Origin of the sequence: Aureimonas jatrophae, assembly GCF_900104035.1 — a bacterium.
Classification (GTDB): Bacteria; Pseudomonadota; Alphaproteobacteria; order Rhizobiales; family Rhizobiaceae; genus Aureimonas; species Aureimonas jatrophae.
Map to the genome: position 1 here is coordinate 454,179 of NZ_FNIT01000001.1, position 54,207 is coordinate 508,385.

General features: G+C 68.9%; 61 protein-coding genes (1 of these 61 cut by a window edge). 32 read left to right on the plus strand and 29 right to left on the minus strand.

Translation table 11 applies throughout. From position 1 onward, the window contains the following. The 11 genes from BLQ76_RS02230 to BLQ76_RS22310 form a co-directional block, all read right to left on the minus strand. Positions 1-581, minus strand: a 581-nt coding sequence (locus BLQ76_RS02230) for a sugar transferase (protein WP_139183921.1), incomplete at its 3' end; no start/stop codon positions are given. A gap of 645 nt (positions 582-1,226) precedes the next feature. Next, positions 1,227-1,556: a hypothetical protein gene (locus BLQ76_RS02235; RefSeq protein WP_090668215.1), complete on the minus strand. Its 330-nt coding sequence runs from the start codon at positions 1,554-1,556 to the stop codon at positions 1,227-1,229. A gap of 9 nt (positions 1,557-1,565) precedes the next feature. Next, a complete protein-coding gene (locus BLQ76_RS02240) occupies positions 1,566-2,087 on the minus strand; it encodes a chemotaxis protein CheD (RefSeq protein WP_090668218.1) in 522 nt (173 codons plus the stop codon). Positions 2,088-2,098: 11 nt separating this feature from the next. Beyond that, positions 2,099-2,491 (minus strand): response regulator, encoded by a 393-nt coding sequence (locus tag BLQ76_RS02245; RefSeq protein WP_062015730.1) that lies wholly within the window; start codon positions 2,489-2,491, stop codon positions 2,099-2,101. Further along, positions 2,482-3,567 (minus strand): protein-glutamate methylesterase/protein-glutamine glutaminase, encoded by a 1,086-nt coding sequence (locus BLQ76_RS02250; RefSeq protein WP_280140043.1) that lies wholly within the window; start codon positions 3,565-3,567, stop codon positions 2,482-2,484. Before BLQ76_RS02250 ends, BLQ76_RS02245 begins: the two co-directional genes overlap by 10 nt. Next, complete coding sequence (locus tag BLQ76_RS02255) at positions 3,564-4,367, minus strand: CheR family methyltransferase (protein ID WP_090669513.1); 804 nt, start codon at positions 4,365-4,367, stop codon at positions 3,564-3,566. Before BLQ76_RS02255 ends, BLQ76_RS02250 begins: the two co-directional genes overlap by 4 nt. Before the next feature lie 59 nt (positions 4,368-4,426). Next, entirely contained in the window at positions 4,427-4,891 is a 465-nt protein-coding gene (locus BLQ76_RS02260; RefSeq protein ID WP_062015772.1) for a chemotaxis protein CheW, read from the minus strand. Between the two features lie 4 nt (positions 4,892-4,895). Continuing rightward, positions 4,896-7,118 carry a chemotaxis protein CheA gene (locus BLQ76_RS02265; RefSeq protein ID WP_090668225.1) on the minus strand — a complete coding sequence of 741 codons (2,223 nt, stop codon included), beginning with the start codon at positions 7,116-7,118 and terminating at the stop codon, positions 4,896-4,898. A gap of 8 nt (positions 7,119-7,126) precedes the next feature. Next, the gene (locus BLQ76_RS02270) at positions 7,127-7,492 is read right to left on the minus strand and encodes a response regulator (protein ID WP_090668229.1); all 366 of its coding nucleotides are present in this window, start codon (positions 7,490-7,492) and stop codon (positions 7,127-7,129) included. Continuing rightward, positions 7,492-7,950, minus strand: a complete 459-nt coding sequence (locus BLQ76_RS02275) for an STAS domain-containing protein (RefSeq protein WP_210184130.1) — start codon at positions 7,948-7,950, stop codon at positions 7,492-7,494. Before BLQ76_RS02275 ends, BLQ76_RS02270 begins: the two co-directional genes overlap by 1 nt. Next, positions 7,950-9,764 (minus strand): methyl-accepting chemotaxis protein, encoded by a 1,815-nt coding sequence (locus BLQ76_RS22310; protein WP_090668232.1) that lies wholly within the window; start codon positions 9,762-9,764, stop codon positions 7,950-7,952. The genes BLQ76_RS02275 and BLQ76_RS22310 overlap by 1 nt, the downstream gene beginning before the upstream one ends. 402 nt (positions 9,765-10,166) lie before the next feature. Between BLQ76_RS22310 and BLQ76_RS02285 the strand changes: the two genes are divergently transcribed. Genes BLQ76_RS02285 through BLQ76_RS02320 form a run of 8 tightly spaced genes read left to right on the plus strand, consistent with a single transcriptional unit; the run spans position 10,167 to position 17,689 of the window. Beyond that, the gene (locus tag BLQ76_RS02285; protein WP_090668235.1) at positions 10,167-10,433 is read left to right on the plus strand and encodes an STAS domain-containing protein; all 267 of its coding nucleotides are present in this window, start codon (positions 10,167-10,169) and stop codon (positions 10,431-10,433) included. Positions 10,434-10,473: 40 nt separating this feature from the next. Next, positions 10,474-10,842 carry a response regulator gene (locus tag BLQ76_RS02290; RefSeq protein WP_062015743.1) on the plus strand — a complete coding sequence of 123 codons (369 nt, stop codon included), beginning with the start codon at positions 10,474-10,476 and terminating at the stop codon, positions 10,840-10,842. A 5-nt stretch (positions 10,843-10,847) separates the two neighbouring features. Further along, positions 10,848-12,845 carry a chemotaxis protein CheA gene (locus BLQ76_RS02295; protein WP_090668238.1) on the plus strand — a complete coding sequence of 666 codons (1,998 nt, stop codon included), beginning with the start codon at positions 10,848-10,850 and terminating at the stop codon, positions 12,843-12,845. 14 nt (positions 12,846-12,859) lie between these two features. Further along, on the plus strand, positions 12,860-13,348 hold the full coding sequence (locus BLQ76_RS02300; RefSeq protein ID WP_090668241.1) for a chemotaxis protein CheW: 489 nt from the start codon (positions 12,860-12,862) through the stop codon (positions 13,346-13,348). Positions 13,349-13,386: 38 nt separating this feature from the next. Beyond that, on the plus strand, positions 13,387-13,905 hold the full coding sequence (locus BLQ76_RS02305) for a chemotaxis protein CheW (RefSeq protein WP_090668244.1): 519 nt from the start codon (positions 13,387-13,389) through the stop codon (positions 13,903-13,905). A gap of 7 nt (positions 13,906-13,912) precedes the next feature. Next, positions 13,913-14,803 carry a CheR family methyltransferase gene (locus BLQ76_RS02310; RefSeq protein WP_139183899.1) on the plus strand — a complete coding sequence of 297 codons (891 nt, stop codon included), beginning with the start codon at positions 13,913-13,915 and terminating at the stop codon, positions 14,801-14,803. Continuing rightward, positions 14,800-15,912: a protein-glutamate methylesterase/protein-glutamine glutaminase gene (locus BLQ76_RS02315; protein ID WP_090668251.1), complete on the plus strand. Its 1,113-nt coding sequence runs from the start codon at positions 14,800-14,802 to the stop codon at positions 15,910-15,912. The genes BLQ76_RS02310 and BLQ76_RS02315 overlap by 4 nt, the downstream gene beginning before the upstream one ends. A 7-nt stretch (positions 15,913-15,919) precedes the next feature. Beyond that, complete coding sequence (locus BLQ76_RS02320) at positions 15,920-17,689, plus strand: coiled-coil domain-containing protein (protein ID WP_090668254.1); 1,770 nt, start codon at positions 15,920-15,922, stop codon at positions 17,687-17,689. A 66-nt stretch (positions 17,690-17,755) separates the two neighbouring features. Here BLQ76_RS02320 and BLQ76_RS02325 read toward each other — a convergent pair whose 3' ends face one another. Next, positions 17,756-18,637, minus strand: coding sequence for a LysR family transcriptional regulator (locus BLQ76_RS02325; RefSeq protein WP_090668257.1), 882 nt, complete (start codon positions 18,635-18,637; stop codon positions 17,756-17,758). 111 nt (positions 18,638-18,748) lie between these two features. Between BLQ76_RS02325 and BLQ76_RS02330 the strand changes: the two genes are divergently transcribed. After that, the gene (locus BLQ76_RS02330) at positions 18,749-20,245 is read left to right on the plus strand and encodes a CoA-acylating methylmalonate-semialdehyde dehydrogenase (RefSeq protein ID WP_090668260.1); all 1,497 of its coding nucleotides are present in this window, start codon (positions 18,749-18,751) and stop codon (positions 20,243-20,245) included. 117 nt (positions 20,246-20,362) lie between these two features. After that, the gene (locus BLQ76_RS02335) at positions 20,363-21,292 is read left to right on the plus strand and encodes an AEC family transporter (protein WP_090668263.1); all 930 of its coding nucleotides are present in this window, start codon (positions 20,363-20,365) and stop codon (positions 21,290-21,292) included. Here BLQ76_RS02335 and BLQ76_RS02340 read toward each other — a convergent pair. From BLQ76_RS02340 to BLQ76_RS02355, 4 genes are all read right to left on the minus strand, one after another. After that, the gene (locus tag BLQ76_RS02340) at positions 21,289-21,936 is read right to left on the minus strand and encodes a nucleoside triphosphate hydrolase (RefSeq protein ID WP_090668266.1); all 648 of its coding nucleotides are present in this window, start codon (positions 21,934-21,936) and stop codon (positions 21,289-21,291) included. The genes BLQ76_RS02335 and BLQ76_RS02340 overlap by 4 nt on opposite strands. A 2-nt stretch (positions 21,937-21,938) precedes the next feature. Further along, the gene (locus tag BLQ76_RS02345; protein ID WP_090668269.1) at positions 21,939-22,364 is read right to left on the minus strand and encodes a GlcG/HbpS family heme-binding protein; all 426 of its coding nucleotides are present in this window, start codon (positions 22,362-22,364) and stop codon (positions 21,939-21,941) included. A gap of 59 nt (positions 22,365-22,423) precedes the next feature. Next, entirely contained in the window at positions 22,424-23,683 is a 1,260-nt protein-coding gene (locus BLQ76_RS02350; RefSeq protein ID WP_090668272.1) for an Hsp70 family protein, read from the minus strand. Positions 23,684-23,852: 169 nt separating this feature from the next. Then, entirely contained in the window at positions 23,853-24,734 is an 882-nt protein-coding gene (locus BLQ76_RS02355) for a hypothetical protein (RefSeq protein WP_139183900.1), read from the minus strand. A gap of 23 nt (positions 24,735-24,757) precedes the next feature. Here BLQ76_RS02355 and BLQ76_RS02360 point away from each other — a divergent pair, with 23 nt between their 5' ends. Both BLQ76_RS02360 and BLQ76_RS21920 read left to right on the plus strand, forming a co-directional pair. Then, the gene (locus BLQ76_RS02360; RefSeq protein ID WP_090668278.1) at positions 24,758-26,029 is read left to right on the plus strand and encodes a porin; all 1,272 of its coding nucleotides are present in this window, start codon (positions 24,758-24,760) and stop codon (positions 26,027-26,029) included. A gap of 375 nt (positions 26,030-26,404) precedes the next feature. Then, on the plus strand, positions 26,405-26,578 hold the full coding sequence (locus BLQ76_RS21920) for a hypothetical protein (RefSeq protein ID WP_170842433.1): 174 nt from the start codon (positions 26,405-26,407) through the stop codon (positions 26,576-26,578). Positions 26,579-27,244: 666 nt separating this feature from the next. Here BLQ76_RS21920 and BLQ76_RS02365 read toward each other — a convergent pair. Continuing rightward, positions 27,245-29,341 (minus strand): lytic transglycosylase domain-containing protein, encoded by a 2,097-nt coding sequence (locus BLQ76_RS02365; protein ID WP_425285134.1) that lies wholly within the window; start codon positions 29,339-29,341, stop codon positions 27,245-27,247. Between the two features lie 493 nt (positions 29,342-29,834). Here BLQ76_RS02365 and dapA point away from each other — a divergent pair, with 493 nt between their 5' ends. The 3 genes from dapA to BLQ76_RS02380 all read left to right on the plus strand — a co-directional run bounded on the left by dapA (position 29,835) and on the right by BLQ76_RS02380 (position 31,930). Next, positions 29,835-30,719: a 4-hydroxy-tetrahydrodipicolinate synthase gene (gene dapA, locus BLQ76_RS02370; protein WP_090668283.1), complete on the plus strand. Its 885-nt coding sequence runs from the start codon at positions 29,835-29,837 to the stop codon at positions 30,717-30,719. An 88-nt stretch (positions 30,720-30,807) separates the two neighbouring features. Beyond that, complete coding sequence (smpB, locus tag BLQ76_RS02375) at positions 30,808-31,287, plus strand: SsrA-binding protein SmpB (protein ID WP_090668285.1); 480 nt, start codon at positions 30,808-30,810, stop codon at positions 31,285-31,287. A 67-nt stretch (positions 31,288-31,354) separates the two neighbouring features. Then, entirely contained in the window at positions 31,355-31,930 is a 576-nt protein-coding gene (locus tag BLQ76_RS02380; protein ID WP_090668288.1) for a peroxiredoxin, read from the plus strand. Positions 31,931-31,934: 4 nt separating this feature from the next. On the opposite strand, the gene BLQ76_RS02385 is transcribed toward BLQ76_RS02380, so the two are convergent. Next, positions 31,935-32,591 carry a uracil-DNA glycosylase gene (locus BLQ76_RS02385; protein WP_170842434.1) on the minus strand — a complete coding sequence of 219 codons (657 nt, stop codon included), beginning with the start codon at positions 32,589-32,591 and terminating at the stop codon, positions 31,935-31,937. Beyond that, on the minus strand, positions 32,588-33,175 hold the full coding sequence (locus tag BLQ76_RS02390) for a LabA-like NYN domain-containing protein (RefSeq protein ID WP_090668291.1): 588 nt from the start codon (positions 33,173-33,175) through the stop codon (positions 32,588-32,590). The genes BLQ76_RS02385 and BLQ76_RS02390 overlap by 4 nt, the downstream gene beginning before the upstream one ends. Positions 33,176-33,340: 165 nt before the next feature. Here BLQ76_RS02390 and rpoZ point away from each other — a divergent pair, with 165 nt between their 5' ends. From rpoZ to recO, 9 genes are all read left to right on the plus strand, one after another. Beyond that, positions 33,341-33,751 (plus strand): DNA-directed RNA polymerase subunit omega, encoded by a 411-nt coding sequence (rpoZ, locus tag BLQ76_RS02395; RefSeq protein ID WP_090668294.1) that lies wholly within the window; start codon positions 33,341-33,343, stop codon positions 33,749-33,751. Between the two features lie 102 nt (positions 33,752-33,853). After that, entirely contained in the window at positions 33,854-36,058 is a 2,205-nt protein-coding gene (locus BLQ76_RS02400; protein WP_090668296.1) for a RelA/SpoT family protein, read from the plus strand. Positions 36,059-36,081: 23 nt separating this feature from the next. Beyond that, entirely contained in the window at positions 36,082-36,660 is a 579-nt protein-coding gene (gene pyrE, locus BLQ76_RS02405; protein ID WP_090668299.1) for an orotate phosphoribosyltransferase, read from the plus strand. A gap of 27 nt (positions 36,661-36,687) precedes the next feature. Next, positions 36,688-37,284 (plus strand): DUF2062 domain-containing protein, encoded by a 597-nt coding sequence (locus tag BLQ76_RS02410; protein WP_090668302.1) that lies wholly within the window; start codon positions 36,688-36,690, stop codon positions 37,282-37,284. Then, entirely contained in the window at positions 37,281-37,688 is a 408-nt protein-coding gene (gene acpS, locus BLQ76_RS02415; protein ID WP_090668305.1) for a holo-ACP synthase, read from the plus strand. Before BLQ76_RS02410 ends, acpS begins: the two co-directional genes overlap by 4 nt. Before the next feature lie 100 nt (positions 37,689-37,788). Continuing rightward, positions 37,789-38,523 carry a signal peptidase I gene (gene lepB / locus BLQ76_RS02420; RefSeq protein WP_090668308.1) on the plus strand — a complete coding sequence of 245 codons (735 nt, stop codon included), beginning with the start codon at positions 37,789-37,791 and terminating at the stop codon, positions 38,521-38,523. Then, positions 38,511-39,221: a ribonuclease III gene (gene rnc, locus BLQ76_RS02425; RefSeq protein WP_090668311.1), complete on the plus strand. Its 711-nt coding sequence runs from the start codon at positions 38,511-38,513 to the stop codon at positions 39,219-39,221. Before lepB ends, rnc begins: the two co-directional genes overlap by 13 nt. Positions 39,222-39,306: 85 nt before the next feature. Then, the gene (era, locus tag BLQ76_RS02430) at positions 39,307-40,248 is read left to right on the plus strand and encodes a GTPase Era (RefSeq protein WP_210285758.1); all 942 of its coding nucleotides are present in this window, start codon (positions 39,307-39,309) and stop codon (positions 40,246-40,248) included. Between the two features lie 146 nt (positions 40,249-40,394). After that, positions 40,395-41,132, plus strand: coding sequence for a DNA repair protein RecO (recO, locus tag BLQ76_RS02435; protein WP_090668314.1), 738 nt, complete (start codon positions 40,395-40,397; stop codon positions 41,130-41,132). Here recO and BLQ76_RS02440 read toward each other — a convergent pair. The 3 genes from BLQ76_RS02440 to ygfZ are packed head-to-tail and all read right to left on the minus strand — an operon-like array spanning position 41,129 to position 43,120. Beyond that, positions 41,129-41,644 (minus strand): tyrosine phosphatase family protein, encoded by a 516-nt coding sequence (locus BLQ76_RS02440; protein ID WP_090668317.1) that lies wholly within the window; start codon positions 41,642-41,644, stop codon positions 41,129-41,131. The two genes, recO and BLQ76_RS02440, sit on opposite strands and share 4 nt — an antisense overlap. Next, positions 41,641-42,270, minus strand: a complete 630-nt coding sequence (locus BLQ76_RS02445) for an HD domain-containing protein (protein WP_090668319.1) — start codon at positions 42,268-42,270, stop codon at positions 41,641-41,643. Before BLQ76_RS02445 ends, BLQ76_RS02440 begins: the two co-directional genes overlap by 4 nt. A gap of 7 nt (positions 42,271-42,277) precedes the next feature. Next, positions 42,278-43,120, minus strand: a complete 843-nt coding sequence (gene ygfZ, locus BLQ76_RS02450) for a CAF17-like 4Fe-4S cluster assembly/insertion protein YgfZ (RefSeq protein ID WP_090668322.1) — start codon at positions 43,118-43,120, stop codon at positions 42,278-42,280. 112 nt (positions 43,121-43,232) lie between these two features. Here ygfZ and BLQ76_RS02455 point away from each other — a divergent pair, with 112 nt between their 5' ends. Beyond that, on the plus strand, positions 43,233-44,549 hold the full coding sequence (locus BLQ76_RS02455; protein ID WP_090668324.1) for a dihydroorotase: 1,317 nt from the start codon (positions 43,233-43,235) through the stop codon (positions 44,547-44,549). 24 nt (positions 44,550-44,573) lie between these two features. Here BLQ76_RS02455 and BLQ76_RS02460 read toward each other — a convergent pair whose 3' ends face one another. From BLQ76_RS02460 to BLQ76_RS02475, 4 genes are all read right to left on the minus strand, one after another. Continuing rightward, entirely contained in the window at positions 44,574-45,365 is a 792-nt protein-coding gene (locus BLQ76_RS02460; protein WP_090668326.1) for a hypothetical protein, read from the minus strand. A 7-nt stretch (positions 45,366-45,372) separates the two neighbouring features. Continuing rightward, positions 45,373-45,633 (minus strand): hypothetical protein, encoded by a 261-nt coding sequence (locus tag BLQ76_RS02465; RefSeq protein WP_090668329.1) that lies wholly within the window; start codon positions 45,631-45,633, stop codon positions 45,373-45,375. A gap of 72 nt (positions 45,634-45,705) precedes the next feature. Further along, a complete protein-coding gene (locus BLQ76_RS02470) occupies positions 45,706-46,149 on the minus strand; it encodes a TIGR02301 family protein (RefSeq protein WP_090668332.1) in 444 nt (147 codons plus the stop codon). A 126-nt stretch (positions 46,150-46,275) separates the two neighbouring features. Then, positions 46,276-46,689 carry an NUDIX domain-containing protein gene (locus BLQ76_RS02475; protein WP_090668334.1) on the minus strand — a complete coding sequence of 138 codons (414 nt, stop codon included), beginning with the start codon at positions 46,687-46,689 and terminating at the stop codon, positions 46,276-46,278. Positions 46,690-46,740: 51 nt separating this feature from the next. Between BLQ76_RS02475 and BLQ76_RS02480 the strand changes: the two genes are divergently transcribed. From BLQ76_RS02480 to BLQ76_RS02490, 3 genes are read left to right on the plus strand one after another with little or no spacing between them, the layout of a single operon-like run. Next, entirely contained in the window at positions 46,741-47,436 is a 696-nt protein-coding gene (locus BLQ76_RS02480; protein WP_090668337.1) for an SOS response-associated peptidase, read from the plus strand. A gap of 12 nt (positions 47,437-47,448) precedes the next feature. Next, on the plus strand, positions 47,449-48,486 hold the full coding sequence (locus BLQ76_RS02485) for a M42 family metallopeptidase (protein ID WP_090668339.1): 1,038 nt from the start codon (positions 47,449-47,451) through the stop codon (positions 48,484-48,486). A gap of 8 nt (positions 48,487-48,494) precedes the next feature. Then, complete coding sequence (locus BLQ76_RS02490) at positions 48,495-49,109, plus strand: LysE/ArgO family amino acid transporter (protein WP_090668342.1); 615 nt, start codon at positions 48,495-48,497, stop codon at positions 49,107-49,109. Positions 49,110-49,112: 3 nt separating this feature from the next. On the opposite strand, the gene BLQ76_RS02495 is transcribed toward BLQ76_RS02490, so the two are convergent. Beyond that, a complete protein-coding gene (locus BLQ76_RS02495; protein ID WP_090668345.1) occupies positions 49,113-49,316 on the minus strand; it encodes a hypothetical protein in 204 nt (67 codons plus the stop codon). Positions 49,317-49,571: 255 nt separating this feature from the next. Between BLQ76_RS02495 and cysS the strand changes: the two genes are divergently transcribed. From cysS to rarD, 4 genes are all read left to right on the plus strand, one after another. Continuing rightward, complete coding sequence (gene cysS / locus BLQ76_RS02500; protein ID WP_090668347.1) at positions 49,572-50,990, plus strand: cysteine--tRNA ligase; 1,419 nt, start codon at positions 49,572-49,574, stop codon at positions 50,988-50,990. After that, positions 50,987-51,967, plus strand: coding sequence for a prolyl aminopeptidase (pip, locus tag BLQ76_RS02505; RefSeq protein WP_210184132.1), 981 nt, complete (start codon positions 50,987-50,989; stop codon positions 51,965-51,967). Before cysS ends, pip begins: the two co-directional genes overlap by 4 nt. Then, entirely contained in the window at positions 51,964-52,443 is a 480-nt protein-coding gene (locus BLQ76_RS02510; RefSeq protein WP_090668350.1) for a GFA family protein, read from the plus strand. The genes pip and BLQ76_RS02510 overlap by 4 nt, the downstream gene beginning before the upstream one ends. Before the next feature lie 83 nt (positions 52,444-52,526). After that, positions 52,527-53,453 (plus strand): EamA family transporter RarD, encoded by a 927-nt coding sequence (rarD, locus tag BLQ76_RS02515; RefSeq protein ID WP_090668353.1) that lies wholly within the window; start codon positions 52,527-52,529, stop codon positions 53,451-53,453. On the opposite strand, the gene BLQ76_RS02520 is transcribed toward rarD, so the two are convergent. Together BLQ76_RS02520 and BLQ76_RS02525 are read right to left on the minus strand one after the other, a co-directional pair. Beyond that, positions 53,450-54,055 (minus strand): LOG family protein, encoded by a 606-nt coding sequence (locus BLQ76_RS02520; RefSeq protein ID WP_090668357.1) that lies wholly within the window; start codon positions 54,053-54,055, stop codon positions 53,450-53,452. The genes rarD and BLQ76_RS02520 overlap by 4 nt on opposite strands. 65 nt (positions 54,056-54,120) lie before the next feature. After that, positions 54,121-54,207: the 3' end of an energy-coupling factor transporter transmembrane component T family protein gene (locus BLQ76_RS02525; protein ID WP_090668360.1), read on the minus strand. 504 nt of this gene lie beyond the right edge of the window; 87 of the gene's 591 nt are visible here — the last part of the coding sequence; the start codon falls outside the window, past its right edge; the stop codon is at positions 54,121-54,123.

Below are 54,207 nucleotides of genomic sequence, written 5' to 3' on the forward strand. Positions count from 1 at the left end.
GTGAGGCCCGGCCGGGCGCGCTTGTAGGTCGAGAAGCGGTGGGCGTAGCGGTGCGCTTCCTCGTCGACGATGGGCCGCGGGCCGACCAGGCTCATCTCGCCGCGCAGGACGTTGAAGAGCTGGGGCAGCTCGTCGAGGCTGGTTTCGCGCAGGAAACGTCCAAGGCGCGTGACGCGCGGGTCGTTGCGCAGCTTGTGGTTGGCCTCCCACTCGGCTCTGGCGGCGGGGTCGCGCTGGAGGAGTTCCTGCAGGAGCTCGGCCGAGTTGGTGGCCATGGAGCGGAACTTGTAGCACAGGAAGTAGCGCCCGCCGAAGCCGATACGCCGGTGGCCGAACAGGACCGGGCCGGGGTCCGAGAGCTTCATGAGCGCCACGATCACCACCAGAAGCGGCGCCAGCGCCAGAAGCGCACCCCCCGCCAGAACGACGTCGAGAACGCGCTTCGATACGCCCCCAACCGGGACGTCGTCGCGCGGCGCGATGTTCGCGGACTCGGTGGCGTGATCCAAGGCGGGCAACTCGCCGACCCGAAGCTCGGCCACGCCAGAAGCGTTGCGCGACAGCGGCCTTGTCTCCGTCATGCGCTGCATCCTGCATAGGTTAACTGATAGTTGAATCAGTCCTTACAACAGGACCCAACAAACCTCAATCGGCCTGCAGCGTGGCCGACTTTGGCGTTCTCATGCGATACAGAAGTAAAAGCAAATAAAAATTTGAAAATCGATTTGGTCAGATATGATACCGATGACGGACCGCTTCCGGTGTTTGAGGGCAAGACAGAATGAATGTGGTTAACGTCGTAATCTTCGTCCGAAAGACGACGTATAAATCGTTTCAATCCACCGATATCGGAAATAAGAGGACTACTGCCGCTAATAAAGAGAAGTGTAACGCGCTCCTTCTGAGCACGACCATATAGGCTCGGTTGAAACGGTGCGTCGTGCGACGTGTCTCGGGTACCGAACTGCGGTCCTTTGCAGACGCGTCAAAGGCCGAGAGCGGCCTGAGCTTTGTGCACTGCAATACAACACGGCGCGGCGCGGTGCCTGAGCTGAGTGTGTACAGGTCGGCACAACAAACCGAAAGCATCGGTCGCCGCTGCGTCCCATTTGTGCGACGTCAGATGTGACGAGTGACATATTTCGTGATCGGTGACCGCACCCTCGCGATCCCGCGCACGGGCGCGCCGGCTGGAACCTGCGTGGCCCCCACCGATGGGCCGAACGTCAGAAGAAATCCACCGAACCGCTTTCCGCCGCCGTCGCCTCGCGGCCGCCCTTGAGACGGATCAACAGATCCGACAGGCGGACCGCCTCGATCACGCCGGGCATCACGGCGTCCTCGGGGGCCAGCGGTGCCAGCCGATCCAGCAGTCGCGACAGCTCGTCCAGATGTTGGGCCAAAGCGTCGATCGACTGCGCGCGCGCCTGCATGGGTTCGTTGAGCTCGGGCAGGAGCGGCACGAGCTCGCCGATCGCCTCGGCGACCTGCGCCTGCGCGGCCAGTTCGGTGCCGATCCGTTGGAGAAGCACGCGAAGGTCGGGCGTATCGCTCATGGAAAGCCTTCAGAAGAACTCGATGGCGCCGACATCGGGTGCGGGCGCGGTTGGGGGCGGGGGGGCGACCGGCGCGTCGAGGTAAAGCTGGCGAGCGCGACCGCCGACCGGCCAGAACTCGACCCGCCGTCCCACCGTGCCGCCGAGGCTCGTCGCCATCAGGGGGATGCGCTCGGTTTGAAGGAAGTGCTGGGCGAACGCGCCGTTGCGCCGACCGGTCTCGCCCCGGCCGCCCAGCGTCGCTGCGCCGCCGAAGAGCTTGGCGCGCAGGCGATCGCGCCGCGCGCCGCGCTCCAGGAGGCCGTTGATCAGCACTTCCATCAGGTAGGCGCCGTAACGCTCGGCCGCGCCCGCCTGCCGCGTCCCCTCGCCGCCGGGCAGCAGGAAGTGGCACATGCCGCCCGCGCCCGCCGCCGGGTCGAAGAAGCAGGCGGCCACGCACGAGCCGAGGACGGTCGTCAGGCAGAGATCCGGGTCATCCGAGACCCGCGTCTCGCCCTCGGCCACATGGAGGCGAACGATGCCCGGCACGGCGGCTCGCGTCAGGGCAGGTTGCCGGTCACCGCCTGGATCGCCTTTTGAAGGGCGGCCGGCTGAACGGGCTTGGGCAGGTAGTTGTTGACGCCGAGCTTGACGGCCTGCTGCAGGACGGTGCGGTCGCCCGAGCCGGTCAGGAGGATGAAGGGCGTGATGCGGGTCGCGGGATAGGTGCGGATCGCCTGGAGAAGCTGCAGCCCGTTGAGCTTGGGCATGTTGTAGTCCGAGATGACGATATGGGCGGGGCTCGTCATCATCATCTTGAGCGCCTCCTCGCCGTCCTTGGCGAAGGGGATGTTCGCGAACCCGATCTGCTGCAGCGCCTCGCGCATCAGGAGGCGGCTCGTGGTCTGGTCATCCACGATCAGGATCTTGATGGTCTGCTTGGTCAAAGACACGATGCGGGCTCCCGGGGGCTGGCATGGGTGCCGAACACGGCCTCGGCCATGAGGTCCAGCGGCATTTGATGGTCGACCGCTCCGATCTGGAAGGCGGCCTTGGGCATTCCGTAGACGAGGGACGAGGCTTCGTCCTGGCCTATTATCCACCCGCCGGCCTTACGAATCTCCAAAGCGCCGCGCGCGCCGTCGCTGCCCATGCCGGTGAGGATCAGGCCGAGCGCGCGCGCACCGAAGGCGCGGGCGGCGGAATGGAAAAGGACGTCGACCGAGGGGCGATGGCCGGACACGGGGTCGGCCGCGACAAGCGAGCAGGCGGGCTTGGCGCCTCCTTGCGCCAGAAGATGGCGCGCTCCGCCCGGCGCGATCAGGATCTCGCCCGGTCGCAGCGGCATCCCGTCCTCGGCCTCCGCCACGCGCACTGCGCAACTCTTGGCCAGACGCTGCGCGAAGCCGCGGCTGAAGCCGGCGGGCAGGTGCTGGACGACAAGGGTCGGGGGCGCATCCTCCGGCCACCCGCGCAGGAGCGCGGTCAAGGCCTCGATGCCGCCCGTCGAGGCGCCAATCGTGATGAGGTCGGGCCGCGCGCGAAGCGGAGCCTTGCGCGTGGGCGCGGGGGCCGGGCGCGGCTTGCCGAAGCGCCGGTTGGCGAGCGCCACGAGGACGTCGCGCGCCCGGGCGGCGAGGCGCACCGTTTCGGCCAGGCGCGCAAAGGCTTCGTCGCCTGCATGCCGCGGCTTCACCACGCAGTCGAACGCGCCGATCTCCAGCGCCTGGATCGCGGCGGTCGTGCCGGGTCCGGTTTGGTTCGACACCATCACGACCGGCGTCGGGCGCAGGCGCATCACCTTTTCCAGGAACTCGATGCCCTGCATGCCGGGCATCTCGACGTCGAGGGTCACGACATCCGGGTCGAGGCGCTTCATCGCCTCGCGCGCGTCGGCGGCGTTTTCCGCCTCGCCCACGACCTCGATCCCGCCGCCCTCGCGCAGCGAGCGCGCGATCAGAAGGCGCATGGTGGGACTGTCGTCCACCACCAGAACGCGCACGGGGGAGGGGGCATCAGGGGTGCTCACGCGAGCCTCCGGTAGGTGGTGGTGGCGAGGTGGGCGAGCCGCTCGGCGGCGGCACCCGTGACGCGCTCGGAATGGCCGGCATAAAGCCAGCCGTCGGGATGGATCTGGTCGGCCATGCGCAGCCAGACGGCCTCGCGCACGCCTTGGTCGAAGTAGATCGCGACATTGCGGAAGAACACGACGTCGAACAGGCCGCGCATCGGCCAGGGAGCCAGAAGGTTGAGCTCGCGAAACCGGATCAGAGCGCGCAGCTCCGGGCGCGCTTCGAGGAGGCCTTCGGGCGCGGGCTGGAAGAAGCGCGCGCGGTCGCAGGCCGCGACATCGGCGAACGCCGTCTCGTCGTAGCGGCCGTGCGAGGCGGCGCGCAGAACGTTGCGATCGATGTCGGTCGCCAGGATGCGGATATCGAGCGCGGACGCGTCGGGAACGGTGCGCAGGAGCGACATCGCCGCGGAATAGGTTTCCTGGCCCGTCGAGCAGCCTGCGCTCCAGATCCGCACCCGCCCGCCCGCCCGTGCGCGTTGCGCCAGCTCCGGTAGAACCTCCGTCTCGAAATGCCGGAAATGATGCGGCTCGCGGAAGAAGAACGTGTAGTTCGTGGTGAGCGCCTCGACCATGCGGCGCAACTCCTCGGCGCCGGCAGGCGACGACACGAGGTCGCCGTAGCGCTCGAAGCTGCCCGCACCCGTCTCCGCCACGCGTCGCACGAGGCGCGAGAACACCAGCGACAGCTTCGTGTCCGGCAGATGGATGCCCGCTTCGCGCCGCACGATTCCCGCGATCCGCCGAAAGGCGTCCACCGAAAGCGCGGGGTCCTCGGCGAGGACCCCCGTTCTGCGCGAAGGGGCCGCCGCCGCGTTCATGCCGTGCGCAGGCGCTCGGGCAGCATGCGCTCGGGCATGATGCGCGCGATCATGCGGTCCTCGATCGCCACCACGCTCGACACGAAGGCCTTGGCGGAGTCCTGGGCGAGGTCCGGAGCGCTCTGGAGAAGGTCGGGGGTCACCGACAGGATGTCGGACACCGAGTCCACCAGGAGACCGAAGACCTGGTCCTCGGCCGCCACCACCACGATCACGTGACGCGGCGTCGGCGGCTCGACCGGCAGGCCGAGGCGCGCGGCGAGATTGACCACCGGCAGGACGGTGCCGCGCAGGTTGATCACGCCGAGGATGTAGTGCGGGGCGTGGGGCAGGGTGGTCGCGGGCGACCAGCCGCGGATCTCGCGCACCGCCCGGATATCGACGCAGAATTCCTGCGGGCCCACCCGGAAGGCGACCATCTCGGTGCCGCCGCTGACCGACTTGCGAAGCGTCTGGGACATGGGGTTACTCCGCCGCCACCTGGTCGAGGCCGAAGATGAAACTGTCGAGGGACTTGTCGCCGGCGAGCGCGTCGACATCGAGGATCAGGGCGACGCGGCCCTCGCCCGAGATCGTGGCCGCCGAGATGCCGGTGACCGGCCGGTAGTTCCGCTCTAGGCTCTTGATAACGACCTGCCGCTGGCCGCGGATCTCGTCGACCTGAAGCGCGACGCGCCGGTTGTTGTCGCATTCCACGAGGATCGCGACGCCCTGCAGCGGGTCGGCGGGCGTTTCGCGGTAGCCGAGGCGCGTGCCGACGTCGATGAGCGGCACGATCGAGCCGCGCACGTTCACGGTGCGCCCCTGGCCGAGCGTCTGGAGGTCGGCGCCTTGCGGCCGGAACGTGAAGACGATGGCGCCGAGCGGCACCACCAGCGTCTCGTTCTCGACGCGTACGATCATGCCCTCGAGCACCGCCAGCGTGAGGGGCAGGCTCATGGTGAAGGTCGAGCCGAGGCCGGGGCGCGAGGTAATCACCAGCCGCCCGCCGAGCGCCTCGATCGACTGCTTGACGACGTCCATGCCGACGCCCCGGCCCGAAATGGCCGAGACGGTGGAGGCCGTCGAGAAGCCCGGCAGCATGACGAGCTGATCGATCTCCTCGTCCGACAGCATCGCGTCGGCCGAGATCAGGCCCTTGTCGACCGCGATCTGGCGCACCTTCGGCCGGTTGATGCCGGCGCCGTCGTCGGCGATCTCGATGATGATGCGACCCGAGCGATGGGCGGCCGAGAGCGTGACGGTCCCTTCCGCCGGCTTGCCCTTGGCGAGGCGGTCCTCGGGCTTTTCCAGCCCGTGGTCGATCGCGTTGCGGATCATGTGGGTGAGGGGATCCGACAGGCGCTCCACCACGGTCTTATCGACCTCGGTGTTCTCGCCCTGCGTGACGAAGTTCACCCGCTTGCCCGTGGCCGACGCCGTTTCGCGCACGAGGCGCGGCATACGCTGGAACACCGACTTCACGGGCTGGGCGCGCACTGCCATGACCGAGTCCTGCAGCGTGCGCGTCAGGCGGTCGAGCTCCTCGATCGAGCCGGCGATCTCGGAGCCGGTGGGAAGCTCGGCCTCCTCGATGCGCTGGGCGAGCATGGTCTGGGTGGTGACGAGCTCGCCTACGAGGTCGATCAGCTTGTCGACGCGCGTGAGCTCGACGCGGATCACCACGCCCGGCGCCTCGCCCCCGCCCTTGGGCTCGCCGCTCTCGTCCTTGGCGGGTTTGGCGGCGGCAGCGGGCTTGGGCTCGGCGGCGACCACGGGCTCGGGCCGCGTTTCAGCCGTTGCCGGCGCGTCCGGCTCGGACGCGATCTCGCTCTGGAGCCGCGCCAGGAGATCGGCAACCGCGAGACCCCCGACGTCCGGCTCGGCGGCATCGGCGCGTGGCGTGATCTCCAGCTCGCAGTCCCATTCCGCGAACTCGAAGACCTCGCGCACGGCGCTTTCGGCGATCCCCTCGCCGTCGAGCGAGATCGCGAAGGAGAGGTAGCTGTCCTCGGGGTCGATCGCGTCGAGCGTGGGCACGCGGCTCGTGTCGCAGGCAACGCTCATCTCGCCCAGCGCACCGAGCTGGCGCAGGATCACCGCCGCCTCGTTGGCCTTGGCGTAGAGTTCGCGGCGGGGCGTGAACGCGATCTGGAACAGCGGGCCGTCGGTGGGCAGGGCGGCGGGTTCGCCGAACGCCGGCATCGCGCCGTCGCCGCCCAGCATCGCGCCCCAGTCCACCGCGACCGGCGTGAACTCGAAGTCGGCGAGACTGGCCCCGCCGTCCTCGTCGTCGCCTTCCGCCGCCCCGTGCGCCTCGCGCGGGCCGCCGATGAGCGTTTCCAGCTCGTTGATCAACTCGGCCGAGCGCGCCTCGTCGGCGGCCTCTCCGTCGCGGCCGGCGGCCACGAGGTCGCGCAGGTGATCGGCCGAGCGCAGCATCACGGCCATCACCGCGTCGCCGGCCTCGAGCCGGTGCGAGCGCACCTCGTCCAGCACCGTCTCGAAGACGTGGGCGAAGCGCACGAGGTGATGAAGGTCGAAGGCGCCGGCGCCGCCCTTGATGGAGTGCACCGCGCGGAAGACGCGGTTCACCGTGTCGTCGTCGGTCTCGCCGCCGCTCATGGCGTTGAGGCCGTCCTCCAGCTCCTGCAGCTGGTCGTCGCATTCCTGGAAGAAGACGACCCGGATCTCGTCGAGAGCGCTCATGACGAACCTCAGGCCGCGACGCGGTTGATCGCCGAGACGAGGCGCTCGGGATCGAAGGGCTTCACGATCCAGCCGGTGGCGCCGGCGCGGCGCGCGCGGTCCTTCTTGGCCGGATCGGACTCGGTGGTGAGCACGATGATCGGGATGGCGCGGCGCGCCCCGTCGGCGCGCACCGCCTCGATGAACTCGAGCCCGTTCATGCGCGGCATGTTGATGTCGGTGATGATGACGTCGGGCTCGGAGGCGCCCAGCACCTCGAGGCCGTGCACGCCATCCTCGGCCTGGATCACCGTGAAGCCCGCCTTGTCGAGCGCCGAGCGGAGCAGTTCGCGCATGGTGCGCGAGTCGTCGATGGTGAGAATCGTCTTCGTCATCACGCGGCGTCCACGAGGAAGGGGTCGGCGATCCCGAACAGGGCGAGGTCGCGGCGGAAGGCGTCGGAGGCTCCCTGGAGCCGGATCGGCACGCGGTCGGCGCTGAACGTCCGGCCTGCCGACAGGAGAAGCTGCAGGCACTGGCCACCCAGGCGCTTCACCTCGCCCGCCTCGACCCGAAGCGGCCTGCCGCGGTGGGCAAGAAGCGCGGCATGGAGGGGGGCGGTCGCGGTGATGTCGAGGACCGGCGCGAGGACCAGGACCGTCTCGTTCTCGCCGGGCGCTTCGTCATCCGCCGCCTCGGGCAGCGTGGCGAGGAGGGGAGGGGTCTCGACCACGTGCTCCTCTTGCGCCTCCTCCTCGTTCGAGGCGGCCGCCTCGAACGAGGCCATCATCGCGAGGATCTCGGGCGGAAGCGTTAGCTCGGGCAGATCGTCGGTGCGGGTCGTGTCGGACATCAGAACTCCTCCCATCCGAGATCGTCGGCGGCGGCGGCGGGGGCGGGGGCCGCCATCGCCGCGGCCGAGCCGCCGGCGGCCGCGACGACAACCGGCACCGGCACGGCCGGCGCCCGGGGCGCGGGCGCGGCGGGCAGGCGCGCGACCGGCGGCGCGGCATGCATGGCGGCCGAGACCTGGCGCAGGTTCGCCACCGAGCGATCGGTGTCGCTCACCTGGAAGCTGGCCAGAAGCCGGCAAAGCTCCTCGGTCTCGGTGCGCAGCGAGAGCGTGGCGGCCGTGGTTTCCTCCACCATCGCCGCGTTCTGCTGCGTGACGCGGTCCATCTTGTTGACGGCCTCGTTGACCTCGGCGATGCCGGTGGACTGCTCGCGCGCCGAGCCGGCGATCTCCTGCACCAGGGCGTCGACCTGCGTGACCTGAGCGGCGATGCGCGTCAGCACCTCGCCCGAGCGGCTGACGAGATCCACGCCGTCGCCCACATGGGCCGACGAGGCGCCGATCAGCGACTTGATCTCCTTGGCGGCCTCGGACGAGCGCTGGGCGAGCGCGCGCACCTCGAGCGCCACCACGGCGAAGCCGCGGCCGGCGTCGCCCGCGCGCGCCGCCTCGACGCCTGCGTTGAGGGCGAGAAGGTTGGTCTGGAAGGCGATCTCGTCGATCACGCCGATGATGCGGGCGATCTGCTGCGACGACTTCTGGATGGCGTTCATGGCGGCCACCGCCTCGCGCATCACCTCGCCGGAGCGCTCGGTGTCGAGGCGGGCGGCGGCGACCGAGGAGGCGACCGAGGCGGCGTTCTCGGCGGAATGCTTGACGGTCGCGGTGATCTCGTCGAGCGCGGTCGCGGTCTTGTCGAGCGAGGCGGCCTGCTGCTCGGTGCGGCGCGACAGGTCGTCGGCGGCCTGGCCGATCTCGTTGGTGCCGTTGGTGATCGAGGCGACCGAGGCGGTGACGTGGGCGACCGTGTCGTGGAGGTGGGCGGCGGCCGCGTTGAAGGCTGCCGGAATGGCGGCGAAGCGCTCGGGCAGGGCGGTCTCGATGCGGCAGGTCAGGTCGCCGGCCGCCAGGCGCCGAAGGGCGCCCTCCAGCGTTTCGGCCACGAGCGCTGCGTCGTCCGCACGCGCCCGGGCGTCGCTTTCGGCCTCGCGCGAGGCCTCGGCCCGGGCGTCGCCCTGGCGGATGGCGTCGGCCTCCACGGCCGCGATGCGGGTCTTGAGCTGGCTCAGCGCTTCGCCGGTCTGCGTCAGGATGGCGACCTCGCCCTGGGTGCCCGCGACGCCGGCGGCGTCGGCCAGCTGGCGCGCGGCGCGCCGAACTGGGGCGATCGCGGCGCGCTGAACCAGGAAGGCCAGAAGCATCAGGCCGGCCAGCGGGACGAGGATCGCGGCCAGGAGCATGGTTCCAGCCGACGACAGGCTTTCGGCACGCTGCTCGCGCACCGTGCTCAGGGCGGTCTGGGTGTCGCCCGCGATCGACTGGAGAAGCGGGGCCGCCGCCTCGAGCCGCTCCGCGTCCACGGACGACGGGTTCGACAGGATGGTCTCGAGCCGGTTGACGCGCGCCAGGTCGGTCGTGTCGAGGCTACCGAGGCGCAGCGCCTCGACATCGCTCCCGACCGGACCGCCTTCCCACAGGCGCAGCGAGAGGCTGCGCGCCGTATCCAGCCGCGTGGCGAGCGCGGCCTCGCGCTCGGCCGCCTCGGCCGCCCGGCCCGCCTGGTTGTAGGCCAGAAGACCCGTCAGGATGCTGGCGCCGCCGGCCAGCGCTACCGCCAGCAGAAGCTGGCGCGACATGGTCATGGACTTCAGCATGCGGGCTCCGATCGGAAGGCGGCGGATGGGTGGCGCGCCGGTTGCCGGGTGGCCCGGCGGATCGCGTCGATCGTCAGGGTTGATCCCGAACCGATAAAATTCGGTTGAGATTGTAACGGTTGTTCTGAGTAGTCTTCCGGAGGCCGTTGTTAGCGTCCGATTCAGCATAGAAGCAACGAGACTCCAGCCGTTCGCGTCTGCTCTTGGGCCTCGGGCGCCGCGTCTTCGTACGCGTGGGAGTCCTTGGGTTGGGACCGGGTCCGGTAGCGGCCGCCGAAAGTCTTCGCGGTCGCCGTTTCTCCATCGAACACGCGCCACAACTTTTGCGGCTGCTTAACTCACGGGCAATTACTTCACCCCATAGTTGGCCATCCCGCTCCCCTCATCACCCGGAACGAGCCGATGTCCTCTCCCAGCGTGCTGACGCTCCATGGTGCCCACGACCTGTCGACGTCGGTGGCCACCCATGCCGCGATGCTGGAGGCCTCGGCTGCCGGCTCGCTGCGTCTCGACCTGTCGGGCGTCGAGAGTGCCGATGTCAGCTTCGTTCAGCTGGTGCTGGCCCTGCGGGCGGGCCTCGAGGCGCGCGGCGACACGCTGGAATGCCTCACCTCGCCGGCGGTCGTGGAAGCCTTCTCGCGCTGCGGCGCCGATCTTCCCGCGAACTGATCCCTCCCTCCCTTTCCTTGTTTCCTGAAGGCCGATCCCCGTGACGAAGTCCGTTCTTTGCGTCGATGACTCCGCCAGCGTGCGGCAGATGGTGTCGTTCACCCTGGAGAGTGCCGGCTACGCGCCCGACACCGCCGTGGACGGCGCCGACGCCATCACCAAGCTGGAGCAGAACAAGTACCAGCTCATCATCACCGACCTGAACATGCCCAACCTCGACGGCATCGGCATGATCCGGAAGGTCCGGCAGATGCCGCAGCATGCGGGCCTGCCGATCGTGATGCTGACCACCGAGTCCGACGAGGCCAAGAAGATGGAAGGCAAGGCGGCCGGCGCGACCGGCTGGATCGTCAAGCCCTTCGACCAGACCAAGCTGGTGGCGGTCGTCAACAAGCTGATCGGAGCCTGATACCGATGGGCGGCGGCGACATGCTCGAGGTCTTCCTCAACGAGGCGCGGGACCTTCTGGAACAGCTCGAGGCGGCGCTGCTCGACCTCGAGACGCGGCCGACCGACCGCGAGCTGATCAACACGACCTTCCGCGCTCTTCACACGCTGAAGGGCTCGGGCGGCATGTTCGGCCCGCCCGCCATGGCCGCCTTCGCGCACGAGCTGGAGAACGCCTTCGAGAAGGTGCGCCAGGACAAGGTCGCGGTGACCCCGCGCCTCGTCTCCCTCCTTCTCCAGTCGGCGGACCAGATCCGCAAGCTCCTGTTCGAGCCGGGCGACCATTCCGAGGCGAGCCATCGCCTCGCCGCCGCCCTGAACGAGGAGGTCGGAACAGGCGCGCCCGCCGCCGCCGTGCCGGCGGCGGCCCCCGTCGCGGTCGCGGCCGCCGCTCCCGCCTCCGACATGAAGCGCTGGCGCATCCGCCTGCGCCTGGAGGCGAACGCCCTTCAGTTCGGCACCAACCCGGTCTCGCTCTTCGACGAGCTGCGCGACCTCGGGACGCTCACGGTCACCGCCGACGCCTCGCGCCTGCCTGCGCTGGCCGAGCTCAACCCGACCGAGCTCTACCTCGGCTGGGAGATGGTGCTGGAGACGGCCGCCGCGCGTTCGCAGATCGAGGACGTCTTTATCTTCGTGGACGGTCCCGACGCCGTCCTGATCGAGGCGCTGGACGCCGCCGCTCCCGTCGTGGCTCCCGCCGAGATGGCGCCGCCGGCTGCTGCAGCGGCGCCTGCGCCCGCCGCCGCGCCCAAGGCCGCCGCCGCCCCGAAGGCCGAGGAAGCGCGCGGCGAAGCGCGCACCGAGGCCCATGTGCGGGTGTCGGCGAGCCGCCTCGATCTTCTGCTCGACCAGGTCGGCGAGCTCGTGATCGCCCAGGCTCGCCTCACGGCGCTCGCCCGCAATCGCCGCGACCCCGTCCTGTCCACGGTCTCGGAAGAGATCGAGCGCCTGTCGGCGGACCTGCGCGACTCGGCCATGGGCATGCGCATGGTGCCGATCGAGACGCTGTTCGGCCGCTACCGGCGCGTCGTGCGCGACATCTCCTCGGATCTCGGCAAGGAGATCGATCTGGTCTTCACGGGCGAGGAGACCGAGCTCGACAAGACCGTGCTCGACCGCCTCGGCGATCCGATGGTCCACATCATCCGCAACTCGCTCGACCATGGCATCGAGTCGGCCGAGCGGCGGCTCGCCGCCGGCAAGCCGGCGCGCGGCCACCTGCGCCTCGGCGCCCGCCAGGCCGGCACCGAGGTCGTGATCACGATCGAGGACGACGGCGCCGGGCTCAACCGCGCCCGCATCCTGGAAAAGGCGCAGGCCGCCGGCGTCGTGCTGGAAGGCGTCACCCCGCCGGACCGCGAGATCGACGAGCTGATCTTCCATCCCGGCCTGTCCACGGCCGCCACCGTCTCGAACCTGTCGGGACGGGGCGTCGGCATGGACGTCGTGCGCCGCACGATCAACGAACTGCACGGCTCGATCGAGATCGACACGCGGCCGGGCGAGGGAACGCGCTTCCTTCTGCGCCTGCCCCTTACGCTGGCCATCGTCGACGGGCTGCAGGTCTCGGTCGGCGAGACGCAGTGCATCCTGCCGCTCACCAGCGTCGAGGAGTGCGTCGAGCTCTCGGCGGTGGAGTCGCGCGCTTCCAACGGGCGCAACTTCGTGGACATCCGCGGCACGCTGGTGCCCCTCCTGTGGATGCACGAGGTGTTCAACGAGGGGACACGCGGCGGCGTGGTGGTCGTGGTCGAGAGCGACACCGGCAAGCTCGGCGTCGTGGTGAACCAGGTGGTCGGCCAGCACCAGACCGTGATCAAGCCGGTTTCGCCGCTGCATGCGGGGACGCCGGGCCTGGGCGGCGCGACGATCCTGGGCGACGGCACGGTGGCCCTGATCCTCGACGTCAACCCGCTCGCCCGTCATGCCGTGCGCCCGCGCGTCGACACCGTCGCGGCCTGAAGAGGAAGAAACCGATGTCCGCAGCCGCCGCCCTTCCCGCAGCGACCCCCGCGCAGCCGCAGTCCGTTGCGCGCGACTTCCTGACCATCGCGCTCGGCGAGGACCTCTTCGCGATCCCCGTGTCGCTGGTCCACGAGGTGCTCGACCCCGCGCCCGTGACGCGCGTTCCCAACGCGCCGGTCTTCGCGCCGGGCCTCGTCAACGTGCGCGGCAACGTCCTGCCGATGCTCGACCTTCGCGCCCGCTTCGGCCTGGAGCCCGCGCCCGATACCGCCTCGACGCGCCTGATCGTGTCGGAGGTGGCGATCGAGGGCGGCGACCCGTTCGAGGTCGCCATCAAGACCGACGCCGTGTTCGCCGTGGTTCCGGTGCGCGACGAGGAGATCGCGAGCGTGCCCGAATACGGCTCGCGCTGGCCGAGCCGGTTCCTTGCGGGCGTCGTGCGCGACGAGGGACGCTTCGTCCTGCTGCTCGACGTCCCCCGCCTCGTCGAAACCCACTGAACGCCCGTCCGCCCCTTTCTCTTCCGGGACTTTGATCCATGAGCCAGCCCTTCCGGTCCGCCTTCGGCGAAAGCGAGACTGAGAGCGAGAGCGCCGAGATGCTCACCTTCCAGCTGGGCTCGGGCGCCTTCGCGGTGAACGTGCGCCAGGTCCGCGAGGTGCTCGACCACAAGCCGATCCAGCCGCTCGCCAACGCGCCGGCCAGCCTTCTGGGCATGATCGACGTGCGCGGCGCCGGCGTGCCGGTGGTGGATCTCAAGCGCAAGCTGCGCATGCCGGACAGCGAGATGCGGCCCGTCACCGGCGACACGCGCATCGTGGTTCTCGAGTTCGAGGCCGCGGGCGAGACGCAGACCATCGCCGTGATCGCCGACGCCGTGCACGAGGTCGTGGACCTTGCCGACCAGGTGGTCGAGATGCCGCCGCACGTGGGCGAGGCCTGGGACACGACCTTCATGCAGGGACTGGGCCGGCGCAACGAGAGCTTCCTGACGCTGCTGCGCGCCGACCACCTCTTCTCCGCGGGCGAGGGCGTTGTCCTCGGCCGGGCCGCGTGAGGACGCCATGGCCGCGCTGCGCAAGCCCAACCCCGAGGGCACCGAGGTCATTCCGGCCTGGACGCGCGTCCAGCTAGCCGACGCCGCCTTCGCCACGCTCGTGCGCCTGGTGCGCGAGAGCTGCGGCGTCGCCATGTCGGACTTCAAGAAGACCATGCTGGAGACGCGGCTGCGCCGCCGTCTCCAGGCGACGGGCCTCGAAAGCTTCGAGGCCTACGTCGCGCTCCTCCAGAAGCCCGAAGGCTGGCGCGAGGAGGGGCAGAACTTCGTGGACGCCGTGGTCACCAACGAGACCTCGTTCTTTCGCGAACGCGCCCACTTCGACCACTTCACCCCGGCCGAGGTCGAGCGCCTGCTCAAGAACGGCGACGGGCGGGGCCTTCACGTCTGGAGCGCGGCCGCCTCGTCGGGGCAGGAGGCCTACACGATGGCCATGGTGCTCGACAGCCTGTCGGAGGGCGCCACGCGCTTCGACTGGTCGGTGCTGGCCACCGACATCTCGGTGAAGGTCCTGCGCATGGCGCGCGAGGCGGTCTACCGCTCGGAAGACGTGGCGCCGGTCCCGCCCGCGCTGCTCGACCGCTACGTCCTGCGCTCGCGCGACGAGGCGAGCGGCACGGTGCGCATCGCGCCGGAGCTGCGCCAGCGCGTCCACTTCGGCCAGCTCAACCTGATGCATGCCGAGTACAAGCCGAAGCGGACGATGGACGTCATCTTCTGCCGCAACGTCCTGATCTACTTCGAGCCCGCCGTCCAGGAACAGGTCGTCTCCAAGCTGGCGCGCCACGTGCGCCCCGGCGGTCTCCTGATCCTCGGCCATTCCGACTCGCTGCGCACCAAGACCCTGCCGCTGCGCCTCGTCGGCAACAACATCTACGAACGCCTGGGAGACAGATGATGAGCGCGATCCGCGTCCTGATCGTGGACGACTCGGCCAGTGTGCGGCAGGTGCTCACCGAGATCGTCTCGGCCGAGCCCGGCATGGAGGTGATGGGCACCGCGTCCAACCCCTACTTCGCCGCCGAACGGCTGCGCGAGGAGGTGCCCGACGTCATCATCTGCGACATCGAGATGCCGCGCATGGACGGCATCACCTTCGTCCAGAAGCTGATGAGCCAGCGCCCGATCCCGGTGGTGATCTGCTCCTCGCTCGCCGAGGCCGGCTCCGCCATGGCGCTTCAGGCGCTGGAAGCGGGCGCGGTGGAGATCATCGCCAAGCCCAAGATGGGCACGCCGCAGTTCCTTCTGGAGTCGCGCACCCGCATCACGGACGCCGTGCGTGCGGCAGCCCAGGCCAAGCCGCGCCAGCGCCGCGCGCCTGCCAGCACCGGTGTCCAGCCCAAGCTCACCGCCGATGCCGTCCTGCCGCCCGCCACCGGCCGCCCGATCGACCGCACCACCGACAAGGTGGTGGTGGTCGGCGCCTCCACCGGCGGAACCGAGGCGCTGCGCCACCTTCTGGAGCCGCTGCCCGTCGACTGCCCCGGCATCGCCGTTGTGCAGCACATGCCGGCCGGCTTCACCTCCGCGTTCGCCAAGCGGCTCGACTCGCTCTGCCGCATCGAGGTGCGCGAGGCCGTCACCGGCGACCGTCTGATGCCGGGTCTGGCCCTGATCGCGCCGGGCAACCACCACCTCCTCCTGCAGCGCTCGGGCGCGCAGTACCACGTCGAGGTGCGGGAGGGGCCGCTCGTGTCGCGCCACCGCCCCTCGGTGGACGTCCTGTTCCGCTCCGCCGCCCGCTCGGCCGGCGCCAACGCGCTCGGCATCATCATGACGGGCATGGGCGACGACGGCGCCAAGGGCATGCTGGAACTGCGCCAGACCGGCGCGCGCACGGTCGGCCAGGACGAGGCGTCCTGCATCGTCTACGGCATGCCCAAGGAGGCCATGAAGGCGGGAGCGGTGGAGGAGGAGATGCCGCTCGGCAAGCTCTCCGCCGAGATCGTCCGCTTCAGCCACGACCATTCCCCGCGCGTCCAGGCGCGCGCCTCGCAGAGCCGGTAACCGCGCCATGACCACCGACACGCTTCTGTCCCCCGAGACCCTCCAGCCGCTGTCGCGCGCGCTGGAGCGCATCCACCAGTGGAACGTCTCTTCGGAGACGGTCTATCTCGGCGCGGGCGAGGATCTCCAAACGCTTCACCGGCGCATCGGCACGGTGCGCGACGGCATCCGCCGCACCACCGAGACCGTGTCCTCGGCCGACGGCGACCGGGTGGAAGCACTGCTCGCGGGTGCCGCCGAGGCAGCCTCCGACCTCGAGGGCGCCTCGCGCGAGCGCACGCGCCTCCTGCGCACGCTCTCCGACGGCGTGACGCTCAGCGCCGGCGGCTCGGCGGCCGTCGCGCTCGTGTTCCGCCTTCTGGACTATGTCGTGCTCGTCGCGCGCACCCATGTCGAGGGCATGAGCGAGGGGCGCGAGGTGCTCGTGCCCTTCACCGAGCACGTCCATGAACTCGTAAGCTCCGGTCAGGGCGTCGCCAGCAGCCTCGACGAGCGCGTGCGCGTCCTGCGCGGCCACATCGAGGAAAGCCGCGCCATCGACAACCGCGTCGGCGCGCGGGCCGCGGTCGGCGAGCCGAGCCTCGCCTTCCAGTTCAAGGGACTGATCCGACGCCTGGCCATGGAGCGCGACACCCTGGCCGATACGCGTCAGGAAGCGCACCGCTCCTTCTCCACGATCCGCGACGCGGTGGGCGGCCTCGTGATGGGCCTCCAGTTCCATGACATCGCCCGCCAGCGCCTCGAGCACACGCTCGGCAACCTCGAGCGCTTCCTTCTGCTTGCCGCGGAGGGCAAGCTGGCGCACGACGCGCCGGCGCTCGCGCCCAAGGCGCGCAACCTTGCGGTGCGTCGCATCGCCGAGCTCGAGATCGCTCAGCTCCAGAGCCTCGCTTCGCTCTACGAGACCCGCATGGGCGAGCTGCACGGCAACCTCACCGTGATCGAGGACGAGCTTCTCGCCTCGGACCGCCTTCTCGCCTCGCTGTTCCGCGAGGGCACGAGCGGCGAAGGACGGTCCGCCATGGCCGTTCTGGAAAGCGAGACGAGCCGCCTGCGCCAGCGCTTCCAGCGCGGCGAGAGCGACCGCCGCCAGCTCGACGAGAGCCTGCGCGAATGCGTCGAGGCCGCCGACCCGCTGATCGCCATGACCGACGAGCTCGGCGCACTGGAGCACACGCTGCGCCTCGCCGGCTTCAACGCCGCGGTGCGCGCCGCCCATGTCGACTCGGGCGACGAGACGATCGGCTACATCGCCCGCGAGATCCGCGAGCAGGCCACCGCCGCCAAGGTCCAGGCCGACACGGTGCGCGAGGGCATCGAGGCCTCGGTCAGCGCCACGCGCGAGCTGGAGGCGAGCGTCCTGCCGGCGATTCGTCGCGCCGAGGATGCGATCAGCCGCCAGTTCGAGGAGGCGACCGCGCTTCTCGCCCGTATCGAGAGCGACTGCCAGAACGAGATGCGCGCGGCCTCCAGCCAGGCCGAGGGCCTGAGCGGCCGCGTACGCACCATCTCGACGCTGATGACGCCCCATGTCGAGGGCTGCGCCCTGATGCGCGAGGCGGTGGCGCTTCTGGAAGCCATGCTGCGCGGCCTGCCCGACGAGACCGCGAGCCTCGAGGACGCGCGCGACCTCCACGGGCTGCTCGCCGGTCAGTACACGATGGCCGAGGAGCGCCAGATCTTTGAGGCCTCGTTCCGCGGCCAGCTGGGTGCGGCACCTGCCGCGCCGGCAGCGGCGGCTGCGGCGGCCGACGACATCGACGACCTCCTGTTCTAGGCTGTTCCCCACGACGAGTGCTTTCGGCGGGCCGCCCTCGGGCGGCCCGTTCGCGTTTTCGAAGCGTCAGCCGAAGATCGCGCGCTCGCGCTCCACCAGTTCGGCGATGAAGTCCGCCACCGCCCGCACGCGCGCGACGCCGCGCGCGTCCTCGTGCGTCACCAGCCAGTAGGAGCGTCGCACCTCGTGCGCTGGCAGAACCGGCACGAGCTCGGGGCGCTCGGCCGCCATGAAACGGTGCAGGATGCCGATGCCCCAGCCCGCCGCCACCGCCTCGCGCTGGCCGAGCGCCGAGGAGATCTCGAAGCGGCTCGGCCAAGGATCGGCCAACTCCCGCCCGTAATGGAGGCGCGGGCTATAGAGAAGATCGTCGACATGCCCGATCAGCGGATGGGCCGAGAGATCCGCAAGGCTCGCGGGCGCGGCGACGCGCGCCAGATAGGTCCGCGCGGCGTAGAGGCCGAGCGCGTAGTCGGTAAGCTTGCGCGCGACGAGCCGCCCCTCCTCGGGACGCTCCACGGTCACGGCGATGTCGGCCTCGCGGCGCGAGATCGAAAAGGCGCGCGGCACTGGCACGAGCTGCAGCGTGATCCCCGGATGCCGCTCGGCGAACGCACCGAGGCGCGCGGCCAGAAAGCTCGTGCCGAACCCGTCCGGCGCGCCGATCCGCACCGTGCCCGACAGGGCGATGTCCGTGTCCCCCATCAGCGCGCCGGCCTCCAGCACCTCGCGCTCCATGCGCTCGGCGATCGCCAGTAGCCGCGTTCCTTCCGCGGTCGGCTCGCAGCCCGCCGGCCGGCGCGTGAAGAGGCGCGTGCCGAGCGCGGTCTCCAGCGCGTCGAGCCGCCGGCCGACGGTGGCGTGGTTCAGCCCGAGGCGCCGCGCCGCGCCGAGGATCTGACCCGCGCGCGCCACGGCCAGAAAGATCCGCAGGTCGTCCCAGTTCATCGTGACACGTCTCCCCGACACGCATTTGCGCACAACGGATGCGCGGGGATGCCGCTTGATTTCAAGTGCGCAGCCGGGCCAAGTCGCCGGAAACAACGGGAGGCATCCGCCATGAACGAGATAGGCCACTTCATCGACGGCGCGCGCGTCGCCGGCACATCGGGCCGCACGGCCGACGTCTTCAACCCCGCCACCGGCCAGGTGACGGCGCGCCTGGCGCTGGCCAGCGCGGCCGAGCTCGATCGCGCGGTCGCCGGTGCCCAGGCCGCGCAGGCCGGCTGGGCCGCCACCAACCCGCAGCGCCGTGCCCGCGTCTTCATGCGCTTCGTGCAGCTCCTCAACGAGAACATGCAGGAGCTCGCCGAGCTTCTGTCGTCGGAGCATGGCAAGACGGTCGAGGACTCCAAGGGCGACATCGTGCGCGGGCTCGAGGTCTGCGAGTTCGTGATCGGCATCCCGCACCTCGCCAAGGGCGAGTTCACGGAAGGAGCGGGTCCGGGCATCGACATGTACTCGCTGCGCCAGCCGGTGGGCGTGGGCGCCGGCATCACGCCGTTCAACTTCCCCGCCATGATCCCGATGTGGATGTTCGCGCCAGCCATCGCCTGCGGCAACAGCTTCATCCTGAAGCCGTCCGAGCGCGACCCCTCCGTTCCCATGCGCCTGGCCGAGCTGATGATCGAGGCGGGGCTGCCCAAGGGCGTGCTTCAGGTCGTCAACGGCGACAAGGACGCGGTCGACGGCATCTTGGCGCACCCCGGCATCTCGGCCGTGTCCTTCGTCGGCTCGACGCCGATCGCCGCGCACGTCTATGCGCAGGCCACCGCGAACGGCAAGCGCGCCCAGTGCTTCGGCGGCGCCAAGAACCACATGATCATCATGCCCGACGCCGACCTCGACCAGGCGGCGGACGCGCTGATCGGCGCGGGCTACGGCTCGGCCGGCGAGCGCTGCATGGCGATCTCGGTGGCCGTGCCCGTCGGCGATGCGACCGCCGACAGGCTGATGGAGAAGCTCGTTCCCAAGGTCGAGGCGCTGCGCATCGGCCCCTACACCGACAAGGACGCCGACTACGGCCCGGTGGTCACCAAGGCGAGCCAGGAGAAGATCCTGGCGCTTGTGGAGAAGGGCGTGGCCGAGGGCGCCGAGCTCAAGGTCGACGGTCGCGGCTTCCGCATGCAGGGCTACGAGGACGGCTTCTTCGTCGGCTCGTGCCTGTTCGACCGCGTGACGCCGGACATGGACATCTACAAGCAGGAAATCTTCGGCCCGGTCCTCTCGGTGGTGCGCGCCAAGGACTACGAGGAGGCGCTCTCGCTGCCGATGCGGCATGAGTACGGCAACGGCGTCGCGATCTACACGCGCGACGGCGATGCGGCGCGCGACTTCACGAGCCGCGTGAACGTGGGCATGGTCGGCGTCAACGTGCCGATCCCGACCCCGCTCGCCTACCACTCCTTCGGCGGCTGGAAGCGCTCCTCCTTCGGCGATCTCAACCAGCACGGCCCGGACTCGATCCGGTTCTGGACGCGGACGAAGACCGTCACCAGCCGTTGGCCGAGCGGCATCAAGTCGGGCGCCGAGTTCTCGATGCCCGTGATGCGCTGAGAGCTCCTGCCTCGAATACGAAGGGCCGCCCATGGGCGGCCCTTCTTCGTCGGGTCTTTCCTTTCCGTGCCGTCCGGCTCAAGGACAGGGCACCCCGCACCCCCGACCGGCCCGCCCATGCTGTCACTTCTCGCCTTTGCGCTCGCGCCCGTCTTCGCGGTGATCGCGCTCGGCTTTGCGGCGGGCCGCCTCGGCTGGGTCGACAACACCCATAGTGCCATCCTCGGCGCGTTCGTCGCGCAGTTCGCGCTGCCCGTGTCGCTGTTTCTCGCGGTCGTCTCGGTGCCCCGCGACCAGCTCGCAAGCGAGCTCGTGCCGGCCGTCGTCTATGCCGTGGCGCTGATCGGCGGCTTTGCGGCGGCGCTTCTCCTGGCCCGCTGGCTGCGTCTTTCCCCGGTGGTGCGCGCGTTGTTCGTGCTCACCGTCGCGATGCCCAATCTCGGCGGCATCGGACTGGGTCTCATCCAGTCGCTGCAGGGGGGCTCGGCCGCGGTCTCGATCGCGGTCGCCAACCTGGTCGGAACGCTCACCGTCATGGTCTGGTGCTTCGCGCAGCTGGAGATGGCGGCGGGCTCGGGCCAACCGGTGCGGGCTCTGCGCGCCGCGCTTCTGAAACCCATGACGGTGCTTCCCACGATCGGTTTCGTTCTGGCCTTTCTGGGCGTTCCGTTTCCGGCCCTGGCCGAGGCGGCGCTGCGACCGCTGGCGCAGGCGACCGGCGGGGCCGGCCTGTTTCTGACCGGCGTCATCCTGTCGACGCAGACCCTCAGCCCGACGCGAGCCACGCTCGCCGGGGCGCTGGTCTCGGTCGCGCTGCAGCCGGCGCTGGCGTTCGCGGCCTGCCTCGCGCTCGGCCTCGAGGGATCGGTCGCCCTTCGCGCGGTGGTCGCCATGGCGATCCCGTCGGGCTTCGTCGGCACGATCCTGTCGTCGGTCTACCGGACGGGGACGCCGGAGAGCGGCGGCACGCTGGTCGCCGCCTCGCTTCTGTCGGCAGCGACGCTGCCCGTCTGGATCGCGCTGGCGACGCTGGTCTTCCTGCCCTAGGCACCGCCGTCGTCGGTGCGGATCGTGAGGTCGGCCGGGCGCGAGCGCTGGAGCACGAGGCGCATGTTGGGCAGGTCGTTGCCCTCCATCTTCTCGATCAGCATCTCGGGCGTGTAGTCGTAGGCGAGCCAGCGGCGCGTCAGCCGTTCCACCAGCACCGCCTCGCGCGCCTCGGCCATGACGGTGAGGTCGAAGAGCGGGGCCAGATCCCGCCAGCCCGGCTCGTCGAGGAGCAGGTAGTTGCCCTCGGTGAGGATGATGCGCGCCTCGGGCTCGATGATCCGCGCGCCCGCGCGCGCGATCTCGATGTCGCGGTCGAAGACCGGCACCGCCACCGCCTGCCCCTCATCACGGCGCAGCCGCTCCAGCATTGCGCGGTAGCCGTCGAGGTCGAACGTGTGGGGGGCGCCCTTGCGCGGACGGTCGCCGCGCGGCACCAGCACGCGGTCGTCGAAGTGGTAGCCATCCATCGGCAGGACGGCCGAGATGCCGGGGCGGCGCGCTTCCAGCCGGGCGTGGAGGCTTTCCGTCAGCGTCGACTTGCCGGAGCCCGGCGAGCCGGCGATGGCGATCACGCGCCGTCCCGCGGTCCCCTCCGACAGGAGGGCGTCGGCGAGCCCCGCCAGCGTGACGTGCTCGCCCATCCTCAGCCCCGGTCGGCCTGAAGCGAGACCGCCTCGATCCCGGCGGCGGCCGCCGCCTCGTCGTTGTCGGACGTATCGCCCGTCACGCCCACCGCGCCGACGACGCGGCCGCCCTCGCGAATGAGGACGCCGCCCGGCACCGGCACGAGCGAGCCCTCGCACAGCGCGTTCATCGCCTGGATGAAGTGGGGCTGCTCCTGCGCCCGCTTGTCGAGCGCGCGCGAGCCCATGCCGAGCTGCACCGCGCCGAAGGCCTTGCCGATCGCGATGCGCGGACGCAGCGGCGAGGCACCGTCCTCGCGCTCCAGCGCCAGAAGGTCGCCCGCCGCGTCGAGAACGGCGACGGTGAGCGGCTTCAAGCCCATCTCGCGGCCCTTGGCCCGCGCGGCGGCGACGATCTGGCGGGCGGTGTCGAGCGAGAGGGTCATGGGCGGCTCCTTGCGATGGATGTGGCCCGCCGCTTAGCGCGCCGGCCGCCCGGTCGTCATCAGGAAAAGCGACGGGCGGCGTCGAGCCCGAGCCCGAGCCCGACCGAGCCGAAGGCATCGGAGCGGGCGATCCGCGCTTCGGGGAAGGGACGGGCGGCAGCGGCCGCCACCGCCGGCACCTGCGCACCGCCGCCGGTCAGGATCACCGTATCGATCGCATCCGCGGACAGTCCCGCCGTCTCCAGGGCGTCGGCGATGGCGCGGTCGATGCGCTCGACGAGCTCGCGCGTCACCTGCTCGAAGCCGTCGCGGCTGGCCTGCGTCGCGATCTCGAGGCCGGGCTCGCTGACGACGATGGGCGCGCTGTCGCTATCGGTCAGCGCGATCTTGGCGCGCTCGGCCGCGCCCGCCAGGCGGTGGCCCGAGCGGTGCGCGAGGACGTGCTCCAGCCGGCGCAGCTTGTCCGGCTCGGCTGCCTCCTTCACGAGGCCGCGCACGTCGGCCAGGTTCTTGGGGGTGTAGAGCGTGTTGACGCGGTGCCAGGTGGCCAGATCGTTGAAGTACCAGACCGGCATCAGGCGCTTGCCGTCGGCCGTGAACGTATTGAGCCCGAGCAGCGGCTGGATCCGCGCGATGTTCAGCAGGCGGTCGAAGTCCGTGCCGCCCACATGAACGCCGCCGGTCGCCAGGATGTCGTCGGCCCGGTCCAGCCGGCGGGCGCGCTCGGGGCCAAGGCGCAGGATCGACACGTCCGACGTGCCGCCGCCGACATCCACCACCAGCGCGAGGCTTTCGTGGTTGAGGCCGCGTTCGAAGAATAGCGCGGCGGCGACCGGCTCGAACTGGAACTCGACGTGGCGGAACCCTTGCGCGCGGGCGGCGGCCTCGAGCTGCCCCTGCGCCGCGCGGTCGGCCTCGTCGTCCTCGTCCACGAAGCGCACGGGGCGGCCGAGCACGACGTGGTCGGCCTCGGCACCGCTCTCCTCGAGCTTGCCGCGCAGGTGCGCCAGGAAGCGGCCGATCACGGTCTCGAAGCTCAGGCGCTCGCGGCCGACCTGCGTCGTCTCGCGCATCAGCGACGTGCCGAGGATGCTCTTGACCGCCCGCATGAACCGCCCCTCGGCTCCGTCCACGTATTCATGGATCGCCTTGCGGCCGAAGTAGGTCTCGCCATCCTCGAGGCTGAAGAAGAGCGCGGTCGGAATGGTGCGGTTGTCTCCCTCCAACCGCAGGAGGCGCGGCTCGCCGCCGTCGTGGCTCGCCAGGGCCAGCGTCGAGTTGGTGGTGCCGAAGTCGAGGCCGGCGAACTGGGTGGTCATGCGGGCACCTTCGCGAAAAAGCGGTCGGCGGCCCGCCACGCCGATGCGTGGCTGGAGGGGAGACGGGACCAGCCGGAGGGGCGGTTCCTATAACGGCCGCCTCCCGCCCGGGCAAGCGCGGGCGCAGGAAAGCAGCGCGCCCTTCCGGCTGGCGCGGTCGGGAACCGCGCTAAAGGAAAACGGCGGTATCGACCGTCGGCGCAAGCGCGACGTCGCGCGGCCCGTTCCCGAACGGTCGCCTGCTGGACCTCTGACGCGCCAACGGGAGCGACCGCACGATCGTGCCCGGCGACCTGTCGCGCGGCGCCGGATCGGACCAGGTGACCTGGTGGTGTCCAGCCCAATCCTGGATCGTCCGCGCGACGGCATCGAAGAGGTGACGCTGGGGGGCAGGGTGGATCAAAGGCCGGGGGATCGGAACGCAGTCGGCCGCGGGGCGGACCGCCTCGCCGCTGTCGCGATGGCGACGGGCGTCCCGCAGGAAGTCGCGGGTCATCCGTGCCGGCAGAGGCGTCGTAAAGGCCAGCCATAGCTCGTCCGGAATGCGGCGACGCGGCACGGGCGGTGGAGCCAGGCCGTCGGTCCGGACGAACGGAGCGCCGGGCTGACCGGCGGACACAACGATCTCGTAGCCAAGATCGTCTTGCACGATGTCGACCAGACGTCGTCCGTTCAAACGTTCCAGCTCGCGCAGCTGCGGTCCCAGCGCGTTGCCGATCTGAGCCAGGCGGTAGGTCGGCAGGCCGTGCGCCCGCCGTTCGCCCATGATGCGCACGACCTCGGCACCGATCTCTGCCGACAGGCGTGTTGCGGCGCACGTCTGCTTGTTTCGCAGGATCGTAAGGTCGTCGAAGTTATCGCTGCGGCAGGACATCGTAACGAAGCCATAGTAACTGTGCTCTTGAAGCAACAAAACTATGACACCGTTGCCACATGCTCTCAAGACACATTGTCTGTGAAGATTAAACAGGTGATGTTCGGCCCGGGAGCGACGGGGGACACCGGTGCTTTCAGCGGGCGGGCGATCAAAAGCCGACCAATGCCCGGCCATTGAATAGGACTGGAGAAAAGTTCATGAACATCAAGAGCCTTCTTCTTGGCTCCGCCGCGGCGCTGGTCGCGGTTTCCGGCGCTCGCGCGGCTGACGCGGTCGTCATGGCCGAGCCCGAGCCGGTCGACTACGTCCGCGTTTGCGACGTGTACGGCAAGGGCTTCTACTACATCCCCGGCACCGAGACCTGCCTGCGCGTCAGCGGTTACGCCCGCTTCCAGGTGAACGTCGCCGGCGACCCGGCCTTCAACCTCGAGGGTGACGACTACCAGGTCAACACCCGCGTCCGCGCCCGCATCAACTTCGACGCCCGCGAGGAGACCGAGCTCGGCACGCTGCGCGCCTTCGTTCGCCTGCAGGCCACCAACACCTCGGGCTCCAACAACGCCGTTCAGATCGACCAGGCCTACCTGCAGCTCGGCGGCCTGCTCATGGGTTACCGCGACACGCTGTGGTCGTCGGGCATCGGCGGTCTCGAGGACGGCCTTCTGACGGACTCGGATCTGGTCGTCGGTGACTTCAACACCAACCAGGTCAACTACACCTTCGCCTTCGGCGGCCTGTCGGCCACGATCGGCCTCGAGGACGACTCGACGGGCGACGTTGTTCCGGACGTCCACGCCAAGCTCGTGTACTCGGGCGCCTGGGGCGGTGCCTACCTGTCGGCCGTCTACGACGAGACCTTCAACCTCGAAGACGTCGACAACGCGTTCGGCACCAACAACTTCCTGGTTGGCAACACCTTCTTCGTGCCGGGCCTTGGTCTCCAGCCGACGCTCCTGCAGGACGGCAACAACGACGCCTTCGCTCTGAAGGGCGGCGTGTCGCTGAAGGACCTGCTGGTCGCCGACTCCGAGCTGAAGATCGAGGGTCACTACGCCTTCGACCCGACCGTCTACGCTGTCATCGACGGCATCACGTCGACGGCTTCGTTCGCGGCCAACAACCCGAACATCAACAACCCGACCCCGGGTTCGCTGCCGATCTTCCTCGAGTGGGCCGCCGGTGCGGGCTACGCGCAGGGCTTCGGCAAGCTCGGTATCGCGGTCGCCGGTCAGTACGGCCAGACCTTCGACACGACCTTCGCCACGCTCGTCCGTGCGCCGAACGGTCAGCTCGTGACTGGTTCGTTGACCTCGGAAGGCGACTACTACGCTCTGGTCGGCAACGTCGGCTACGCGATCACCCCGAACTTCAAGTCGCTGGCGGAAGTCTCCTACCGCAACGTCGACTTCGACGGCCTCGGCGAGACGGACCAGGTTTCGGGCTTCCTGCGCTTCCAGCGCGAGTTCTGATCGCACCACGCGATCGGATCTTCGATCCCGCAATCCTAGAAGGGGCCCGGCGCAAGCCGGGCCCTTTTCGTTTGCACGGGACGCAATGATGGACGGGGGAGAGCGCTCCGTCATGGCCCGTCCGGACGGTGCCCATCTGCAGCGTCGTCTTTGAAACTCAGGTCGAGATCCGCACGCAAGGCAGCCCGTGGACTGTCAGGCCACAGTTCTGAGTTCTGCCAATTCTGTGCAACCTTGCCTTCTCGCGACCGGCCAGCGCCGGGGAGGCGGGACAAGCGATTGAATGCGAAACCCGAGAAAACGCCTCAGCGTCGCTCTGACGGAAAGCAAAAGGCAGGCAGCGTTCTTCCTGCGCTTGCCGGAATGCGGTCCTTCATGAATGTCGTGCTGACGACGGGCCACACCGGAAGCACCGAACGCGCTTATCTCGAAAAGAGCATGGTCAGCCGTCACGTCGCGCGTTCAGAGCGTCCCGTCGGCGCCTTTGTTCATACGCTGCGCGGACTTATGCCGTCGGCCGCTAATGCGGTTCGGCTGAGGGACGTCTGACAGAGGGGCTGGATGAACTGGTTGAAGGCTTCGCTCGAGCGAGTGCGAATTCGGCAGCGCCGCGACTGCACGTGAAGGTTGTATCCCGAGGGTTGGCTTCCGGAAAGCGACTGTGCCGTCCCGCCCTTCGCGCCCTCTATTCTTACATCCAGCTCGACGGCAGCGGTGGCGCTTACGCGGCGTCCTCACGACGATGAAGCCGACATCCTGGTGCGGCTCGCCCGTCCGGGTCCGGAGGAGGACAGCGTTGTCGTGACATTTTACGAGGTCGCGCTTTGCTCGATCGGGCTTGCAGCACGGCTGATGGGACGTGAGGCCTTCGCCACTGCTCTTTCCGACGCAGATCGGTTGTTCCGCAGCGCGGCTAGACTGAAACCGTTGCCCGATCGACTGTTGCGAGAACCGAGGAGAGCTCCTGCAAACCGGACGCCGCATGACACGTCGTCACCGTCGCGGAGTATCGCGCAGCAGGCCGTTGGGGCGATGGTTTCGCGCTGCTAGGCATCCCGTCGCCGCCAACGAGATCGAGGTACAACGTCTTGCCGTTGCAGTTCACGAGCGGTGAGCGGCCAGGCTTCCGCCGATCGCCATTCACCGCATCGGTCCGCCAGTACGGCGACCGGGCTGCGCGTCCTGGCAGCTTCCTCGTCGCTGGCGCGACAGGCGTTAGCTGCGGCGACCCTGCGTCAGGTCCTGCTCAATCGAGAAACCCGCGCCGAGGCGCATACGGTAGACCTGATAGTTCTCCATGACGCGCTGAACGTAGTTGCGCGTTTCGGTGAAGGGGATCAGCTCGATCCAGTCCACTACATCGTCGATGGACTTGCCGCGCGGATCGCCGAAGCGCTCGATCCATTCGCGTGCGCGGCGCGGACCCGCGTTGTAGGCCGCGAAGGTCAGGACGTAGGAACCGTTGAACGAGTCGATCTGCTGACCGAGGTACTGCGAGCCGAGCAGCGCGTTGTAGGACGTATCGTTCAAAAGCTTTGCGTCGGAGTAGGGGAGGCCCGCGGCCTTCGCGAGTCCTCGCCCGGTGGCCGGCATGACCTGCAGAAGCCCGAGCGCCCCGACCGGCGACTTGGCGCGCGGGTTGAAGGCGCTTTCCTGGCGCGCGATGGCGTAGGCCAGCGCCTTGCCGGACGCCGAGATGTTGGCGCTCGCCGGAATGACGCCGGTCGGAAAGGCAAGAGCCGGCGCGTCGACGCCGCGTGCGTAGGCCGCCTTGCCGACCGTGAGCGCCAACGCATGATCGCCGCGCCGCTCCGCCATGGCAGACAGGAGCGCGAGCTCGCCCGGGCTGTCGAGCTGTTCGGCGAGAGCCTTGTAGAGAAGGTCGGCGCGCCAGGTCGAGTCGATCGACTCGAGCCGCTTGATCGCGCGCACCGCCTCGCGTCCCTCGAAGCGCTGGCGCTCGGCGTTGGAGGGTTTCGGATAGCTGATCTCGCCGGGCGCCCGGCCGAGCTTGGCGCTCGCCAGCTGGCCGTAGAAGGTCGCGCCGTAGCGGGCGGCCTGCGCGTAGAGCTGGTTGGCGCTGCCGGGACCGCCCGCCTGCGCCGCACGACCCATCCAGTAATAGGCGCGGCTCTGCGTGAGAGGCCGCGAGGAGATCTCGCGAATGCGCGCGAAGTGCTTCGCGGCCGTTGCCGGGTCGTTCAGGTAGCGCAGTGCGTACCACCCCGAATGAAACTCCGCCTCGACGGCTTCCGTCGTTCCCTCGGCGGAATGGTTGGCGACGAGGCGGTAGGCGGCGCGCCGGTCGCCCTTCTCCAGGAGCATGCGCGAGATGATGCGGCGCTCGTTCCACCATGCGTCGGCGTCCACCAGCGCGGACCGGTCGCGCGGCGCCTTCTCGATCAGCGCCGCCGCCTCTTCGATGCGATCCTTCTTGCGCAGATTCTCAGCCGCCGTGAACAGGTAGGACGGATCGGAACGCTGGTTGGCGGGCACCGCCGCCAGAAGCTTGTCCGCGTTCGCCTCGCCCCGGATCGAGGCGGCCCGTGCCCGGTAGATCGTCTCCGCCCCGGCGAGCTTGGCCATGCGCTGCGCGTCGCCGGCCCGGTCCGCATACAGCAGCATGTCCATGCGGGCCTTATGGTCCGCGCGGGTCAGAAGCGTGCCGAAGTTCTCCAGCATGCGCGCCTCGACGCTCTTGTCGAAGCGCTGCGTGCGCCAGCTGCCAACGATCAGCGACTTCGCCTTGCCGGCCTGGCCGGACGCGAGGAAAGCGCGTGCCAGCGCCATCGCGCCCTCCGGCGTCTGCGGACGGTCGGAGGCAAAGGCGCCGATCACGCTCGCGGGGTCGGGCCGCTCTCGATCGAGGGCGCGCTCCAGGTTGGCGCGTACCTGATCCATGCCCGGCCAGTCGCGCAGCTCGATCGCCGTGTGCGCGATCTCCGCCGCCGGCACGTCGCTCGTGCCGCGAAGCGCGATCGCCCAGGACAGGATGTGCCGATCGAGCGAGCCTGGCACCATGCCTTCGCGGATCGACAGGGCGCGGGGAACATCGCGATAGGTGGCCTCGAGACCGGTCTTGAGGTCTCCTCGCATCGGGGCCACGCCGGACAAGCGCCCGCCCATGGCGGCGATCGACGAGGTGAAGGCGGCCGCGTCCGCCGGCGGGCTCGCCGCCGCGCGTCCTGCGACGGATGGTTGGGTCAGGGGATTGCGCGACGGGGTCGGCGCGCCGAAGCGGGCGGTGTCCGGTTCGGCGGAACGCGCTTCCACTGGGGGCGCCTCGCGCCGACCGAACCCGAAGGACGGCATCTTGACCTGCGGAAGCGACAGGTTCGGCATCGGCAGCCGTTCCAGGAGCGACTGCGCCTGCGCACCGTCCAGGATCGATCCCGCCAGCATCACGCCGGCCAGCGCGGAAAGGGCGAACGTCTTCGCGCGGGTCGGGCGGGTCATGGCAAGCTCCTGCGGCGGTACGGTCGCATGCGGCGTAGCGGGCGCCTTATGCTTGCCGGAGTGTCGGCGAACACGATGAACAACGGGTAAAGCACCCCTTTCCGGACCCGAAGCGACGAGCCGGTCACCATGGTGACCGAACCCGTCCGTGGTTCGCTTGTCTGGTTCCCGTGGCTTCATTATGGTGCCGCGAGTTTCCCGGTGCCAAGCGGCTTCGCGTCGCGTGCGAGGCACCCGGGATACGCCGCCCTTCCGCGCCTCCACCGTCGGCTCGTCTCGCGGTCTCACGCGCGGCTGGCGACAACGTGACGATGCAGCGGCCGCAACCGGCCGACGGGAGTGGCAAGGCATGACGTTCAAGGGCTCGCTCACCGCGCTGGTGACCCCCTTCGCCGAGGACGGCTCGCTCGACGAGGCGGGGTTCCGCCAGTTCGTGGAGTGGCAGATCGCGGAAGGCTCGCACGGCCTCGTGCCGGTCGGCACCACCGGCGAGAGCCCGACCTTGACCCATGCCGAGCACAAGCGCGTCGTGGAAATCTGCATCGAGACGGCGGCGGGTCGCGTGCCGGTGATCGCGGGGGCGGGCTCCAACAACACCGTCGAGGCGATCGATCTGGCGCGGTCCGCACAGGAGGCGGGTGCCGACGGCGTTCTCGTGGTGACGCCCTACTACAACAAGCCGACCCAGCGCGGGCTCTACGAGCATTTCGCCGCGATCGCCCACGCCGTGACGCTGCCGATCATCATCTACAATATCCCGCCGCGCTCGGTGATCGACATGAGCCCCGAGACCATGGGGCGGCTCGCGCACGACTTCCATAACATCGCCGGCGTCAAGGACGCGACCGCCAAGCTCGACCGGGTGCCCGAACAACGCATCACATGCGGGCCGGACTTCATCCAGCTGTCCGGCGAGGACGCGACCGCGCTGGGTCACGTCGCCCACGGCGGGCGGGGTTGCATCTCGGTGACCGCGAACGTCGCTCCCCGCCTGTGCTCGGAGTTCCAGACGGCCTGTCTTGCGGGCGACTTCGGCAAGGCGCTGCAATACCAGGACCGCCTCATGCCCCTTCACAAGGCGCTGTTTCTGGAGCCCGGCGTGTGCGGCACGAAGTACGCGCTGTCGCGCCTCGGCAAGGGTCGCGACGTCATGCGGCTGCCGCTCGTGCCGATCGAGGCGGCGACGCGCTCGGCGATCGATGCCGCGCTGGTCCATGCCGGCCTCCTGAATTGACGGCCGACGCCGCGCTCTCCACCTAAGGAGCCTGTCTTCTCGTCCCCGCCCGCCGGGCGGGGCCCGCTTCCGGAACCGCATCCCGACCATGGCCCCTCAGACCCCCAAGCAGTCCATCGCGGCCGAGAACCGCAAGGCCCGCTTCCACTACGAGATCATCGACACGCTGGAGGCCGGCATCGTCCTGACCGGCACGGAGGTGAAGTCGCTGCGCGGGGGCAAGGCCACGATCGCCGAATCCTATGCCACGGAGGAGGGCGGGGAGATGTGGCTGATCAACTCCTTCGTGCCGGAATATCTCCAGGCCAACCGCTTCAACCACGAACCCAAGCGCCGGCGGAAGCTGCTCGTCCACAAGACGCAGCTGAACCGTCTGGCGGGCGCCGTGCAGCGGGACGGCATGACGCTCGTGCCGCTCAAGCTCTACTTCAACGAGCAGGGCCGGGCGAAGCTGGAGCTCGCCGTCGCGCGCGGCAAGAACGCGCCCGACAAGCGCGAGACCATGAAGGAGCGCGACTGGAATCGCCAGAAGCAGCGCGTCATGAAGGAAGGCAGTCGCGGCGACTGAGCCTTGCGTCGCGGCGCGCCTTGGGAAACCATGCGGTCCCGAGGACGCGTTGGGAGGCGCATTCGCGATGACGAACCTCGAACATCTGCCTGAAGGCCTGACCCCGCCGGTGGACGACGGGGCGGCGCATCATCTCGTGGGGCTTCGGCTGCCCCGTATCGTCCTGCCGGCAACGAAGGGCCCGGCTCCCGATCTGGCTGGCTTGAGCGGCTGGAGCGTTCTCTACTGCTACCCGATGACGGGGCGCCCCGGCGCGCCGCTGCCGGGCGGCTGGAACGACATACCGGGCGCACGCGGCTGCACGCCCCAGGCGTGCTCCTTCCGCGATCACTTCGCGGAGCTCCGCGCCCTCGGCGTGCGCTCGGTATTCGGCATCTCCACCCAGACCACCGCCTACCAGCGCGAAGCGGCCGAGCGGCTGCACCTGCCGTTTGCGCTCCTGTCGGACGCGGCGGGCGAACTGGCCGATCTGCTCGACCTGCCGACCTTCGAGGTCGACGGCGAGCGGCTTCTCAAGCGGCTGACCATGATCGCACACGACGGCATGATCGAGGGCGTGCTGTATCCAGTTTTTCCGCCCGATCGCAGCGCCGACGACGTCGTGCAATGGTTCGCGGCACGCCGGCTGCGTGGGCTCGACTAGCGGTTCAGGCCGCGTCCACGAGCGCACGAGCCTTGGCGAACACATCGTGGAACATCGCCTCCGTGAGGCGTCCCGTGTTCGTGTTGTAGCGCGAGCAATGGTAGGACGAGACGACCGCGAAGCCCCCGACCGTCGCCACCGCGCCGTGAGCGAAGGGAGCGGCCGAGAGCTTGGCGCCCAGCGCGCGGATGGCGGACTCGTGGGCGATGCGGCCGAGCGTCACGAGAACGCGCAAGGACGGCAGATCCGCCGGCAACGGCTGGAGGAACTGTCGGCACGTGTTGATCTCGGCGCCGACCGGCTTGTTCTCCGGCGGCACGCAGCGCACCGAGTTGACGATGGCCGCCTGCGTCAGTTCCAGGGTGTCGTCGGGCCGGGCTTCGAACTCGCCGCGCGCGAAGCCGAAGAGCTTCAGCGTCGCGTAGAGAAGGTCGCCGGCGTAGTCGCCGGTGAACGCGCGGCCGGTTCGGTTCGCGCCGCGGACGCCGGGCGCCAGACCCACGACGAGCAGCTTGGCAGCGCCGAGCCCCGCACGCGGCGCAAAGACCGGCACGGGGGCGTTGAACCAGTCGGGCTCGCGTGCGCGCCACTCCTCGCGAAAGGCGACGAGGCGTGGGCAAAGCGGGCAGTCGCGTGGCGGCTCCGGAGCGTTGATGCTCACTCGCCGGTGTCCTCGCCCATCGCCTCGGCACGGCGCGCCAGACGCGCCTCCCGCTCGGCGGCGGAGCGGCCGATCTCGCCCTGGAGGGATTTGAGGTCGATGAAGTTGTCGGCCTGCCGGCGCAGGTCGTCGCTGATCATCGGCGGCTGCGTGGCGAGTGTCGAGACCACGGAAACCTTGCGTCCCTTGCGCTGCAGGGCCTCCACCAGGGAGCGGAAGTCGCCGTCGCCCGAGAACAGGACGAAGTGGTCCACGGTATCGGCGAGCTCCATCGCGTCGATCGCCAGCTCGATGTCCATGTTGCCCTTGATCCGGCGCCGGCCCTGCGCGTCCGTGAATTCCTTGGCCGGCTTGGTGACCAGCGTATAGCCGTTGTAGTCCAGCCAATCGATCAGGGGACGGATCGGCGAGTATTCCTGATCTTCCAGAAGTGCTGTGTAGTAGTAGGCGCGCAGGAGGTAGCCGCGCGACGCGAAGGCGGCGAGCAGCTTCTTGTAGTCGATGTCGAAGCCGAGCGAGCGCGAGGCCGAGTACAGGTTGGCACCATCAATGAACAGGGCGATCTTCTCGCGGGAGTCGAACATAGGCTGGTCTCGCATCGGGCAGCGGCGGGATGGAAACAGGGTTTAGACCGGACCGACGGCTCGATCCAGAGCATCGGTTCGGCGCGAGACTTGTATCCGGCTTGTCAAGAGGTTACAGGGAGCGCCAGCCCATCCGAAAACTCGGGACCCTTGAGGAGACAGGCCATGGCCCGCGTCACCGTAGAAGATTGCGTCGATAAGGTCGAGAATCGCTTCGAGCTGGTTCTCCTGGCCAGTCATCGCGCCCGCCAGATCAGCCAGGGTCAGCAGATCACCGTCGATCGCGACAACGACAAAAACCCGGTCGTCGCGCTGCGCGAGATCGCGGACGAGACGCTGTCGCCCGACGACCTCAAGGAAGACCTGATCCACTCGCTGCAGAAGCATGTCGAGGTGGACGAGCCCGAGCCGCAGGCGCCGACCACCGCGACCGCAATCGGCGAGACGCCGGCGCAGCAGACCCCGATCGCGGCGGCGGACGACGACGACAACGTCGCCTTCGACCGCATGTCCGAGGACGACCTGCTCGCGGGCATCGAAGGTCTGATCCCGCCCGAGAAGAACGACGACTTCTAAAAGGCGTTCAAAGGGCTTTCGGCCCGGCCGCCTCGCAAACTATATGAAAGGGGTGCCGCTTGCGGCGCCCCTTTTTCGTCGATCGAGAGACAGCACCCCGTCATGATGCGACAGTACGAACTCGTCGAGAGCGTCGCGTCCTACAAGCCCGATCTCGACGAGGGGCTTCTGAACCGCGCCTACGTCTACGCCATGCGAAAGCACGGCGAGCAGAAGCGCGTGAACGGGGATCCGTACTTCTCGCACCCGCTCGAGGTGGCGGCGATCCTGACGCGCCTTCATCTCGACGAGGCGACGATCGCCGTGGCGCTGCTGCACGACACGATCGAGGACACCGACGCCACCCGCAAGGAGATCGACCAGATCTTCGGGCAGAAGATCGGCTCGCTGGTGGAGGGGCTGACCAAGCTCAAGCGCCTCGACCTCGTGTCCAAGAAGACCGAGCAGGCCGAGAACCTGCGCAAGCTCCTGCTCGCGGTCGCCGACGACATCCGCGTGCTTCTCGTCAAGCTCGCCGACCGTCTCCACAACATGCGCACGCTTCAGCACATGAAGCCCGAGAAGCGCGTGCGGATCGCGCAGGAGACGATGGACATCTATGCCCCGCTCGCCGGGCGCATGGGCATGCAGGACATGCGCGAGGAGCTGGAGAACCTCGCCTTCCGCCATATCAACCCGGAAGCCTACGAGACCGTGACGGCGCGGCTGGCCGAGCTTCGCGAGCGCCATGCCGGAACCATCGCGCAGATCGAGACCACACTGACCGAGCGCCTCGCCGAGAACGGCATCGAGGCGACCGTCTCGGGACGGCAGAAGAAGCCCTACTCGGTCTTCAACAAGATGCAGCGCAAGGCGCTGTCGCTGGAGCAGCTTTCCGACATCTTCGGCTTTCGCGTGATCGTCGCGACCGAGGAGGACTGCTACCGCACGCTCGGCATCGTCCACCGCACCTGGCCGCTCGTGCCGGGCCGGTTCAAGGACTACATCTCGATCCCGAAGAACAACGACTACCGATCGATCCACACCACGATCGTCGGCCCCTCGCGCCAGCGCGTCGAACTTCAGATCCGCACGCGCGAGATGCACCACATCGCCGAATACGGCATCGCGGCGCACGAGCTCTACAAGGATAATGTCGACGGCACGATCTCGAAGAACTCCAACGCCTATGCCTGGCTGCGGCAGACGATCGAGACGCTCGCCGTCGGCGGTACGCCCGAGGAGTTTCTCGAGAACACCAAGCTGGAGCTGTTCCAGGACCAGGTCTTCTGCTTCACGCCGAAGGGCCGGCTGATCGCGTTGCCGCGCGGGGCGACGCCGATCGACTTCGCCTATGCCGTGCACACCGACGTCGGCGACACCTGCGTCGGCTGCAAGATCGACGGACGCGTCATGCCGGTCGCGACGGAGCTGACCAACGGCGACGAGGTCGAGATCATCCGCTCCAAGGCCGCGACCCCGCCGGCGAGCTGGGAAAGCGTGGCGGCGACCGGCAAGGCGCGCTCCGCCATCCGGCGCGCGACCCGCCTTGCCATCCGGCGCCAGTATTGCGGCCTCGGGCAGCAGATCCTGGAGCGAAACTTCCAGCGCTCCGGCAAGGCCTTCTCGCGCGACACGCTGAAACCCTATCTCCAGAAGCTCGGCCAACGGGACGTCGACGATCTTCTGGCCGCGGTGGGGCGCGGGGAGATCGCCTCAGCCGAGGTGTTCCGGACGGTCTATCCCGACTTCCAGGATACGCGCGCGGCCCGCCCGGCGGTGCGTCCCGAACAGGACGGATGGTTCGCGCTCACGAGCGGCACGGGCCTCGTCTTCAAGCTGCCCGAGCCCGCGCAGGCGACCGGCGCGGCCAACGGGGCCTCGGTCGGTGCGCGTCCCGTCAACCTCGACCTGCCCGTCACCTTCGGGCCCGACGGCGCGGTGCCCGGCGACCGAATCGTCGGCATCCTCGATCCGGGCAAGGGGATCACGGTCTTCCCGATCCAGTCTCCCGCGCTCCAGGCCTTCGATGAGGAGCCGGAGCGCTGGATCGACGTGCGCTGGGAGCTCGACGCGCAGATGACGACGCGCTTTCCCGCCCGCATTCGCGTCTCGGCGGTCAACGAGCCCGGCTCGCTCGCCGAGATTGCCGAGACGATCGCGCTCAACGACGCCAACATCCATGCGTTGACGATGGGCGCGACGGCCCGCGACGTGTCGACCATGAACATCGAGCTGGAGGTCTGGGACCTTCAGCATCTGACCCGCACGCTCGCACAGCTGCGCGGAAAGGCTTGCGTGACCGATGTCGTTCGTGTGAACGGCTGAGCGTCTGCGTGGGGAATGGCGGCATGGATACGAACGAGGTCATCGGCATCTTCCGGGAGGCGGGCGCCTATCTCGAAGGGCACTTCATCCTGACCTCGGGATTGCGCTCGCCGATCTTCCTGCAAAAGGCGCGCGTGTTCATGCACCCGCACCTGACCGAGCGTCTGTGCCGCGCGCTGTCGCGGAAGCTGCGCGACGCCCTGCCCGATGGAGCGGACTACATCGTGGGGCCGGCGGTCGGTGGTCTCATTCCGGCCTACGAGACCTCCCGCCACTTCGGCGCGCCCGCCATCTACGTGGAACGCGAGAACGGCGAGTTTCGCCTGCGCCGGTTCGCCATCGAACCCGGCGCGCGCGTCGTCATCGTCGAGGATATCGTCACCACCGGCCTTTCGATTCGCGAGACGGTCGAATGCCTGCGGGCGTTGGGCGCCGAGGTGCTGATGGCGGGCTGCATCGTCGACCGGTCGGCGGGCAAGGCCGATGTCGGCGTGCCGCTCGTCTCGCTCGCGCAATACGAGGTGCCGGCCTATTCGCCGGATGCGCTCCCGCCCGAACTCGCCGCAATTGCGCCTACCAAGCCCGGTAGCCGCTCCCTGTGACACGCCTCTGAAAGTCCGTCCCGCATCATGCTGTTCCGGCGACGTCAGCCAGAAACCTTCGGCCAGAAGCTGCGCGGGGCGCTTTGGCCGCGTCGCTCGTGGCGACGCTCGGCCCGCTACATGCAGCGGCGCGTCCTGCGCCTGCGCGCGACGCCCCATGCGATCGCGGCCGGCATCGCGACCGGCGTCTTCTCGACCTTCACGCCGTTTATCGGCTTCCACTTCATCATCGCCTTCGCGCTGGCCTGGCTGATCCGGGGGAGCCTGGCGGGTGCCGCGCTCGGCTGCCTACTCGGCAATCCCGTCACGTTTCCGCTGATCTGGGCGTCGACCTACGAGCTTGGACGCTACGTGCTCGCGGCCGAGACGCCCGACGGACACGCTCCGGCCTCGCTCGGTCCCGCGCTCATGCGGGGCGACCTTTCGGCGGTCTGGACACCCTACCTCAAGCCCATGCTTGTCGGCTCGGTCCCGCTCGGCCTCGGCTTCGCGCTGCTGACCTACTTCGTCGTGCTCACCATGGCTCGCTCGTTCCAGGAAACGCGTCTGCGCCGCACCGCTGCCGAACGCGCGCTGGCGGCCGCGCGCGCCGCGCAACCGACGCTCAACGGGCCGCTGCCATGATCGTGGGAATCGGAAGCGACCTGATCGACATCCGGCGCATCGAGCGGACGCTGGAGCGCCACGGCCGGCGCTTCACGGATCGGGTGTTCACCGAGGTGGAGCGCGCGAAGTCCGATCGCCGCGCGCAGCGTGCCGCCTCCTACGCCAAGCGCTTCGCCGCCAAGGAGGCCTGCGCGAAGGCTCTCGGAACCGGGCTCGCGCAAGGCGTCTTCTGGCGCGACATGGGCGTCGTGAACCTGCCCGGCGGCAAGCCGACGATGCGGCTGACCGGCGGAGCGGCCGAGCGGCTGGCGCGCATTCTGCCACCGGGTCATCGCGCGGCGATCCATCTCACGATCACGGACGACCATCCGCTCGCCCAGGCCTTCGTGATCATCGAGGCGCTGCCGGCCGACGAGGCGTAAACCGTTCCGTAACGATTGCCCCGGCGCGCGCCAGCCGATACTAGGAGCGTTCGAAGCGACGGCCATGAGTCCCGTTCGCGGGCAAGAAAGACGACGGATCATGGCGGATCGGGCCATTGCGAAGGAGAAGGGCGGTTTCGGCGAGACCGTCAAGGTCATCGTGCAGGCGCTGCTCCTGGCGCTGGTGATCCGGACCGTCCTATTTCAACCCTTCTCGATCCCGTCGGGCTCGATGATGCCGACGCTTCTGATCGGCGATTACCTGTTCGTGTCGAAGTGGAGCTACGGGTTCTCGAAATACTCGATCCCGTTCTCGCCGGATCTCTTCGAGGGCCGCATCCTGGCCTCGGCGCCCGAGCGCGGCGACGTCGTCGTCTTCCGCAAGCCGAACGAGACCGACACCGACTACATCAAGCGCCTCGTGGGTCTGCCGGGCGACCGCATCCAGATGCGCGACGGCGTTCTGTTCATCAACGGGCAGGCCGTTCCGAAGGAGCCGGCGGGCACGTTCACGACCGAGACCGGCGTGCCCGTTCCCCAGTTCCGCGAGACGCTGCCGAACGGCGTCACCTACATCACCCTCGATGCAGAGACGAACTCGGTCGGCGACAACACGCGCGAGTTCGTGGTGCCCGAGGGGCATTACTTCATGATGGGCGACAATCGCGACAACTCGCTCGATTCGCGCTTCGACGTCGGCTACGTGCCGTTCGAGAACTTCGTCGGCAAGGCGCAGGTGATCTTCTTCTCGATGGAGAACGATGCCTCGCCGCTCGAGATCTGGCGTTGGCCGACCGACTTGCGACCCAGCCGCATCCTGACATGGCTCGGGTGAGGGCGCCCTCGCTCGACGAGCTGGAAGAGCGCCTGGAAATCCGGTTCAAGGACCGCGCTCGCCTCGAGCGTGCGCTGACCCATTCCAGCCTTGCCAAGGCGTCTGGAAGCCAAGCGTCGAGCTACGAGCGTCTCGAGTTCCTCGGTGATCGCGTGCTCGGTCTGTCGGTCGCCGAGAAGCTGTTCCAGCTCTACCCGAAGGCCGACGAGGGCGACCTGTCGCTGCGCCTGAACTCCTTGGTGAGCGCCGAGGCCTGTGCCGAGATCGCCGACGAGCTGGGTCTGCCGGCCTTTATCCGCCACGGCGCGGACCTGAAGCGCGCTGCCGCCAGCCGCAACCGCAACATCCGGGCCGACGTAGTGGAGGCGCTGATCGCCGCCATCTACCTCGACCACGGCCTGGAGACCGCGCGCGGCTTCGTGCTGCGGGTCTGGGGCGAGCGTCTCAACCAGGCGGCCAGCGCGCGACGCGATCCGAAGACGGCGCTGCAGGAATGGGCGCACAAGCGCGGCGGCGCGACCCCGCGCTACGAGCTGGTGGATCGCTCCGGTCCCGATCATGAGCCGGTGTTCCGCGTTCGCGCCATGATTCCCGAGGTCGACCCGGAAGAGGGGCGCGGCCGGTCCAAGCGTATCGCCGAGCAGGAGGCCGCCGAGGCGATCCTGCGGCGCGAGGGCGTCTGGGACGAAGCGTCCTGACGCCACGAGACGCTTGCCCGGCGGGCAGGGCGGCCCCATTCTCCATTCTGACATCCGTGCCGCAAGGCCGCATTCGAGAACCGATTTGACCCAAGACACCGACGAAGCCATCGTTCCCGCCACCGCAGAGGCCGCGCCGACCCGCTCGGGCTTCGTTGCGCTGATCGGCGCGCCGAACGCCGGCAAATCGACCTTGGTCAACCAGCTCGTCGGCACCAAGGTCTCGATCGTGACACACAAGGTGCAGACGACGCGTGCGCTGGTGCGCGGCATCGCGATCCGCGACCGCACGCAGATTGTCTTCGTGGATACGCCGGGTGTCTTCGCACCCAAGCGCCGGCTTGACCGCGCGATGGTGAAGACCGCCTGGGGCGGCGCGAAGGACGCCGACATCGTGCTGCCGATCGTGGACGCCGACCGCGGCATCTCGGATGAGGTGGAGGCGATCCTCGAGCGGCTGCGCGAGGTCAGGCTGCCGAAGGTCCTGCTTCTCAACAAGGTCGACCGCATGCGGCGCGACCGCCTGCTCGGTCTGACGCAGGAGATCTCGGCCAAGGGCGAGTTCGAGCGGGTGTTCATGATCTCTGCGCTCGACGGTTCGGGCTGCGACGATCTGATGGACTTTCTGGCGGCACGCCTGCCGGAAGGGCCCTGGTACTATCCGGAAGATCAGATCACCGATCTGCCGCTGCGCCAGCTGGCCGCCGAGATCACGCGCGAGAAGCTGTTCCTGCGCCTTCACCAGGAGCTGCCCTACGCCTCCACGGTCGAGACCGAACTCTGGCAGGCGCGCCCCGACGGTTCGGTGCGCGTGGAACAAACGATCTACGTCGAGCGCGACTCGCAAAAGGCGATCGTTCTCGGTCACAAGGGCGAGACGGTGAAGGCGATCGGGCAGGCGGCTCGACGCGAGATCTCGGAGGCGGCCGAGACCAAGGTTCACCTCTTCCTGTTCGTGAAGGTGCGCGAGAACTGGGGCGACGATCCCGAGCGCTACCGCGAGATGGGCCTCGACTACACACCCTGACGCGGACGTACCGGCGTGGTCGAGGCTTCGCCGTGGGTTTGTTGAAACGCGGTCCCATCAGCCTTATCTCTCTGTTTCCAAGGGAGAAACGCTCGTTCATGCGCGCCTGCGACCACGCCAAACCGATGAAGCGGCTGTAGCGGTCGATGGAATGGCGCGACCGCGGCATCGTGCTTGGCGTCCGCAAGCAGGGCGAGACCAGCGTCGTCCTGGAGTTGATGACGGCGACGCACGGCCGTCATCTCGGCCTCGTGCGTGGGGGACGCTCCCGACGCCTGCGCGCCGTGCTCCAGCCGGGCAATCTGGTGGAGGTCAACTGGCGGGCGCGGCTCGACGAGCATCTCGGCTTCATGACGGTGGAGCCGTTGGCGCTGCGCGCCGCGCTTCTTATGGAAAGCGCCATGGCGCTACAGGCGGTGCAACTTCTGGCCGCCCACGCCCGGCTTCTGCCGGAGCGGGACAACAACCCGCGCCTTTTCGCGCTGCTCGACGAGACGATCTCGCACCTCGATGAGCCGGCGCTCGGAGCGATCGGCCTGTTTCGCTTCGAGGTGGCCATGCTGGAAGAGCTCGGCTTCGGGCTCGATCTCGACAGCTGCGCGGCCGGAGGGCGCGACGACGACCTCGCCTTTGTGTCTCCGCGCACCGGTCGGGCGGTCAGCCGCGAGAAGGGCGAGCCCTATGCCGATAAGCTCCTGCCGTATCCCGCACTGCTGCGAGCCGGCCGCAACGCTCTGCCCGATGCCGACGACCTGGCCGAGGCGTTCCGCACGACCGGCTACTTCTTCGCCCGGCACGTCTGGGAGCCACGCAACCTGGTGGAGCCCGATGCGCGGCCCGCGGTCGTCGCCGCCTTTCGCCGCCGGCAGCCGGCGTTGGTCTAGAGCTCCAGCGGCAGCACGAAGGGCGTTCCGCTGAACGCGTCCTCGCCCCGGCCGATCGACCGGATAGCTTCGATCATCCGGCCCTCGCGCCCGAGGCGGCGGTCCGCCATCTCCACGAGCAGCGGGTTGGGCGTCGCGGACGGCGCGCGGCGGCGAAGCTCCTGCGCAAGCTTGCCCTCGTCGAGATCGGGATTGATCGCGCAGGCCAGGATATAGGCGGCCGCCGTCGAACGGCTGATGCCGGCCCAGCAGTGGATCGCGAGCGGCTTCGTCCGGTCCCAGGCCATGCCGAAGCGCAGGAGATCCTCAAGATGGTTCTCGCCGGGGTGGGTCAGGCCTTCGGCGGGCGCCGCGATGTCGTTCATCCCGAGGAACAGATGGCGCTCCGGCGCGATGCCGCTTGGTCGCTCCACCACCGTATCGGCATTGATCAGCGTCACGACGTCGAGCGCGCCGTGCGCGGCGACGGTGGCCGGCAGTTCCGCCAGCGAGGACACCACGAGATAGGTCATCGGGACCCGTTCCTTTGCGTTGCGAGGCTTTCCGCCTCGATCTGATGGAAACGCTCGACGAAGGCGCGTTCGACGAGGTGGGCAGGCCGGGGCGCGAACAGCGCCTCGTCCAGCGCGGCACGACGCGTCGAGCCGAACAGCGCTCGTGCCTCGAGCGCCGTGAACCCGGCGAGCAGCTTCGCCTCGTAGTGGGCGGACAGCCGATCGGCATCCTTGATGCGCTTGGCGACCGAGGCGGGAACGGCGGCGGGCAGACCGAAGCGCCGGTGTATCGCGCCCTGCAGACGAGCCTCGATCACGCGGTAGTCAGGCCCGAGAACGCTCTTGAACGGCGAGATCATGTCGCCGATCACGTATTCCGGTCCGTCGTGCAGGAGCGCCGCGAGCCGCCAACGCGGGTCCGGGTCGCCCCTCGCGACGATCTCCTCGACGACCAGCGAGTGCTGCGCGACCGAAAACGCATGATCGCCCTTGGTCTGGCCGTTCCAGCGTGCGACGCGGGCCAAACCGTGCGCGATGTCGGCGATCTCGATGTCCAGCGGGGACGGATCGAGAAGGTCGAGCCGCCGTCCCGACAGCATGCGCTGCCAGACGCGCGGCGGCTTGCGTGGCCTTGGCGCGGGCATGCGAGCCTCAGCCTTCCGGCGGGCTGTCGGCCTCGGGCAGCGTGTAGCCCGCCCAGGCCGGTACCTCGGCCTCGACCGGTACGCCGTCCGCCGACAGCTCCTGCCCGGCGGTAAGCGCGCTGGCGAGTCGATCGAGCCTGACGAGCGCGATGCCGATCTCGCCGGACGCCGAGATGACGTCGCCCAGCGGTGGCGTTCCCTCGCCCGCGAGGAGAACCGAGCCGGGCGTCAGATGCCGCTCCGCCCGCAGCACCATCAGGCGACGGCGCGCCGTGCCACGGTGCTGCATGCGCGACACGACCTCCTGACCGACATAGCAGCCCTTGCGGAAGGAAACCCCGCCGTTCTGGTCGAGAAGGACGTCGTGCGGAAACACGTCGCTTGCAGGAAAGTCGCGCTCCGCCTCGGCCACCCCGGCCGAAAGCCGCAGGCGCGCGAAGTCGCCGGCGTCGTCCGGCAGCGCTTCAGCCTGGGTACCGTACAGCCGCGCGACCCCGTCCGGGAAGCGACGGTCGGCGAGCGAGCCCTGAGGCAAGGCCTCGTCGAACACGGCGCCCACCGCCTCGTCGCTCTCGGTCAGTCCGACCTTCGAGCGGAGGCGATAGAGTTGCAGCCGCTTCAGAAGGGCTGCGCGTGCCGAGGCGGCCACGTCCAGTCGGTATCCGCCCTCGATCCGGCTAGCCAGGAAATCGAACAGGATCTTGCCCTGCGGCGTCAGCAGCGCACCGGGTCGGGCCTCGTCCGATCCGATATGCTCGACGTCGTCGGTGACGAGATTCTGCAGAAAGCCCTCGGCCTCGTCACCGGTGACGAGAAGCGTGGCGCGGTCGGGCAGGCGGACGGCGGTCATGGGCAGGTTCCGGCAGTCAAGGGCACGGATCGCGAAGGGCTCGCGATGGACGCGCCGGTCAGAGCCGGATATCTGCCGGATCGCGAACAGGAAGCAAGCATCGGGAGCCGATATGGCGCAATCCTTCGAACGCGTGCTGCGCGGCGGCACGGTGGTGAACCAGGACGGCGTCGGCATCCGCGACATCGGCATCCGAGACGGACGCATCGCCGCGATCGGGTCGATCCCCGATGGTGCGGCCGGCGAGACCGTCGACTGCACCGGCTTGCACGTCCTGCCGGGCGTGATCGACAGCCAGGTCCATTTTCGCGAGCCTGGCCCGACCCACAAGGAGGACCTGGAGACCGGTTCGCTCGCCGCCGTGATGGGCGGCGTGACCTGCGTCTTCGAGATGCCCAACACCGATCCGCTGACCACCGACGAGGCGCGGCTTGCCGACAAGATCGCGCGGGGCCGTCACCGGATGCACTGCGATTTTGCCTTCTGGGTCGGAGGCACGCGCGAGAACGCGGCCGATGTCGCCGAACTGGAGCGCCTGCCGGGCGCGGCCGGCATCAAGGTCTTCATGGGATCGAGCACCGGCTCGCTTCTGGTCGAGGACGACGAGGGGGTGCGGTCCATCCTGCGCAACACGCACCGTCGCGCCGCCTTCCATTCCGAGGACGAGTTCCGCTTGCGCGAGCGGCTCGGCGAGCGGATTGAGGGCGACCCGGCCTCGCACCCCGTCTGGCGCGACGTGGAAGCAGCGCTCAACTGCACGCGTCGCCTTGTCGGCATCGCCCGCGAGACCGGTGCGCGCATCCACGTCCTCCATATCTCGACCGCGGAGGAGATCGACTTTCTGGCCGGCCACAAGGAGGTCGCCAGCTGCGAGGCGACACCGCACCACCTGACGCTGACGGCCGACGACTACGCGCGGCTCGGAACGAAGCTGCAGATGAACCCGCCGGTGCGCGAGGCCCGTCACCGGGACGGCGTGTGGCGCGGCGTCGAGCAGGGGATCGTCGACGTGCTCGGCTCCGACCACGCGCCCCATACGCTGGACGAGAAGGCGAAGCCCTATCCGGCCTCGCCGTCGGGCATGACCGGCGTGCAGACGCTGGTGCCGGTGATGCTCGACCACGTGGCCAAGGGGCGGCTGTCGATCGAGCGCTTCGTGGACCTCACCTCGGCCGGGCCGCAGCGCCTCTTCGGTCTTCGCGCGAAGGGGCGGCTCGCGGTCGGCTACGACGCCGACCTGACGGTCGTGGACCTGAAGCGGCGCGAGACGATCCGGGATGCGTGGATCGCGTCGCGCTCGCAATGGACGCCCCATGACGGGCGCGAGGTGACCGGCTGGCCTGTCGGCACGATCGTGCGGGGGCGCCGGGTCGTGTGGGAGGGAGCGCTCGACGAGCGGGCGCAGGGAGAGCCGGCGCGGTTCGATTGATCGCCAGGGCGGGGCGGGCGGCGCTCAGTCGCCCGCGACAAAGAACTCGAAGCGCCCCTCGGGCGAGATGCCGAGTCGGTAGAAGTCGTAGGAGCCGTTGGCGAGCATGCGCTGATAGTCGCCCGCGGTCACCAGCTCGAACAGCTCGACGAGTTGCGGGTTGGTGAGCTTCGAGAGGTCGACCTGCGTGAAGTAGGGCCAGACGAAGATCTCGTCGGCGCCGTCGCCCTCCACATGGACGTGGCCGGCCTCCAGCGTTTCCAGGAGGATCGCCAGGAGCTCGACACCGTTTCCATCGCCCGAGGCGTCCTTCAGGATCTGGATCGGATCGGTCCCGTCGTCGACCAGCGACAGGGTCGTCGGATCGGCACCCGTCTGGATATAGGGACGCAGCTTCTCGACGTCGCCGCTCTTGGCGATCTCGATCAGCTTGCGGCGCAGGTCGCGCACCGGCACGGGCAGCTCGTCCTCGTTGTAGAGGATGCGCGCCGGCGGCACGTCCACCGGAGCCTGGGGCGCGGCGTCGTCCGCATCGGGATCGGGCTCGACGCTGGGTGCCGCGTTCTCGGGCGCTGCGTCGCCCGGCGCCGCGGCCGGAGGCACCGTCTCCGCCCCGGCGGGGGCCGCCGGTGCCGGAGGGGTGGCCGAGGGCGTTCCGCCGGGAACCGGGGGCAGGGGAACCGTGACGATGCCCTCGCGCGCGGGCGCGGGGTTCGCATCGTCGGGGATCTGCGAGAAGGCCGAGGCTGGGCTGGATGCGCCAAGGCACACAAGGGCGAAGGCGAGCGGCGGCCCCAGCCGGGAGATCAGCGTCACGATCCGTCTACTGAAGGGCGCGGTCGGCGCGGAACTCACCGTACTCGACCCGGCGACGTAGCGCCTCGAGAAGTTCGAGGACCTCCGACTCGCCATGCCGGCGCACCAGTTCCGTCACCGCGGTGGTGATCGCGGTCTCGGCGAGGATTTCGGTCTCGATGCCGTCGGAGATGCCGTCGGCCCACGCCTCGGCATGATACTCGGTCGCGACCTGCTTCTTCTCGGCCGCGATCATCTCGTCCAGCTCGGAACCCTGCAGATCGATCATGCCGAACCTATCCTCTTGCCGTTCGCCCGAAGCCGCGCGCGCAACGCCCGCTTTGGGAGCCTTAACGAAGTTTTAATTCCCGTACCTTGCGCTGATCTCGCGTGAAAGGTTGGCGCCCTCGCGTCGATACCTTTCCACGGCGACCGTCGCCGAAGGGGTACACTTGCGGTAGGTCGCCGCGAACGAGCGGTAACCCTGGTTGAAGCTCGCGACGAGGATACGCCGGTCGGCCTCGTTGGGCGCCTGCGCGTCCAGAAGGTCTGTCATGCGCTGCCGCCAGACCGCGGCATCCGCGTCTCCGCAGATCGTGCGCAGGAAGTGCATGGAGCCGAGAATCGTCGCGAGGCGACTCATCGGCTGCATGTAGGCGGCATTCGACGGTTGCACCGTCGGCGCGGCAGCCTCCGGCGCGGGCTTCTCCGCGGGCTGCGCAACCGCCTGCACCGGCATGCCGGTCGCGATTAACGCCGCCGCGACGATGGCTCGCCTTTGATGAAACTTGACGCGAAATCCCATAAGTGACGATTGCGATTCGAATAAGGAGAATGCAAGACGGCAACCGGACCGTCCCAGCCGATCGCCGCCGTTAAGGTTGACAGGCAAAGTGGCGCGATCGAGCGCTGGTCGGCCGGGTTTCAGCCCTTATCGCTCCGCAGCGCGTCGGATCACGCCGGCCAGACCCTCGGTGGTTTGGCCCGCCCGATCCATGGCCTCGATCTCGGCGCGTGCGAAGAAGCGCGCGTCCGCCGCATCGTCGCTCGCTTGCGGCCTTGCCGATACCGGGTCGCCCGTTCGGAACACCGTGATCACCGCATGCGCCGTCCCGTCGATCGCCTCGTGGACCTGCGACAGCTCGACCGCCGGGACGTGGATGCCGGTTTCTTCCGCGAGCTCGCGTCGCGCCGCCGCTTCCAGCCGCTCGCCCCATTCGACGCGTCCCCCCGGCAGGCTCCACAAGCCCTGGAACGGCGGGCGCGACCGCAGCACGAGAAGCGCTGCGCCGCTCGGGTCGAACACGCAAACCGAGACGCCGACGATGGGGCGTGGTGCGGACATGAATGGCGTTTCCTTCTTGCGGCGGGAGCGAACGCCGCGCCAAGAAGGGGGATGTGCCCCCGCTTCACCCTGACGTCCAGTCCCGGCGCGGTTGCGCGCGCCTTCGGTCTCGACGCGATTGAGCCCTTTCCGCCGCGCTACAACATCGCGCCGACCCAGCCGATCCTGATCGTTCACGAGGCGATGCCCGCGCCTCGCGGCCCGAAGCGTCGCGCCCAGCTCGCCCGATGGGGACTGATACCGGGCTGGGTCCGCGATCCCAGCCAACTGCCGCTCCTGTACTCCGCGCAGGCCGAGACGGCGGCCGCGCGCAACAGCTTTCGCGGAGCCCTGCGCTACCGGCGCTGCCTCGTTCCCGCGAGCGGCTTCTACGACTGGCAGCGCAGGCCGGACGGCGGACGCCAGCCTTGGTTCCTGCGCGGGGCCGGCCCGGAGCCGCTCGCCTTTGCCGGGCTTCTCGAGACTTATCTCGCCAGCGACGGCAGCGAGATCGATACCGCGGCGATCCTCACGGTTCCCGCCGCCGAGGATCTCGCGGCGATCCTGGTCCGCACGCCCGCGGTGGTCGCCGCGGCCGATACGGACCGGTGGCTTGCCTGCGCCGACTACGAGCCGGATGCGGTGGCCGACATTCTCGAGCCCGTCCCGGTCGGCACGTTCGACGCGGTGGCCGTTTCGGACCGGATCAATTCGGTTGCCAACATGGGGCCCGCGGTGCAGGAGGAAGTGCTTCCGCGCGATCCTTGAACGAGCCCGTCCATGAACATCGATCTTCTGCGCCGCCTGTGCGAGACCCCGGGCGTTCCCGGCCACGAGCACCGGGTGCGAGCCTTGATCGAACAGGAAGCGCAGGGTCTGTTCGACGAGATCGAGACCGATGCGATGGGCTCGCTGATCTGCACGCGAAAGGGCGAGGGGGCGGATCCCGAGCGCATCCTTCTCGCCTGCCACATGGACGAGATCGGCTTCCTGGTGAGCCACGTGAGCGAGAAGGGATTCATCCACGTCTCGCCGGTCGGCGGCTTCGACCCACGCAACCTCTTCTCGCGTCGCGTTCTCGTCTGCACGGATCGGGGCGACCACGAGGGCGTCATGATGGCGGAGGGCAAGCCGGTCCACATCCAGGCGCCAGAAGACCGCAAGAAGGTCCCCGAGCCCACCGACTTCTTTATCGACATCGGCATGGGCGCCGCGACGCGCGAGCACGTGCGGGTCGGCGACTTCGTGGTCATGGACGAGCCGCTCGTCGAGATGGGCGAGCGTATCGTCTCCAAGGCCCTCGACAACCGTATCGCCTGCTGGCTCGGCCTCGAGGTGGCCCGTCGCCTGCGGGACGAGAAGCGGGGCCATCGGTGCCAACTGACCGTCGCCTTCACTTCGCAGGAGGAGGTGGGCCTGCGTGGTGCTAAGACCGTCGCCTACCGCATGCGACCCCATGTCGGCATCGGCGTCGATGTCACGCTCGCCTGCGACACGCCGGGCGTTCCCGACCGCGATCGCACGACCGAGCTCGGCAAGGGCGCCGGCTTGCACCTCAAGGACGGCTCCTTCATCGCCGATCGCGAGCTGACCCTGGAGTTCGAGCGAATCGCCCAGGAGGAATCCATACCGGTGCAGCGCACGATCCTCGGCGGTGGCGGCATGGACGGCGCCTCGCTTCAGCAGGCCGCGACCGGTGCGCGCGCGATCGGCATCGTCGTCGGCACGCGCTACATCCACACGGTGGCCGAGATGATCGACCGGACCGACGTGCAGGCTGCGCTCGATCTTCTGACGGCCTACGTCGCACGCCACTAGACGCGTCGATGCTCGACCCTCTGCTGCGCGGATTTCTGTCCGGTGGTGCGCTGATCGTGGCGATCGGCGCGCAGAATGCCTTCGTCTTGGAGCGAGGGCTCGCGCGATCGCATGTGCTGGCGGTCTGTCTGATCTGCGCCCTGTCGGACGCCGTGCTGATCGCGGCCGGCGTCGGCGGCTTAGGCTCGCTGATCGTCAGCCGGCCGGCACTGATCGCATGGGTGACGATCGGCGGCGCGCTGTTTCTCTTCAGCTATGCGGCGTTGGCCTCCAAGCGAGCCTTGCGCCCGGCCGCGCTGCTCCTGCGGGGTGGCCGCGACATGGCGCTGGGAAGCGTGGTCACGACCTGCCTCGCGCTGACCTTCCTCAACCCGCACGTTTATCTCGATACGGTGGTGCTCTTGGGAAGCTTGTCGGCCCGATACGGCGCCACCGACGGTCGCCTCCTGTTCGCGCTCGGCGCGATGGCGGCCTCGTTCACGTGGTTCTTCGCCCTGGGCTACGGCGCGCGCCTGCTCGCGCCGCTTTTCGCGAAACCGGCCGCATGGCGGGTTCTCGACGCGGTAATCGCCGTCGTCATGGCGGCGCTTGGGCTTAGTCTGCTCCTGAGCCTTCGAAGCTGATCGCTAGTTGCGGCCGTTGCCGTTGGCTGCCGCGTTGCGCGTGGCGAGCGCGGGCGTCTTGCGCTTGGCCGGCAGCGACAGGTTGGCGGCGGCGGCTGCAATCGCCGCGATGCCGATCTTCCGGTAGTTGCCGAGAAGGTTGGCTTCGCGCTCGCGCTCTTGTTTCGAGCGGAAGGTGACGTTCGATTTGGTGACGTGAGGGGTCATGCGGGTTCTCCTGTAGGGGGGGAATGGCCGTCACATTGCGTCGGATTGGGGGCAGAAATGCTTCCAATCTTGGGATCTATACTTAACAAAAGGTTGCTGTCCCGACATGTTGCGTGACTGCTACATGTTGCAGCGCGATATAGTCTTGGTCGCGATGCAAATTCTTATCGCGACAGCGAACGCGTCCGGTTTGTGGGACGGCGGGTTTGCCTGTAGCACGGACACCGGACACAGCGGCATGCGGGAACGGACTACGTGGACGACGGCGATCGGGGCCTGAAGCTCTTCAACACCATGACGCGGCGCAAGGCGGCGTTGCGCCCGCTGGACTGGCGAAACGGCGCGAGCGATCCGAAGCTGCGCATGTATGTCTGCGGTCCCACCGTCTACGACGAGGCCCATATCGGCAACGCGCGTCCGGTGATCGTCTTCGACGTCCTGTTTCGCCTGCTGCGCCACCTCTACGGACCGGCGCACGTCACCTACGTCCGCAACATCACGGACGTCGACGACAAGATCAACGCGCGCGCGGCGCGCGACTTTCCCGGGCTCGAACTCAACGACGCGATCCGTCGCGTCACCGAGCGCACCGCCGACCAGTTCCACCGGGACGTTGCTGCGCTAGGCTGTCTTGCGCCCAGCTTCGAGCCGCGAGCGACCGAGTTCGTGGTGCCGCGCGGCGATGGAGGGCCCGACATGGTCTCGATGATCGGGTCGCTGATCGAGCGCGGCCATGCCTACGAGGCGGCGGGCGAGGTCCTGTTCTCGGTTCGCTCCATGCCGGACTACGGTGCCCTCTCGCGTCGCAACCTCGACGACCAGCAGGCGGGCGCGCGCGTCGCCGTGGAGGCGCACAAGCGCGATCCGGCCGACTTCGTGCTCTGGAAGCTGTCGGACGAGAACGAGCCGGGTTGGCCGAGCCCGTGGGGGCGAGGGCGTCCTGGCTGGCACATCGAGTGCTCGGTGATGAGCGAAGCCTATCTCGGCCAGACCTTCGACATCCATGGCGGCGGGCTCGACCTCATCTTCCCACACCACGAGAACGAGATCGCCCAGTCGCGTTGCGCCCACGGCACGCACGCCATGGCCGAGATCTGGATGCACAACGGCTTCCTGCAGGTCGAGGGCCGCAAGATGTCGAAGTCGCTCGGCAACTTCCATACGATCCGCGAGGTCCTGGAGACCGACAAGGTCGGCGGTCGCAGCTGGCCCGGCGAGGCGGTGCGGCTGGCGATGCTGAAGACGCACTACCGCGAGCCGATCGACTTCACCGCCGCGCGGCTGGAGGAGGCCGTGCGCGAGCTGGACCGATGGGAGCGGATGGCCGAGGGCGCGACAAGCGACGCGGTGATCGACGACCAGTTCCTCGACTGCCTGCGCGACGATCTCTCGGTGAGCGGCGCGATCGCGCGCACCCACGAACTGTTCGACGCGGGGCAGGCCGCCAGCGCGCTCACCGGCCTGCGGCTGATCGGCATCGATCCCGTTCGACAAGCGGCGATCGGCGCGGACGTCGAGCGTCGGATCGCCGCTCGGCTCGACCTCCTGCGCGCGCGGGACTTCGCGGCCGCCGACCAGATCCGCGATGAACTCGCCGCCGAGGGCGTGCTCCTGAAGGACGGCAAGGATCCCGCGACAGGAGAGCGCGTCACGACCTGGGAGCTGCGGAGGTGAGTGCCGCGCTGCGCACGCTCTACCCGCCCATCCAGCCGTTCCGCACGGAACGGCTGCCGGTGGGCGAGGGGCACGAGTTGTATGTCGAGTGCTGCGGCAACCCGGCCGGCCAGCCGATCCTGTTTCTGCACGGCGGGCCGGGGAGCGGCAGCAGCCCGAACCATCGCCGCTTGTTCGATCCCGCGCACTACCGGATCATCCTGTTCGACCAGCGGGGTTGCGGGCGCTCCTCGCCGCTCGGCTCGCTGCACGCTAACACGACAACCGATCTCGTCGCCGACATCGAGCGGTTGCGGCTTCATTTCCGGATCGAGCGCTGGATGGTGTTCGGCGGATCGTGGGGCTCGACGCTGGCGCTCGCCTATGGCGAGGCCTACCCCGATCGCGTCGAGGCGATGGTGCTGCGCGGCATCTTCACGGGGCGGCGCGCGGAGCTCGACTGGTATTATCGCGAGGGCGCGAGCCGCTTGTTTCCCGACGAGTGGGAACGCTTCCTCGCCCCGCTCGCCCCCGCCGCCCGCCATGATCCGATCCGGGGGTATCATCCGTTGCTGACGAGTCCCGATCCGCAGGTTCGGGCTCGCGCCGCACGCGCCTGGACCGACTGGGAAGCGCGCACCGTTTCGACGCGCCCGCCCGGCCTGCCGCTTCCGCCCGGCGTCGCCGCCAGCGATGCGGCGGTGGCCTTCGCCCGGATCGAGAACCATTTCTTCGTCAACGATCTGTGGCTGCGAGAGGGACAGTTGGTCGAGGAGGCCGGTCGGTTGGCCGGGATCCCCGGCATCATCGTCCAAGGGCGCTACGACGTCGTGACGCCGCCCGTCACCGCCTTTGACCTGCATCGTGCGTGGCCGGGCTCGGAACTCCAGATCGTCGAGGACGCGGGACACGCCTTCTCCGAGCCGGGGACGCTGGATCGGCTCATCCGCGCGACCGACCGCCTGCGCCAGTTCCGACCCGTGGAGCCCGCCTCATGACGCTCGACAACAAGCCCGTCCGCTCCGGCGGATGCCAATGCGGCGCCGTCCGCTTCCGCCTGGAAGGCGCGCCCGCCCACTCCTCGGTCTGCCACTGCCGCATGTGTCAGAAGGCGTTCGGCGCGCTCTACGCACCGCTTCTCAACGTCGGGGAGGCGACGCTGACCTGGACTCGGGGCGAGCCGGCGCGCTTCCGGTCGTCGAGCCATGTACGTCGCGGCTTCTGCTCGGCCTGCGGCACGCCTCTCACCTACGAGGCGCCGAACGGCATCGCGCTGGCCATCGGCGCCTTCGACGATCCGAGCGATCTGGCGCCCTCGATCCAGTTCGGTGTCGAGGGAAAGTTGCCCTACGTCGATCGTGTGCCGCAGCTCCCGGTCTCGACGACCGACGAGGACGCAGCCTCGACGCAGGACAGCTGGATGAAGGAGATCCGCTCGTTCCAGCATCCGGACCACGATACGCCCGAGCCCTAGGTGTGCGGGAATCCGGGTGTCGCCGCCCCGCGCGATAGGCTAGGTCCAGCGCAGCGCCGGACCTTTGACGAGCGAGACTTCGCATGATCCCCGAACCCGATGCCAGCCAGACGCGGCGTGGCCTTGCCTACGCCTTGGGGGCGTTCCTGATCTGGGGTCTCGTCCTGCCGATCTACCTGAAGGGGCTGGCCCACGTCTCGCCGCTGGAGGTGCTCGCGCATCGCGTTCTGTGGTCGATTCCGCTTGCGGTCGCGATCCTGGCGGTGGCGGGGACCCTCGATCGTTTCCCCCGCCTCCTGCGACCGCGCATCGTGCTCATGGCGGCGCTGACCGCCTCGCTGATCTCGGTGAACTGGGGGGTGTATATCTGGGCGATCGCCAACGGGCACGGCATCGAGGCGGCGCTCGGCTATTACGTCAACCCATTGATCAACGTGCTCCTCGGCATGGCCTTTCTCGGAGAGCGACCGAGCCGTCTGCAGGGCGCGGCGATCTTGTTGGCCACTTTCGGCGTCGGCATCCTCACGTTCGAGAGCGGCGGCCTGCCGTGGGTGTCGCTGGCGCTCGCGCTCAGCTTCGGTTTCTATGGCCTGCTTCGCAAGACGTTGCCGTTCGAGGCGACGGAGGGCTTCCTGCTGGAAGTCGTGATCCTCTTCGTACCGGCGCTGGCGGTCCTGTTCCATGTCTCGGGGCGGGGGGAAACGCGCTTCGGCGCCGACACCGTCGATACGGTTCTGCTGGTCGGCACCGGCGTCGTGACCGCCGTGCCGCTGATCCTCTATGCCGCGGGCGCCCGGCTTTTGCCCTATACGACGATCGGCCTTCTTCAGTACCTGTCGCCGACGCTCATCTTCCTGACCGCTGTGTTCATCTTCGGTGAGCCGTTCGGCTTCTGGCAGGGCGTCAGCTTCGCCTTTATCTGGGCCGGGCTGGCGCTCTACACCGCCGCGATGTTGCGCGGGCGACGCGGCGCGCCCGCCGCGTCCATCCCGGTGGAAGAGAGAGCCTAGAGGCGTTCGATCACCGCCGGCGCGGCTTCGGCGGCGCTGGCGGGTGCGGCGGCTTCGATCAGGGGCAGAAGATCCTCCACGCGGTCCGCCACGATCGGGCGCACCATATGGCCGGTGTGAATGAAGCCGGCCTCGCGCATGTGGTCGAGAAGGCTCGCGAACGGATCCCAGAAGCCGCCGACATTGGCGATCGCGATCGGCTTGCGGTGCCGCCCGAGCTGGCTCCACGTCATGATCTCGACCAGCTCCTCGAGCGTGCCGATGCCGCCCGGCAGCGCCACGAAGGCGTCGGAGCGCTCGAACATCTTGTGCTTGCGCTCGTGCATGTCCTCGGTAACGACGAGTTCGTCGAGCCGCTTCAGCTCGCTGGCCGTCGCTTCCATGTCGATCAGGAAGCGCGGAATGATGCCCGTCACCTGACCGCCGGCGCGGATCACCGCTTCCGAAACGGCACCCATGATGCCACGCGTGCCGCCGCCGTAGATCAGGCGGATGCCGGCCTGGCCCATCAGCGTGCCGAGCGTTTCCGCCGCTTGGATATAGGAGGGATCGCGGCCCGGAGAGGAGCCGCAGTAGACGCAAAGGGAACGAATCGATGTCATGAGGGCAAGGTCGGTCGCCGGGGCGTTCCGGTCAAGGACGTCGCGGTGAATTCGACAGTCCGCGCTCAGCTGCGCGCATCGATCGCCTCGGCGATCTCGTCGGCCATCTTGAACAGGCGCACGACGAGCGGGACCGCAAGGGCGATAGCCGA

Bases quoted from the DNA above. Each gene is read 5' to 3' on its own strand.
- BLQ76_RS02235 (WP_090668215.1), bottom strand. From the start codon at position 1,556: ATGAGCGATACGCCCGACCTTCGCGTGCTTCTCCAACGGATCGGCACC.
- BLQ76_RS02260 (WP_062015772.1), bottom strand. From the start codon at position 4,891: ATGTCCCAGACGCTTCGCAAGTCGGTCAGCGGCGGCACCGAGATGGTC.
- BLQ76_RS02265 (WP_090668225.1), bottom strand. From the start codon at position 7,118: ATGAGCGCTCTCGACGAGATCCGGGTCGTCTTCTTCCAGGAATGCGAC.
- BLQ76_RS02270 (WP_090668229.1), bottom strand. From the start codon at position 7,492: ATGACGAAGACGATTCTCACCATCGACGACTCGCGCACCATGCGCGAA.
- BLQ76_RS02275 (WP_210184130.1), bottom strand. From the start codon at position 7,950: ATGTCCGACACGACCCGCACCGACGATCTGCCCGAGCTAACGCTTCCG.
- BLQ76_RS22310 (WP_090668232.1), bottom strand. From the start codon at position 9,764: ATGCTGAAGTCCATGACCATGTCGCGCCAGCTTCTGCTGGCGGTAGCG.
- BLQ76_RS02285 (WP_090668235.1), top strand. From the start codon at position 10,167: ATGTCCTCTCCCAGCGTGCTGACGCTCCATGGTGCCCACGACCTGTCG.
- BLQ76_RS02295 (WP_090668238.1), top strand. From the start codon at position 10,848: ATGGGCGGCGGCGACATGCTCGAGGTCTTCCTCAACGAGGCGCGGGAC.
- BLQ76_RS02300 (WP_090668241.1), top strand. From the start codon at position 12,860: ATGTCCGCAGCCGCCGCCCTTCCCGCAGCGACCCCCGCGCAGCCGCAG.
- BLQ76_RS02305 (WP_090668244.1), top strand. From the start codon at position 13,387: ATGAGCCAGCCCTTCCGGTCCGCCTTCGGCGAAAGCGAGACTGAGAGC.
- BLQ76_RS02310 (WP_139183899.1), top strand. From the start codon at position 13,913: ATGGCCGCGCTGCGCAAGCCCAACCCCGAGGGCACCGAGGTCATTCCG.
- BLQ76_RS02315 (WP_090668251.1), top strand. From the start codon at position 14,800: ATGATGAGCGCGATCCGCGTCCTGATCGTGGACGACTCGGCCAGTGTG.
- BLQ76_RS02320 (WP_090668254.1), top strand. From the start codon at position 15,920: ATGACCACCGACACGCTTCTGTCCCCCGAGACCCTCCAGCCGCTGTCG.
- BLQ76_RS02325 (WP_090668257.1), bottom strand. From the start codon at position 18,637: ATGAACTGGGACGACCTGCGGATCTTTCTGGCCGTGGCGCGCGCGGGT.
- BLQ76_RS02330 (WP_090668260.1), top strand. From the start codon at position 18,749: ATGAACGAGATAGGCCACTTCATCGACGGCGCGCGCGTCGCCGGCACA.
- BLQ76_RS02335 (WP_090668263.1), top strand. From the start codon at position 20,363: ATGCTGTCACTTCTCGCCTTTGCGCTCGCGCCCGTCTTCGCGGTGATC.
- BLQ76_RS02340 (WP_090668266.1), bottom strand. From the start codon at position 21,936: ATGGGCGAGCACGTCACGCTGGCGGGGCTCGCCGACGCCCTCCTGTCG.
- BLQ76_RS02345 (WP_090668269.1), bottom strand. From the start codon at position 22,364: ATGACCCTCTCGCTCGACACCGCCCGCCAGATCGTCGCCGCCGCGCGG.
- BLQ76_RS02350 (WP_090668272.1), bottom strand. From the start codon at position 23,683: ATGACCACCCAGTTCGCCGGCCTCGACTTCGGCACCACCAACTCGACG.
- BLQ76_RS02355 (WP_139183900.1), bottom strand. From the start codon at position 24,734: ATGGCCGGGCATTGGTCGGCTTTTGATCGCCCGCCCGCTGAAAGCACC.
- BLQ76_RS02360 (WP_090668278.1), top strand. From the start codon at position 24,758: ATGAACATCAAGAGCCTTCTTCTTGGCTCCGCCGCGGCGCTGGTCGCG.
- BLQ76_RS21920 (WP_170842433.1), top strand. From the start codon at position 26,405: ATGAATGTCGTGCTGACGACGGGCCACACCGGAAGCACCGAACGCGCT.
- BLQ76_RS02365 (WP_425285134.1), bottom strand. From the start codon at position 29,341: ATGCCGTCCTTCGGGTTCGGTCGGCGCGAGGCGCCCCCAGTGGAAGCG.
- dapA (WP_090668283.1), top strand. From the start codon at position 29,835: ATGACGTTCAAGGGCTCGCTCACCGCGCTGGTGACCCCCTTCGCCGAG.
- smpB (WP_090668285.1), top strand. From the start codon at position 30,808: ATGGCCCCTCAGACCCCCAAGCAGTCCATCGCGGCCGAGAACCGCAAG.
- BLQ76_RS02380 (WP_090668288.1), top strand. From the start codon at position 31,355: ATGACGAACCTCGAACATCTGCCTGAAGGCCTGACCCCGCCGGTGGAC.
- BLQ76_RS02390 (WP_090668291.1), bottom strand. From the start codon at position 33,175: ATGTTCGACTCCCGCGAGAAGATCGCCCTGTTCATTGATGGTGCCAAC.
- rpoZ (WP_090668294.1), top strand. From the start codon at position 33,341: ATGGCCCGCGTCACCGTAGAAGATTGCGTCGATAAGGTCGAGAATCGC.
- BLQ76_RS02400 (WP_090668296.1), top strand. From the start codon at position 33,854: ATGATGCGACAGTACGAACTCGTCGAGAGCGTCGCGTCCTACAAGCCC.
- pyrE (WP_090668299.1), top strand. From the start codon at position 36,082: ATGGATACGAACGAGGTCATCGGCATCTTCCGGGAGGCGGGCGCCTAT.
- BLQ76_RS02410 (WP_090668302.1), top strand. From the start codon at position 36,688: ATGCTGTTCCGGCGACGTCAGCCAGAAACCTTCGGCCAGAAGCTGCGC.
- acpS (WP_090668305.1), top strand. From the start codon at position 37,281: ATGATCGTGGGAATCGGAAGCGACCTGATCGACATCCGGCGCATCGAG.
- lepB (WP_090668308.1), top strand. From the start codon at position 37,789: ATGGCGGATCGGGCCATTGCGAAGGAGAAGGGCGGTTTCGGCGAGACC.
- rnc (WP_090668311.1), top strand. From the start codon at position 38,511: ATGGCTCGGGTGAGGGCGCCCTCGCTCGACGAGCTGGAAGAGCGCCTG.
- recO (WP_090668314.1), top strand. From the start codon at position 40,395: ATGGAATGGCGCGACCGCGGCATCGTGCTTGGCGTCCGCAAGCAGGGC.
- BLQ76_RS02440 (WP_090668317.1), bottom strand. From the start codon at position 41,644: ATGACCTATCTCGTGGTGTCCTCGCTGGCGGAACTGCCGGCCACCGTC.
- BLQ76_RS02445 (WP_090668319.1), bottom strand. From the start codon at position 42,270: ATGCCCGCGCCAAGGCCACGCAAGCCGCCGCGCGTCTGGCAGCGCATG.
- ygfZ (WP_090668322.1), bottom strand. From the start codon at position 43,120: ATGACCGCCGTCCGCCTGCCCGACCGCGCCACGCTTCTCGTCACCGGT.
- BLQ76_RS02455 (WP_090668324.1), top strand. From the start codon at position 43,233: ATGGCGCAATCCTTCGAACGCGTGCTGCGCGGCGGCACGGTGGTGAAC.
- BLQ76_RS02465 (WP_090668329.1), bottom strand. From the start codon at position 45,633: ATGATCGATCTGCAGGGTTCCGAGCTGGACGAGATGATCGCGGCCGAG.
- BLQ76_RS02470 (WP_090668332.1), bottom strand. From the start codon at position 46,149: ATGGGATTTCGCGTCAAGTTTCATCAAAGGCGAGCCATCGTCGCGGCG.
- BLQ76_RS02475 (WP_090668334.1), bottom strand. From the start codon at position 46,689: ATGTCCGCACCACGCCCCATCGTCGGCGTCTCGGTTTGCGTGTTCGAC.
- BLQ76_RS02480 (WP_090668337.1), top strand. From the start codon at position 46,741: ATGTGCCCCCGCTTCACCCTGACGTCCAGTCCCGGCGCGGTTGCGCGC.
- BLQ76_RS02485 (WP_090668339.1), top strand. From the start codon at position 47,449: ATGAACATCGATCTTCTGCGCCGCCTGTGCGAGACCCCGGGCGTTCCC.
- BLQ76_RS02490 (WP_090668342.1), top strand. From the start codon at position 48,495: ATGCTCGACCCTCTGCTGCGCGGATTTCTGTCCGGTGGTGCGCTGATC.
- BLQ76_RS02495 (WP_090668345.1), bottom strand. From the start codon at position 49,316: ATGACCCCTCACGTCACCAAATCGAACGTCACCTTCCGCTCGAAACAA.
- BLQ76_RS02510 (WP_090668350.1), top strand. From the start codon at position 51,964: ATGACGCTCGACAACAAGCCCGTCCGCTCCGGCGGATGCCAATGCGGC.
- rarD (WP_090668353.1), top strand. From the start codon at position 52,527: ATGATCCCCGAACCCGATGCCAGCCAGACGCGGCGTGGCCTTGCCTAC.
- BLQ76_RS02520 (WP_090668357.1), bottom strand. From the start codon at position 54,055: ATGACATCGATTCGTTCCCTTTGCGTCTACTGCGGCTCCTCTCCGGGC.